At 46.6% G+C, this 57,671-nt stretch carries 52 protein-coding genes, 1 tRNA gene, 2 rRNA genes and 1 riboswitch (2 of these 56 running past the window's edge); of the genes, 38 read left to right on the top strand and 17 right to left on the bottom strand.

Features of this window, described 5'->3' with window-relative positions:
- From PPM_RS00430 to PPM_RS00480, 12 genes are all read left to right on the top strand, one after another.
- Positions 1 to 2,816: ribosomal RNA gene (locus tag PPM_RS00430) — 23S ribosomal RNA — on the top strand (it extends 111 nt beyond the left edge of the window).
- 77 nt (positions 2,817 to 2,893) lie between these two features.
- Positions 2,894 to 3,010, top strand: a 5S ribosomal RNA gene (gene rrf, locus PPM_RS00435).
- A gap of 343 nt (positions 3,011 to 3,353) precedes the next feature.
- Positions 3,354 to 4,811, top strand: coding sequence for an IMP dehydrogenase (guaB, locus tag PPM_RS00440; protein ID WP_013368721.1), 1,458 nt, complete (start codon positions 3,354 to 3,356; stop codon positions 4,809 to 4,811).
- Positions 4,812 to 5,138: 327 nt separating this feature from the next.
- Entirely contained in the window at positions 5,139 to 6,527 is a 1,389-nt protein-coding gene (locus PPM_RS00445; protein WP_014599347.1) for a D-alanyl-D-alanine carboxypeptidase family protein, read from the top strand.
- Positions 6,528 to 6,658: 131 nt separating this feature from the next.
- Positions 6,659 to 7,540: a pyridoxal 5'-phosphate synthase lyase subunit PdxS gene (pdxS, locus tag PPM_RS00450; RefSeq protein ID WP_013368723.1), complete on the top strand. Its 882-nt coding sequence runs from the start codon at positions 6,659 to 6,661 to the stop codon at positions 7,538 to 7,540.
- A gap of 16 nt (positions 7,541 to 7,556) precedes the next feature.
- A complete protein-coding gene (gene pdxT / locus PPM_RS00455) occupies positions 7,557 to 8,123 on the top strand; it encodes a pyridoxal 5'-phosphate synthase glutaminase subunit PdxT (protein WP_013368724.1) in 567 nt (188 codons plus the stop codon).
- A 36-nt stretch (positions 8,124 to 8,159) separates the two neighbouring features.
- Positions 8,160 to 9,443, top strand: a complete 1,284-nt coding sequence (gene serS / locus PPM_RS00460; protein ID WP_013368725.1) for a serine--tRNA ligase — start codon at positions 8,160 to 8,162, stop codon at positions 9,441 to 9,443.
- A gap of 90 nt (positions 9,444 to 9,533) precedes the next feature.
- A tRNA-Ser gene (locus PPM_RS00465) sits at positions 9,534 to 9,622 on the top strand.
- Between the two features lie 145 nt (positions 9,623 to 9,767).
- Positions 9,768 to 10,109, top strand: a complete 342-nt coding sequence (locus PPM_RS00470; RefSeq protein ID WP_013368726.1) for a hypothetical protein — start codon at positions 9,768 to 9,770, stop codon at positions 10,107 to 10,109.
- 27 nt (positions 10,110 to 10,136) lie between these two features.
- Positions 10,137 to 10,307 (top strand): hypothetical protein, encoded by a 171-nt coding sequence (locus PPM_RS29530; protein WP_014599348.1) that lies wholly within the window; start codon positions 10,137 to 10,139, stop codon positions 10,305 to 10,307.
- Between the two features lie 72 nt (positions 10,308 to 10,379).
- On the top strand, positions 10,380 to 10,535 hold the full coding sequence (locus PPM_RS00475; RefSeq protein WP_014599349.1) for a small acid-soluble spore protein P: 156 nt from the start codon (positions 10,380 to 10,382) through the stop codon (positions 10,533 to 10,535).
- Positions 10,536 to 10,730: 195 nt separating this feature from the next.
- On the top strand, positions 10,731 to 11,807 hold the full coding sequence (locus PPM_RS00480; RefSeq protein WP_014599350.1) for a hypothetical protein: 1,077 nt from the start codon (positions 10,731 to 10,733) through the stop codon (positions 11,805 to 11,807).
- Positions 11,808 to 11,931: 124 nt separating this feature from the next.
- On the opposite strand, the gene PPM_RS00485 is transcribed toward PPM_RS00480, so the two are convergent.
- Entirely contained in the window at positions 11,932 to 12,489 is a 558-nt protein-coding gene (locus PPM_RS00485; protein ID WP_014599351.1) for a GNAT family N-acetyltransferase, read from the bottom strand.
- Positions 12,490 to 12,549: 60 nt separating this feature from the next.
- Positions 12,550 to 13,050, bottom strand: coding sequence for a tRNA adenosine(34) deaminase TadA (gene tadA, locus PPM_RS00490; RefSeq protein WP_014599352.1), 501 nt, complete (start codon positions 13,048 to 13,050; stop codon positions 12,550 to 12,552).
- Between the two features lie 328 nt (positions 13,051 to 13,378).
- Here tadA and PPM_RS00495 point away from each other — a divergent pair, with 328 nt between their 5' ends.
- Both PPM_RS00495 and rluF read left to right on the top strand, forming a co-directional pair.
- Positions 13,379 to 15,655 (top strand): PAS domain S-box protein, encoded by a 2,277-nt coding sequence (locus tag PPM_RS00495; RefSeq protein WP_014599353.1) that lies wholly within the window; start codon positions 13,379 to 13,381, stop codon positions 15,653 to 15,655.
- A 50-nt stretch (positions 15,656 to 15,705) separates the two neighbouring features.
- Positions 15,706 to 16,407: a 23S rRNA pseudouridine(2604) synthase RluF gene (gene rluF / locus PPM_RS00500; protein WP_014599354.1), complete on the top strand. Its 702-nt coding sequence runs from the start codon at positions 15,706 to 15,708 to the stop codon at positions 16,405 to 16,407.
- Between the two features lie 136 nt (positions 16,408 to 16,543).
- On the opposite strand, the gene motB is transcribed toward rluF, so the two are convergent.
- Positions 16,544 to 17,371 (bottom strand): flagellar motor protein MotB, encoded by an 828-nt coding sequence (motB, locus tag PPM_RS00505; protein ID WP_013368735.1) that lies wholly within the window; start codon positions 17,369 to 17,371, stop codon positions 16,544 to 16,546.
- Positions 17,364 to 18,158 carry a flagellar motor stator protein MotA gene (motA, locus tag PPM_RS00510; RefSeq protein WP_013368736.1) on the bottom strand — a complete coding sequence of 265 codons (795 nt, stop codon included), beginning with the start codon at positions 18,156 to 18,158 and terminating at the stop codon, positions 17,364 to 17,366. The genes motB and motA overlap by 8 nt, the downstream gene beginning before the upstream one ends.
- A 187-nt stretch (positions 18,159 to 18,345) precedes the next feature.
- On the opposite strand from motA, the gene PPM_RS00515 reads away from it, so the two are divergent.
- Positions 18,346 to 18,639, top strand: coding sequence for a hypothetical protein (locus tag PPM_RS00515; protein ID WP_014599355.1), 294 nt, complete (start codon positions 18,346 to 18,348; stop codon positions 18,637 to 18,639).
- A 117-nt stretch (positions 18,640 to 18,756) separates the two neighbouring features.
- The gene (locus PPM_RS00520; RefSeq protein ID WP_007428083.1) at positions 18,757 to 19,056 is read left to right on the top strand and encodes a 4a-hydroxytetrahydrobiopterin dehydratase; all 300 of its coding nucleotides are present in this window, start codon (positions 18,757 to 18,759) and stop codon (positions 19,054 to 19,056) included.
- 78 nt (positions 19,057 to 19,134) lie between these two features.
- Here the strand turns inward: PPM_RS00520 and PPM_RS00525 are convergent, their stop codons facing one another.
- The 4 genes from PPM_RS00525 to PPM_RS00540 form a co-directional block, all read right to left on the bottom strand.
- Positions 19,135 to 19,641, bottom strand: coding sequence for a GNAT family N-acetyltransferase (locus PPM_RS00525; RefSeq protein WP_014599356.1), 507 nt, complete (start codon positions 19,639 to 19,641; stop codon positions 19,135 to 19,137).
- Positions 19,642 to 19,944: 303 nt separating this feature from the next.
- A complete protein-coding gene (locus PPM_RS00530; RefSeq protein ID WP_013368740.1) occupies positions 19,945 to 20,445 on the bottom strand; it encodes a C40 family peptidase in 501 nt (166 codons plus the stop codon).
- Positions 20,446 to 20,450: 5 nt separating this feature from the next.
- Positions 20,451 to 20,588: riboswitch (cyclic di-AMP (ydaO/yuaA leader) on the bottom strand.
- 276 nt (positions 20,589 to 20,864) lie between these two features.
- Positions 20,865 to 21,692 (bottom strand): hypothetical protein, encoded by an 828-nt coding sequence (locus tag PPM_RS00535; RefSeq protein WP_014599358.1) that lies wholly within the window; start codon positions 21,690 to 21,692, stop codon positions 20,865 to 20,867.
- An 11-nt stretch (positions 21,693 to 21,703) separates the two neighbouring features.
- Complete coding sequence (locus PPM_RS00540) at positions 21,704 to 23,716, bottom strand: M1 family metallopeptidase (RefSeq protein ID WP_014599359.1); 2,013 nt, start codon at positions 23,714 to 23,716, stop codon at positions 21,704 to 21,706.
- A gap of 124 nt (positions 23,717 to 23,840) precedes the next feature.
- Between PPM_RS00540 and PPM_RS00545 the strand changes: the two genes are divergently transcribed.
- On the top strand, positions 23,841 to 24,347 hold the full coding sequence (locus PPM_RS00545; RefSeq protein ID WP_013368743.1) for a YwhD family protein: 507 nt from the start codon (positions 23,841 to 23,843) through the stop codon (positions 24,345 to 24,347).
- Between the two features lie 277 nt (positions 24,348 to 24,624).
- Positions 24,625 to 25,131, top strand: coding sequence for a PTS sugar transporter subunit IIA (locus tag PPM_RS00550; protein ID WP_013368744.1), 507 nt, complete (start codon positions 24,625 to 24,627; stop codon positions 25,129 to 25,131).
- A 99-nt stretch (positions 25,132 to 25,230) separates the two neighbouring features.
- Here the strand turns inward: PPM_RS00550 and PPM_RS00555 are convergent, their stop codons facing one another.
- Positions 25,231 to 25,980, bottom strand: coding sequence for an MBL fold metallo-hydrolase (locus PPM_RS00555; RefSeq protein WP_013368745.1), 750 nt, complete (start codon positions 25,978 to 25,980; stop codon positions 25,231 to 25,233).
- 141 nt (positions 25,981 to 26,121) lie between these two features.
- Here PPM_RS00555 and PPM_RS00560 point away from each other — a divergent pair, with 141 nt between their 5' ends.
- The 3 genes from PPM_RS00560 to PPM_RS00570 all read left to right on the top strand — a co-directional run bounded on the left by PPM_RS00560 (position 26,122) and on the right by PPM_RS00570 (position 27,723).
- Positions 26,122 to 26,667 (top strand): histidine phosphatase family protein, encoded by a 546-nt coding sequence (locus PPM_RS00560; RefSeq protein WP_013368746.1) that lies wholly within the window; start codon positions 26,122 to 26,124, stop codon positions 26,665 to 26,667.
- A 57-nt stretch (positions 26,668 to 26,724) separates the two neighbouring features.
- Positions 26,725 to 27,078, top strand: a complete 354-nt coding sequence (locus PPM_RS00565) for a YunG family protein (RefSeq protein ID WP_013368747.1) — start codon at positions 26,725 to 26,727, stop codon at positions 27,076 to 27,078.
- 246 nt (positions 27,079 to 27,324) lie between these two features.
- Positions 27,325 to 27,723 carry a hypothetical protein gene (locus PPM_RS00570; protein WP_228392879.1) on the top strand — a complete coding sequence of 133 codons (399 nt, stop codon included), beginning with the start codon at positions 27,325 to 27,327 and terminating at the stop codon, positions 27,721 to 27,723.
- A 103-nt stretch (positions 27,724 to 27,826) separates the two neighbouring features.
- Here the strand turns inward: PPM_RS00570 and PPM_RS00575 are convergent, their stop codons facing one another.
- The gene (locus PPM_RS00575; protein ID WP_014599360.1) at positions 27,827 to 28,639 is read right to left on the bottom strand and encodes a pentapeptide repeat-containing protein; all 813 of its coding nucleotides are present in this window, start codon (positions 28,637 to 28,639) and stop codon (positions 27,827 to 27,829) included.
- Positions 28,640 to 28,725: 86 nt separating this feature from the next.
- Positions 28,726 to 29,118, bottom strand: coding sequence for a VOC family protein (locus PPM_RS00580; protein ID WP_013368750.1), 393 nt, complete (start codon positions 29,116 to 29,118; stop codon positions 28,726 to 28,728).
- 124 nt (positions 29,119 to 29,242) lie between these two features.
- On the opposite strand from PPM_RS00580, the gene PPM_RS00585 reads away from it, so the two are divergent.
- Positions 29,243 to 30,292 carry a hypothetical protein gene (locus tag PPM_RS00585; protein ID WP_013368751.1) on the top strand — a complete coding sequence of 350 codons (1,050 nt, stop codon included), beginning with the start codon at positions 29,243 to 29,245 and terminating at the stop codon, positions 30,290 to 30,292.
- A 135-nt stretch (positions 30,293 to 30,427) separates the two neighbouring features.
- Positions 30,428 to 30,892 carry a hypothetical protein gene (locus PPM_RS29535; protein WP_014599361.1) on the top strand — a complete coding sequence of 155 codons (465 nt, stop codon included), beginning with the start codon at positions 30,428 to 30,430 and terminating at the stop codon, positions 30,890 to 30,892.
- Positions 30,893 to 31,039: 147 nt separating this feature from the next.
- Here PPM_RS29535 and PPM_RS00595 read toward each other — a convergent pair whose 3' ends face one another.
- Positions 31,040 to 33,097, bottom strand: coding sequence for a transglycosylase domain-containing protein (locus tag PPM_RS00595; RefSeq protein ID WP_014599362.1), 2,058 nt, complete (start codon positions 33,095 to 33,097; stop codon positions 31,040 to 31,042).
- A gap of 282 nt (positions 33,098 to 33,379) precedes the next feature.
- On the opposite strand from PPM_RS00595, the gene speE reads away from it, so the two are divergent.
- Positions 33,380 to 34,207, top strand: coding sequence for a polyamine aminopropyltransferase (gene speE, locus PPM_RS00600; RefSeq protein WP_043885838.1), 828 nt, complete (start codon positions 33,380 to 33,382; stop codon positions 34,205 to 34,207).
- Positions 34,208 to 34,472: 265 nt separating this feature from the next.
- On the top strand, positions 34,473 to 35,759 hold the full coding sequence (locus PPM_RS00605; RefSeq protein WP_013368757.1) for an MFS transporter: 1,287 nt from the start codon (positions 34,473 to 34,475) through the stop codon (positions 35,757 to 35,759).
- 162 nt (positions 35,760 to 35,921) lie between these two features.
- Here the strand turns inward: PPM_RS00605 and PPM_RS00610 are convergent, their stop codons facing one another.
- Both PPM_RS00610 and PPM_RS00615 read right to left on the bottom strand, forming a co-directional pair.
- Positions 35,922 to 37,661 (bottom strand): ABC transporter ATP-binding protein, encoded by a 1,740-nt coding sequence (locus PPM_RS00610; protein ID WP_013368758.1) that lies wholly within the window; start codon positions 37,659 to 37,661, stop codon positions 35,922 to 35,924.
- Positions 37,658 to 39,409 carry an ABC transporter ATP-binding protein gene (locus PPM_RS00615; protein ID WP_043885839.1) on the bottom strand — a complete coding sequence of 584 codons (1,752 nt, stop codon included), beginning with the start codon at positions 39,407 to 39,409 and terminating at the stop codon, positions 37,658 to 37,660. The genes PPM_RS00610 and PPM_RS00615 overlap by 4 nt, the downstream gene beginning before the upstream one ends.
- 150 nt (positions 39,410 to 39,559) lie before the next feature.
- Between PPM_RS00615 and PPM_RS00620 the strand changes: the two genes are divergently transcribed.
- From PPM_RS00620 to argS, 3 genes are all read left to right on the top strand, one after another.
- Entirely contained in the window at positions 39,560 to 40,450 is an 891-nt protein-coding gene (locus PPM_RS00620; RefSeq protein ID WP_013368760.1) for a LysR family transcriptional regulator, read from the top strand.
- 94 nt (positions 40,451 to 40,544) lie between these two features.
- Positions 40,545 to 40,985: a DUF1934 domain-containing protein gene (locus PPM_RS00625; protein ID WP_013368761.1), complete on the top strand. Its 441-nt coding sequence runs from the start codon at positions 40,545 to 40,547 to the stop codon at positions 40,983 to 40,985.
- Positions 40,982 to 42,661 carry an arginine--tRNA ligase gene (argS, locus tag PPM_RS00630; protein ID WP_013368762.1) on the top strand — a complete coding sequence of 560 codons (1,680 nt, stop codon included), beginning with the start codon at positions 40,982 to 40,984 and terminating at the stop codon, positions 42,659 to 42,661. The genes PPM_RS00625 and argS overlap by 4 nt, the downstream gene beginning before the upstream one ends.
- Positions 42,662 to 42,792: 131 nt before the next feature.
- Here the strand turns inward: argS and PPM_RS00635 are convergent, their stop codons facing one another.
- Positions 42,793 to 43,653, bottom strand: coding sequence for a hypothetical protein (locus tag PPM_RS00635; protein WP_013368763.1), 861 nt, complete (start codon positions 43,651 to 43,653; stop codon positions 42,793 to 42,795).
- A 141-nt stretch (positions 43,654 to 43,794) separates the two neighbouring features.
- Complete coding sequence (locus PPM_RS00640; protein ID WP_013368764.1) at positions 43,795 to 44,673, bottom strand: LysR family transcriptional regulator; 879 nt, start codon at positions 44,671 to 44,673, stop codon at positions 43,795 to 43,797.
- 200 nt (positions 44,674 to 44,873) lie between these two features.
- On the opposite strand from PPM_RS00640, the gene PPM_RS00645 reads away from it, so the two are divergent.
- Genes PPM_RS00645 through PPM_RS00660 form a run of 4 tightly spaced genes read left to right on the top strand, consistent with a single transcriptional unit; the run spans position 44,874 to position 50,022 of the window.
- Positions 44,874 to 45,872 (top strand): ABC transporter ATP-binding protein, encoded by a 999-nt coding sequence (locus PPM_RS00645; RefSeq protein ID WP_013368765.1) that lies wholly within the window; start codon positions 44,874 to 44,876, stop codon positions 45,870 to 45,872.
- Between the two features lie 19 nt (positions 45,873 to 45,891).
- Positions 45,892 to 46,965, top strand: a complete 1,074-nt coding sequence (locus PPM_RS00650; protein ID WP_013368766.1) for an ABC transporter substrate-binding protein — start codon at positions 45,892 to 45,894, stop codon at positions 46,963 to 46,965.
- A gap of 4 nt (positions 46,966 to 46,969) precedes the next feature.
- The gene (locus tag PPM_RS00655; protein WP_013368767.1) at positions 46,970 to 48,640 is read left to right on the top strand and encodes an ABC transporter permease; all 1,671 of its coding nucleotides are present in this window, start codon (positions 46,970 to 46,972) and stop codon (positions 48,638 to 48,640) included.
- Positions 48,637 to 50,022 carry an MBL fold metallo-hydrolase gene (locus tag PPM_RS00660; protein ID WP_014599365.1) on the top strand — a complete coding sequence of 462 codons (1,386 nt, stop codon included), beginning with the start codon at positions 48,637 to 48,639 and terminating at the stop codon, positions 50,020 to 50,022. The genes PPM_RS00655 and PPM_RS00660 overlap by 4 nt, the downstream gene beginning before the upstream one ends.
- A gap of 17 nt (positions 50,023 to 50,039) precedes the next feature.
- On the opposite strand, the gene PPM_RS00665 is transcribed toward PPM_RS00660, so the two are convergent.
- A complete protein-coding gene (locus tag PPM_RS00665; protein WP_013368769.1) occupies positions 50,040 to 51,200 on the bottom strand; it encodes a S8 family peptidase in 1,161 nt (386 codons plus the stop codon).
- Between the two features lie 405 nt (positions 51,201 to 51,605).
- Between PPM_RS00665 and rpoE the strand changes: the two genes are divergently transcribed.
- The 6 genes from rpoE to rho all read left to right on the top strand — a co-directional run.
- Positions 51,606 to 52,157, top strand: a complete 552-nt coding sequence (gene rpoE, locus PPM_RS00670; protein ID WP_013368770.1) for a DNA-directed RNA polymerase subunit delta — start codon at positions 51,606 to 51,608, stop codon at positions 52,155 to 52,157.
- Positions 52,158 to 52,558: 401 nt separating this feature from the next.
- Positions 52,559 to 54,160 carry a CTP synthase gene (locus tag PPM_RS00675; RefSeq protein ID WP_013368772.1) on the top strand — a complete coding sequence of 534 codons (1,602 nt, stop codon included), beginning with the start codon at positions 52,559 to 52,561 and terminating at the stop codon, positions 54,158 to 54,160.
- A 213-nt stretch (positions 54,161 to 54,373) separates the two neighbouring features.
- Complete coding sequence (locus PPM_RS00680; RefSeq protein WP_014599366.1) at positions 54,374 to 54,742, top strand: response regulator; 369 nt, start codon at positions 54,374 to 54,376, stop codon at positions 54,740 to 54,742.
- Between the two features lie 248 nt (positions 54,743 to 54,990).
- Positions 54,991 to 55,845, top strand: coding sequence for a class II fructose-1,6-bisphosphate aldolase (gene fba, locus PPM_RS00685; protein ID WP_013368776.1), 855 nt, complete (start codon positions 54,991 to 54,993; stop codon positions 55,843 to 55,845).
- Positions 55,846 to 56,072: 227 nt separating this feature from the next.
- Positions 56,073 to 57,326 (top strand): UDP-N-acetylglucosamine 1-carboxyvinyltransferase, encoded by a 1,254-nt coding sequence (locus tag PPM_RS00690; RefSeq protein ID WP_013368778.1) that lies wholly within the window; start codon positions 56,073 to 56,075, stop codon positions 57,324 to 57,326.
- A gap of 263 nt (positions 57,327 to 57,589) precedes the next feature.
- Positions 57,590 to 57,671 carry the 5' end (the start) of a transcription termination factor Rho gene (gene rho, locus PPM_RS00695; RefSeq protein ID WP_013368779.1) on the top strand. Its footprint extends 1,256 nt past the window's final position, so only the first 82 of its 1,338 coding nucleotides appear in the window; it begins with the start codon at positions 57,590 to 57,592; its stop codon lies off the right edge, out of view.

The raw sequence follows: 57,671 nt of genomic DNA on the forward strand, positions 1-57,671 counted from the left end.
TGTCCGAATGGGGAAACCCGGCTGTCTTCATCGACAGTCACTACTCACTGAATTCATAGGTGAGTGAGAGGCAGACCAGGGGAACTGAAACATCTAAGTACCCTGAGGAAGAGAAAACAATAGTGATTCCGTCAGTAGCGGCGAGCGAACGCGGATTAGCCCAAACCAAGGAGCTTGCTTCTTGGGGTTGTGGGACGTCTCACATGGAGTTACAAAGGAACCGGTTAGATGAAGAGGTCTGGAAAGGCCCGCCAGAGAAGGTAAAAGCCCTGTAGTTCAAAACTTGTTCCCTCCGAGACGGATCCCGAGTAGTGCGGGGCACGTGAAACCCCGTATGAATCCGGCAGGACCATCTGCCAAGGCTAAATACTCCCTGGCGACCGATAGTGAAGCAGTACCGTGAGGGAAAGGTGAAAAGCACCCCGGAAGGGGAGTGAAATAGATCCTGAAACCGTGTGCTTACAAGAAGTCAGAGCCCGATCTATGGGTGATGGCGTGCCTTTTGTAGAATGAACCGGCGAGTTACGTTCCCGTGCAAGGTTAAGGTGAAGAGCTGAAGCCGCAGCGAAAGCGAGTCTGAATAGGGCGAATGAGTACGTGGACGTAGACCCGAAACCGGGTGATCTACCCCTGTCCAGGGTGAAGGTGCGGTAACACGCACTGGAGGCCCGAACCCACGCATGTTGAAAAATGCGGGGATGAGGTGGGGGTAGCGGAGAAATTCCAATCGAACCCGGAGATAGCTGGTTCTCCCCGAAATAGCTTTAGGGCTAGCCTCGGAAAAAAGAATCGTGGAGGTAGAGCACTGATTGGGTGCGGGGCCCGCAAGGGTTACCAAGCTCAGTCAAACTCCGAATGCCATAGATTTAGTTCCGGGAGTCAGACAGTGAGTGCTAAGATCCATTGTCGAAAGGGAAACAGCCCAGACCATCAGCTAAGGTCCCCAAGTGTGTGTTAAGTGGGAAAGGATGTGGAGTTGCACAGACAACCAGGATGTTGGCTTAGAAGCAGCCACCATTGAAAGAGTGCGTAATAGCTCACTGGTCGAGTGACTCTGCGCCGAAAATGTAACGGGGCTAAACACACCACCGAAGCTATGGCTTGATGCTTTGCATCAGGGGTAGGGGAGCGTTGAATGCGGGTTGAAGGTGTACCGGAAGGAGCGCTGGACTGCATTCAAGTGAGAATGCCGGTATGAGTAACGAAAAGATCTGTGAGAATCAGATCCGCCGAAAGCCTAAGGGTTCCTGAGGAAGGTTCGTCCGCTCAGGGTAAGTCGGGACCTAAGGCGAGGCCGATAGGCGTAGTCGAAGGACAACAGGTAGAAATTCCTGTACCACCGTAATCCGTTGTGAGCAATGGGGTGACGCAGTAGGGTAGTGACGCGGACTGATGGATGTCCGTCTAAGCAGTGAGGCTGATGTGTAGGCAAATCCGCACATCGTTAAGGCTGGGCTGTGATGGGGAGCGAAAATTAGAGTAGCGAAGGTCATGATCTCAGACTGCCAAGAAAAGCCTCTAGCCAGGAGAAGGTGCCCGTACCGCAAACCGACACAGGTAGGCGAGAAGAGAATTCTAAGGCGCGCGGAAGAACTCTCGTTAAGGAACTCGGCAAAATGACCCCGTAACTTCGGGAGAAGGGGTGCCTCGGTAGGGTGAATAGCCCGAGGGGGCCGCAGTGAAAAGGCCCAAGCGACTGTTTAGCAAAAACACAGGTCTGTGCGAAGCCGCAAGGCGAAGTATACGGGCTGACGCCTGCCCGGTGCTGGAAGGTTAAGGGGAGTGGTAAGCCTTCGGGCGAAGCTATGAACCGAAGCCCCAGTAAACGGCGGCCGTAACTATAACGGTCCTAAGGTAGCGAAATTCCTTGTCAGGTAAATTCTGACCCGCACGAATGGCGTAACGACTTGGGCGCTGTCTCAACGAGAGATCCGGTGAAATTTTAATACCTGTGAAGATGCAGGTTACCCGCGACAAGACGGAAAGACCCCATGGAGCTTTACTGCAGCTTGATATTGAATTTGGGTACGATCTGTACAGGATAGGTGGGAGCCGTAGAATCTTGAGCGCCAGCTTGAGAGGAGGCATCCTTGGGATACCACCCTGATCGTATCTAGGTTCTAACTTGGTACCGTGATCCGGTACGAGGACAGTGTCAGGTGGGCAGTTTGACTGGGGCGGTCGCCTCCTAAAGAGTAACGGAGGCGCCCCAAGGTTCCCTCAGAATGGTTGGAAATCATTCGAAGAGTGCAAAGGCAGAAGGGAGCTTGACTGCGAGACCTACAAGTCGAGCAGGGACGAAAGTCGGGCTTAGTGATCCGGTGGTACCGCATGGAAGGGCCATCGCTCAACGGATAAAAGCTACCCTGGGGATAACAGGCTTATCTCCCCCAAGAGTCCACATCGACGGGGAGGTTTGGCACCTCGATGTCGGCTCATCGCATCCTGGGGCTGAAGTAGGTCCCAAGGGTTGGGCTGTTCGCCCATTAAAGCGGTACGCGAGCTGGGTTCAGAACGTCGTGAGACAGTTCGGTCCCTATCTGTCGTGGGCGTAGGAAATTTGAGAGGAGCTGTCCTTAGTACGAGAGGACCGGGATGGACGTACCGCTGGTGTACCAGTTGTTCCGCCAGGAGCACCGCTGGGTAGCTATGTACGGAAGGGATAAGCGCTGAAAGCATCTAAGCGTGAAGCCCCCCTCAAGATGAGATTTCCCAGTATGTAAGACCCCTTGAAGACGACGAGGTAGATAGGTTGGGGGTGGAAGTGCAGTAATGCATGGAGCTGACCAATACTAATCGGTCGAGGGCTTATCCTAAGATAAGACGCAAGGAAGTTTCGGATCCAGTTTTCAGGGTGTAACCTTGAAGTTAGAATTTGCGAGGCAAATTCATGTTTGGTGGCGATAGCGGAGGGGTTCCACACGTACCCATCCCGAACACGACCGTTAAGCCCTCCAGCGCCGATGGTACTTGGACCGCAGGGTCCTGGGAGAGTAGGACGTTGCCAAGCAACAAGTAAAAAGGACCATGATCTTATTGAGATCATGGTCCTTTTTTGCATGTAGTTGAAATTACTTATATTCTTACTTCTCTGTTGCTTACTCAAAGTAAAATATACTTTTGTAAGTAGGTAGTTATCCTTAAAACCGTTTGTTTATAATGGTTGTCCTTCGTAGGAGTACAGTTGTTTGTACAGGGGAATACTACGGGTTAGGGCTGTTGATGAAGGCTTGACACCCCTATACCGCTTTGCTAAGATTGCAATAATATATTTTCAGAGAGCCTTGATTTGTCCATGTCGGACAGACAACAAGACCAATACAGACTAAACATTTTGAAGGAGGATCATCTTGGTGTGGGAAGATAAATTCGGTAAGGAAGGCCTTACCTTTGACGATGTTTTGTTAGTACCTCGTAAGTCGGTGGTACTGCCCAAAGAAGTAAGCGTAGCGACTCGTTTGAGTGATAACGTGAAGCTGAACATTCCTTTGATGAGTGCTGGTATGGATACTGTTACTGAGGCAGTGTTGGCAATTGCGATGGCTCGTGAGGGCGGTATCGGTGTAATTCATAAAAATATGTCGATTGAGCAGCAAGCGGTAGAGGTAGATCGGGTTAAACGCTCAGAGAGCGGTGTTATCACCAACCCATTCTCATTGACTCCGGATCACTTGGTGTCCGATGCTGAGGCTGTTATGGGTAAATACCGTATTTCAGGTGTGCCTGTTGTAAACGAAGAGAACAAACTGGTGGGTATTATTACTAACCGTGATCTTCGCTTTATTCACAATTTTGATCTTAAAATTAGTGAAGTCATGACAAAGGAAGAATTGGTAACTGCACCAGTAGGCACGACTTTACAGGAAGCGGAAGTCATTTTGCAAAAGCATAAAATTGAAAAGCTTCCTCTGGTCGATGAAGGGAACTACCTCAAAGGTCTGATCACCATCAAAGATATTGAGAAAGCTATTCAGTTTCCGAACGCAGCGAAGGATGCACAAGGGCGTCTTCTGGTCGGTGCGGCTGTCGGCATTTCCAAGGATACGTTTGAACGGACTGAAGCACTTGTAAAAGCTGGTGTGGATTTGATTGTTGTGGATTCCGCTCATGGTCATCATATTAACATTATTGAAGCAGTCCGCGAGTTGCGTAAAACTTATCCTGATCTGACGATTGTAGCAGGTAATGTAGCTACGGGTGACGGAACGCGTGAATTGATTGAAGCAGGAGCATCGGTCGTTAAGGTTGGTATTGGCCCAGGCTCTATCTGTACAACACGCGTAATTGCAGGGATTGGTGTTCCGCAAATAACAGCTATTTATGATTGTGCAACAGTAGCACGTGAATATAATATTCCGATTATTGCAGATGGAGGTATTAAATACTCCGGTGAAATTACAAAGGCCATTGCGGCAGGGGCTTCTGCAGTAATGCTGGGAAGTCTTTTTGCAGGTACGGAAGAGAGCCCAGGCGAATCGGAAATTTATCAAGGACGTCGCTTCAAAGTATATCGTGGTATGGGCTCTATGGCTGCGATGAAGCAAGGTAGTAAAGATCGTTATTTCCAAGATGACGACAAGAAATTGGTACCGGAAGGCATTGAGGGACGCGTTGCTTATAAAGGACCACTTTCCGACACTGTTCACCAGCTTTTGGGCGGTCTTCGCTCCGGTATGGGGTATTGTGGTACTGCTAATATTGAAGAGCTTCGTAACGATACAAGCTTTATCCGTATTACAGGTGCAGGTCTGCGCGAAAGCCATCCGCATGATGTGCAGATTACGAAAGAAGCGCCAAACTACTCTCTATAAAATTCAGCTGTATTTGACTTGACGACAGGCAGAGCGCATTTCGCTCTGCCTGTCTTTTTTTAGAGATACCCCTGTGATAGAATAGACAAGTGTCCGCCTTCTCATGAGGTTATTGATGAATTAGGACACATAGGTATTTTGGATGATTCCTACCAGTTAAGAAGATTCGAGCAGTAGAATGCTTATGACAAGCTATATCTTAGGAAACGAAATGACATTAAATTGTATAACACTAAAACATTAATTCTTTGGCCAAGTAAAGGCTGTAACCACCGTCTCGTTATACATAGCGGATCGGGTTGAGGTACGAGAGGAGTTTGTATTCATTTGAAAGCGAACAATTTTAAAAAGAATAATAAACGCAGCATGATTAAAAAGAGTGTGACTGCAGTCATGGTGCTTAATATGATGTATATGTCGGCCTTGCCAGTTGTAGGCAATTTCGATTCAAGCGTGGCTACTTTTGCTGCTGGAGCGGCAACAGAGGCAACGAATATCACGGGAACAGGTTCCATTAACCCCCCTAGTCTGGCACTTCGTTCGGCCATTTTGATTGAGCCTTCCACTGGGCAGGTTTTGCTCTCTATGAATCCAGATGAGCCGCTTCCGCCAGCCAGTATGACCAAAATGATGACAGAGTACCTCGTAGCGGAGCAGGTTAAGCAAGGAAAACTTAAGTGGACGGATAAGGTTACGGTTAACGAGAATGCTTCTAAGAGTATCGGATCACGTATTTTTTTGGCTCAAGGGGATCAACATACGGTAGAAGAGCTTTATATTGCCATGGCAGTAGGTTCTGCCAATGATGCCACAGTAGCTCTTGCTGAACGCGTATCTGGAACCGAGCAGGATTTTGTAAAACTAATGAATGAAACAGCTCAGAGAATGGGTATGAAAAATACGTATTTTATCAACTCGACTGGCTTGGACCGTAAGGATATGCCTACAGGATTTCAACCGGACACTGACCGGGAAACTGTGATGACTGCGAGAGACGCAGCTACTCTGGCAGGTTACATCATTAAGGACCATCCGGATTATACACGGTTTACCACAATTCAATCGTACAAATTCCGTCCAACCGACAAAGCACCGATTATTAACTATAACTGGATGCTAGAAGCAAACAAAAATATTACTAACTTTAGAAAATTTGCTTATCCTGGCTTGGACGGTATGAAAACGGGCCATACGAGCAATGCTGGAAACTGTTTTACAGGTACGGCTGAGCGTAATGGAATGCGTCTCATTAGTGTAGTTATGGGAGCAGATTCAGAGCCTCATCGTTTTACAGAGACGGCTAAAGTACTGAACTATGGCTTTGATAACTTTGAAGTGAAGCAGGTTGTTGCTCCAAAGACGGTGGTTAAGGGCGTTGAGAATGTGCCTGTAACCAAAGGTACGGAAACAGAAGTGCCGATTGTCACAAAAGATGCAGTAAGTTTTATCGTACCTAAGGGTGCAAGCAATCCTAAGGTAACCTTTACAACGAACATAACACCAGCAAGCTCTCTCGTGGCACCTTTGAAACAAGGGGCTAAAGTCGGTACGATTACGTACACATACAAAACGGATGGCGTGGATAAAGGCCAGACGAAAACTGTTGATTTGGTTACAACTACGGCAGTAGAAGAGGGCGGTTGGTTCCGAATGCTTTTCCGGGCAATTGGTGATTTCTTCGGCGATTTGTTCCAGGGAATTAAGAATCTCTTCTAAAGATGAAATGCTAATCGACCTAACGTGTCCTGCATTACTTATTTTGTAACTTGAAATGATTGTGTATTTGGTGTTCGTACGGTAAAATCTTAAGTTAGAATCTAAACGTAACCCTTACAGGAGGCAACGACATGGAAACGGGAACTTCGCGTGTAAAAAGAGGTATGGCAGAGATGCAAAAAGGTGGCGTAATCATGGATGTCATGAACGCTGAACAGGCTAAAATTGCAGAGGCAGCAGGCGCTACAGCCGTAATGGCTCTTGAACGAGTGCCTTCGGATATCCGTGCAGCTGGTGGGGTTGCTCGTATGGCTGACCCTACGATTGTGGAAGAGGTTATGAAGGTTGTTTCTATTCCTGTTATGGCTAAGGCTCGTATTGGTCACTTTGTTGAGGCAAAGGTACTCGAATCTCTCGGTGTTGACTATCTCGATGAGAGTGAAGTATTGACACCTGCAGATGAGGTGTTCCATATCGATAAGCGGGAGTTCACTGTTCCATTTGTTTGTGGAGCCAAGGATCTAGGGGAAGCATTGCGTCGTATCGGTGAAGGCGCATCTATGATCCGTACAAAGGGTGAGCCGGGAACTGGAAATATTGTTGAGGCTGTTCGTCACATGCGGTTTATTAATGGTCAAATTCGCAAGGTGCAAAACCTGTCGAAGGACGAGCTGTATGCAGAAGCGAAAAACCTCGGAGTTGCTTATGAACTGCTGTTGGAAGTGCATGAGCTTGGTAAGCTACCAGTGGTCAACTTTGCAGCAGGCGGTGTAGCAACACCTGCGGATGCTGCGTTGATGATGCATTTAGGCGCTGATGGTGTCTTTGTAGGCTCTGGTATCTTCAAGTCGGACAGCCCTGAGAAATTTGCACGGGCAATTGTGGAAGCGACCACTCATTACACAGATTACAAGCTGATTGCAGAAGTGTCCAAGAATTTGGGAACACCTATGAAAGGCATTGAAATTTCCAAACTGGCATCGCATGAGCGCATGCAGGATCGTGGTTGGTAAGAAAGAAGGGGCCGGCATGAAAATAGGAGTATTGTCACTGCAAGGCGCTGTGGCTGAGCATATACGAAGCGTTGAACGTGCAGGTGCTGAAGGTATAGCAGTGAAGAAGATCGAACAGCTCGATGAGCTGTCCGGTCTTATCATTCCCGGTGGTGAGAGCACAACTATCGGCAAGCTAATGCGCAAGTATGATTTTATAGAGGCTATACGTCAATTTTCCAATCAAGGCAAGCCTGTATTTGGCACTTGCGCGGGATTGATTGTATTGGCCAAAACGATTCAAGGACAGGAAGAAGCACATTTGGGACTAATGGATATTACAGTATCGCGTAATGCTTTTGGTCGCCAACGGGAAAGCTTTGAAACAGACTTGAACATTAAAGGGATTGAGGAGCCGGTTCGTGCGGTGTTTATACGCGCGCCTTTAATACAATCTGTCGGAATGGGAGTAGATGTGCTGTCTGAGTATAACGGCGAGATTGTGGCAGCCCGTCAGGGTCATTTGCTGGCTTCATCCTTCCATCCGGAATTAACAGACGATTTCCGGTTACATCAGTATTTTGTGGATATGGTCCGCGGATAGCGGAAAGTCAGGTTTGTAGTGTAGGAGGGATCACCTGTGTTAGATATAAAGATTTTGCGTAATGAGCTTGGTCGGGTTGAGAAAGCTTTACAGAACAGAGGTAAATCTCTGGATCTGATTAATGGTTTTACAGATCTGGATGTAAGCCGTCGTGAGTTGCTTCAGGAAAGTGAAGGACTCAAAAATCGTCGGAATGTCGTATCTGGTGAAGTAGCCAAGTTGAAGAAGAATAAGGAAAATGCGGATGATCTTATTGCTGAAATGCGCCAGGTCTCCGATCGTATTAAAGAATTGGATGAGCAAGTGCGTGAACTGGAAGTTCAGATCGACGAACTGGTGATGTCGATTCCTAATATCCCCAATGAGACTGTGCCTGTAGGTGCTTCTGAAGAGGACAATGTGGAAATTCGTCGCTGGTCAGAGCCGCGCGAGTTTTCTTTTACACCCAAAGCACATTGGGAGTTGGCTCAGGATCTAGATATTCTTGATTTTGAGGCTGCAGCTAAGGTGACAGGTTCTCGCTTTACGTTCTATAAGGGACTGGGAGCGCGTTTGGAACGTGCGCTAATTAACTTTATGATGGATCTGCACAGCAGTGAGCATGGTTATGAAGAAATGCTACCTCCATACATTGTAAATCGGGACAGTCTGTACGGAACGGGTCAGCTTCCAAAGTTTGAAGAAGATTTGTTTAAATTGCGTGATACTGAGTATTATCTCATTCCTACGGCCGAAGTTCCGGTAACGAACTACCACCGTGAAGAGATTATGAATGCAGATCAGCTTCCTAAATATTATGTGGCATACAGCTCTTGCTTTCGCTCAGAGGCAGGATCTGCAGGACGTGATACACGTGGCTTGATTCGTCAGCATCAGTTCAATAAGGTGGAAATGCTTAAGCTGGTTCATCCGGATACCTCTTATGAAGAATTAGAGAAAATGACGAATAACGCTGAGCGTGTTTTGCAGCTGCTCGGACTTCCATATCGGGTGCTGGCACTTTGCACAGGGGATATGGGGTTTACGTCTGCCAAAACGTACGATCTGGAAGTATGGTTGCCTGAGAGCGGCATGTACCGTGAGATTTCTTCCTGTTCCAACACAGAAGACTTCCAAGCACGTCGTGCAAACATCCGGTTTCGTCCAGATGCGAAGGCAAAGCCTGAATTTGTACATACGCTGAACGGTTCAGGATTGGCTGTAGGGCGGACTGTAGCTGCTATTTTGGAGAACTATCAGCAAGAGGACGGAAGCATTGTGATTCCCGAAGTGCTGCGTTCATATATGCGAGGCATTGAGGTTATAACTCCTAAACAGTAAGCCTTGCATTCTTAAAAATTCTGTGGTAAAATAATTTTGTTGCGCCTGAGTTGTTTGATAGAGGGAAGCAGCTTTATCCATTTACCACCTGGAGAGGTACCGAAGCGGTCATAACGGGGCGGTCTTGAAAACCGTTAGAGTGCAAGCTCACATGGGTTCGAATCCCATCCTCTCCGCCATATTCTAAATAAAACCAAGCCATTCAAATACGATAGCTGGTACATTAGGTTCTATATGCTAATGATCAGGAATCGTGAAGAATGGCTTTTTTGTTGTATAAAAAGCCTGTTTTTTTCACACGTTATCAGATGTGGAGGTGCTGGCATGAATCGAGAAATGACAGTAGATCAGCAAAAGCTGGTAGAGGCCTGGCAGGAACAACTGCCGATTCTTTTGAATTCAGGGGATAAAACACAGGTACAGGCAGATGAAGCCGATAACCGGGCTATACGAATCCATATCGAGGTAGAAGGCCGACAAATGTACTCCTTTGATTTTGCGTGTACGTATGTAGATTCCCGGGAAGTACAAGTTAGCTTAGTCGATGTAGAGCGCGACGGGCGGTCTGTGGATGAACGAACAGATATCATTCAACAGCTGGTGTCCGATTATACTCGGCACATTCACCAATGTGCCCAAACATTACAGTCATTAACGCACTCGTAGTCATGAAGGAATGAGGAGGAAGGCGACATGACAAAGGCCAAAAATGGAATGGATAAAAACCTGTCCAACATTGTCGATGATTTGGAGCAACGTCCAGTAAATAGTCATCAGGCACAGCAAGTGCAGCAGGATCGTAATGATCGTCGTCATCAGGATTCACTGAATCACGATAAAACGGAAGATCTGACCCATCTATAGTCCTATTTTAAATGGTAATAAACGGATTTGTTGATGTACCAATAATTTAGACTTAGAATGGAGGATGCGTAAATGGGCAAGCCTAGAGCTGTTCCTGTTCCCGAGGCCCAGGATTCTGGCGGAAGTAATGAAAAGCGTGAGCGTAGTCATCAACAAGAGCCCCTATCCGGTTCCAAGAAGGTGAAACAGCGGAATCACGTCGATCACCACAACAGACAAGGTTCATAAGCAGTCAGACTTTACTCCTAAAAATATTACAAAGTATAGTACACCCTGGTTAAAGAGCCAGGGTGTCTTTGTGCTTATTGTAAGAAAATTTTCCAATAAGTGTTTCGCCGTTTGTGAATATGAGTTAAAATAGAAGGTGTGTATTTTTTTATAGCATAAAAAAAGGGGTTAATTTGAGAGGAGAGAATCTACACAATGAGTAAAAAATTATCCGTCTTGGTCCTCACTATGGTGTTGCTTATGACGGTAGCGCTGGTAGGTTGTAGCAAGAAGTTAGAACCGAAGGAAGCTGTTACGACCGGTACAGCAAATGCTATGAAGCTGAATTCCTATGAATCCAAAAGTCAATTTACCGTTAAGGAACTGACAATTACCTCTGCCTCTGTTCCAGCTGAGCAAAGTGCAATGGTAACTAGCATGCTGAAAAATGCTGATATTACAATGGATGGTGTATACCAAAAAGAGCCTTTCCAATCTGAAATGACGCTGGGCATTCATTTGAAAGGTGATCTTTCTACCAGCTTTACGATTCCAATGGTAATGACTAAAGATAAATTGTACGTTAAAATTCCTAATATTCCATTTTACCCGCTTCCACAGGATGTTGTAGGTAAATTCCTACTCATTGATCCACAAGAACTGGCTAAACAATCAGGACAAGAGTTTAACCCTGCAACTATGGATCAGGAAAAATCGCAGAAATTTGCGAACGAAGTGATTGCTGCGATTATGAATGAGTATGATCAAGCTACGTATTTCTTTGATATTGATCCTAAAGATGCTAAATTGCCGCAAGGCGTTGAAGCTAAACAAGTGGTTCAATTTAAAATCACGAACGACAATGTGAAGCAAGCGACTAATACATTTATTACTAAGGCGCTTCCTAAGGTCCTAGATATTATGTCTAAAGACGAATATGCTAGCATGCTTCAAGTGAAGAAGGAAGAACTGGCTGAAGCGAAGAAAGAACTGCAATCCAACACCAGCGAAGTCAGCAAAAAGCTGGATGAGTTGAAGAACTATTTGACAGTGAAACAGTTTGACATTAACACTGCTCTGAACAAGGATAACGTTCCTGTGTATCAAGATCTGAATGCGAACGTGGAAGTGAATGATCCTTCTACGAAAGACAATGTGAAATTGTCTGTAACAGGCTACTCGCAATACAGCAAAATCAATGAAAAAGCAGCATTTAAAGTGGGTATTCCAACAGCTGATCAAGTCCTGACTATTGAACAGCTACAACAAAAAATGCAAACTGTATCTCCTTAATTAGGAGGTAACATGATTACAAACATCATTCCTTCGAATGTGATGTAAGAAAACCGCTCGGCGTAGGCCGGGCGGTTTTTTTTGTTTATGAATAAGTTATCCTCCGTGCGGTTATTGAGATTCGTCACACGTGATCCTCAGCTAGAATTCCGAACATCTGATGATCCTGCCATTCGCCCTGAATCTGTACCAGCTTGCGAGCAATACCTTCTGGCTGAAAGCCACACTTCTGTAATACGCGTTGTGAGCGATCATTATGGAGAAGGGTGCCTGCTTGGAGGCGATGTAGAGATAAGGCACGGAAGGCATACTGTATGATCAATTTTAAGGCAGCCGTCATATGCCCTTTTCCCTGCTCATGTTGATCCATCATATAGCCGACATCGGCGAATTGTCCAACTCCACGCACCAGATTGGAAATAGAGATATAACCTATCAGCCGTTCTTGTTTTAGGAGAAAGATACCAAACAAGTATCCTCGATCTTCTTCCGCTTGGCGCAATCTCTCACGGATGTAATCCTGCTGTTTCTCTAAAGTGAAAAATGAATCCTCATACAGCGGTTCATAGGGCGCATGAGAGTCCCTATTTCGAAGCCTAAGGGCGAGAAGAGCTTCTCCATCCTCCAAGCTTAGGGGACATAAAAAGATACCTTGAGGCGTATTATACAAGCTCATAGGCATGGGATGATCTCCTTTCATGAGGAATTAGCAGTGAGATGAAGAACTTTAGACTTTTCCTCCTCAGGATGGAGATGAAGGAGGAGACAATTTGGCAGCCGCTCTTTTTTGCCGGAGCTGCCGAAAAAAGTTTGTTAGCATGGAGGCACATTCCTCCTGAAGTACACCACTGGTTACTTCTGTACAATGATTGAACCGAGGCTCCTGCAATAAATTCATTAGCGTGCCTGCGCAGCCCGCCTTGGGATCTGTGGTGCCGTATATGAGATGGGGGACTCGTGATTGCACAATGGCTCCAGCGCACATCGGACACGGCTCCAAAGTGACATACAGCCTGCAATCCAGCAGGCGCCAAGCTCCCAAATGCTCACTGGCCTGCCGGATGGCAACCATCTCTGCGTGTGCAGTTGGGTCGGTGTCGGTCTCGCGCAAATTGTAGCCGCGACCGATGATTTCATTATCTTTTACAATGACAGCTCCGATGGGGACTTCACCCAACGCTTCTGCCTTGTACGCTTCCTGAATGGCTTCTCTCATCCAATAGGCGTGATCCATAATGGTCACTGGGAAAATGCTCCTTTCAAACGCGGAATTATCCAACGAACAAGTATTCCGTTGTTAACATGATGTGAATAAAATTGTGGATAACACCATACTTGTCCACAGGTTTATCCACAGTTTATAATAACATCTGTGTATTTGTGGACTATATGTGGATGATTATCTTAATACATTGTAGGTAAATGCTCGCCTATTGACAACATTGTTCACAGGATGTGTATTTATGTATATCCGGTAAATGTAAATGCTGGTATCCCAGGCACTATTACGGTATCATTGAGTTAGCAATTGCCAGTAATCGCCAGCATACGGCAAGAGGTGAGAAATCAGTGTGTCGATAAAAATCAGAATAACGATCATTTTGTCGGGGTCGGTCCTGTTTATCCTATTGTTAAACATCGCACTCAATTACTACACGACCCACGAAAATCTAAGAAGTGACAGTGAAACCAAAATGGTTCTGACGGCTAAAATCATCGGAGGAGCTATTGAACAAACCCGACATAGTTGGGAGGCTGTTGACAAGCAGCTCGGATATAATCTGTGGCTCTCTGCTACGTTGGCTGCCAATCAGCTTGATCCCGACATCCGAAATATCCAGCAGGAACAGCTACAACAGATAGCTACACTCCACAGGGATATTAATATCTCTTTGATGATCCGAGATGGACAGGGGTATAAGGTTGTCAAATCTTCGAATCCTAAAGAGCTAACGTCATCCGATCCATTAATGGGGTATTGGAAAAATGCAGTTGACCAATTATATGAGCATGGACAGGTGGCCATGGCGCATGGTCAGAATCTGGATCATTTTTGGACCAGTTCTTTTGATTACACAGATTCAGCCTCCTCACATATTAATAAATGGGGATTTTATTATGACCAAAAACGCAATTACTTAATTCGAGTATCCTTCCAGGATACTTCAGTCCAGGATTTTATACCTATCTTGAGTCCAGCTGAGATTGTGAAGCAGACTCAGCAAGTGGATTATCGCATTTTGGAGATAACAGGAATCAACCCTGCAACCTTTGGTGGCGCTACGATGGACAAGAACGGTAACGACCGAAAACACTATTACATGTACAACGAACCGATTCAATTCGGCACGTATCAACTAGCGAGAGTGCCTGAGGATCGTTTGGCCGTGTCAAGGGCGATCCTTTCGGGAGAGAGTATCGTACAAGATTGCTATATTAAAGGCGAACGAGTGCTTGTCAGTTACATACCTTTTTATCCGACAAACCGTGATGCCTATGTCATTCGTATTGTCATGAATTATGATACAATCGCTTCTGTTATATCTAAGCAATTGATTAGTTTAGTTGCTATTTCCATTGTTCTATTGGAGGTTGTGATCATTGGAAGCTATGTGCTCGCCAGCCTATTTGTCCGTCCGATTCAGTCGATTTTGGGAAAAGTGAACGAGATGGCTGACGGCCATTTTGATACACGGCTAGAAATTAAGGGCGGCCATGAGCTTGCACGGCTGGGTGAGCGCATCAATGCGATGGCCTACAATCTGGGGATGTATACGAGAAGACTTGAACAGATGTATGAAGAAAACCGTTCTGTAAAGGAGCATCTAGAATCGGTTATTAATCAGACGGCAGATGCGATTCATGTAACCGATCAGGAGGATCGTGTTATTCGGGTTAACCATGCCTTCGAAGCTTTGTACGGATGGACTAAGAAGGAATTGGTTGGCCGTAAGCTGGAGTTTGTACCTCCGCAGCAACAAGAGGAGTATGAATTTCAGAAGGAGAGCCTGCTTCAGGGAGAAAGCATCGTATCAAGTGAGACCCTACGAATGCGTAAGGATGGAAGTACAGTAGAGATTAGTATGAGTACGTCCCCTATTCTGGATGAACAAGGCGAAATCTTAGGCTTTATCTGTGTTTCGCGTGATATTACGGGGCGCAACCGGATGGAAGAACTGCTGCGTAGATCAGAGAAGCTGACAACCGTAGGGCAACTGGCGGCAGGCGTAGCGCATGAGATTCGTAACCCATTAACCACGCTACGTGGCTTCCTACAACTACAGCAGCAAAATCAAGTGTTGAATATGAAACACAACGATATTATGATGTCTGAGCTGGATCGCATCAATTTGATCGTTAGCGAGTTTTTAATACTGGCGAAGCCACAGGCAGTGCATTTTCAGAAAAAAGATGTTCGTTATATTGTGAGTGATGTTATTTCTTTACTGGATAGCCAGGCGCATCTGTTGGGTATTGTATTCAACCTTCAGGTCACGGACGAGCCTGCCTTGGTATATGCTGAAGAAAATCAGTTAAAACAGGTATTCATTAATTTACTTAAAAATAGCATGGAGGCTATGAGTAAAGGTGGCATCATCACAATTCATTTGTTCTTAGAGGGAGAAAGCGTTAAAATCTTCATACGGGACCAGGGAACGGGTATTCCCGCAGAAATGCTATCCAAGCTGGGAGAACCTTTTGTCACAAACAAAGAAACAGGTACAGGACTAGGGCTTATGGTCAGCCAGCGTATTATACAGAGCCATAAAGGCACACTGGATATTGAAAGCACAGAGGGAGAGGGAACAACCGCCCTCGTGCAGCTTCCGATCGCCAAGCCTGAGTAATGAGCTGGGGGCAGAAGGAAGTGTGTTCGTAGAAATGGAGGGTACACAGGTTGCGCATTAACAAATTTATCAGCGAAACTGGCTTTTGCTCGCGCCGGGAGGCGGACAAGCTGGTAGAGAGCGGCCGCGTGACGATTAACGGCGAAGTGGCCGTGCTGGGCAGTCAAGCGGAGGAAGGCGATGACGTCCGTGTGAACGGCAAGCCACTGCGCGATAAGTCCGATCACGTCTATATTGCATTGAACAAGCCAGTGGGCATTACAAGCACGACAGAGAGCCACATTAGAGGCAATATTGTCGATTTTGTGGGGCACCCGCAGCGGATATTTCCAATTGGACGCCTGGATAAGGATTCGGAAGGTCTCATTTTATTAACCAATGATGGGGACATTGTGAATAAGATCTTACGGGCAGAAGGCAAACATGAGAAAGAATATATCGTAACAGTGGATCGTCCGGTCACACCATCCTTTGTGCAGGGGATGTCCAGCGGTGTAAAGATACTCGGTCATCGAACGCTGCCCTGTGAAGTAACACGTGTATCTGAGTATGTATTCCGTATTATCCTGACAGAAGGGAAAAATCGTCAGATTCGACGTATGTGTGCTGCCTTCGGTTATGAAGTTAAGAAACTGCAGCGCCTGCGAATCATGAATATTCGTTTGGGATCCCTTCAGAAAGGCGCCTGGCGTGATTTAACAGAGGCTGAAAAGCTGGAACTGGGCCAGATGCTTGATTATACACTTAGCTAATGCCAGAGGCCTTCTTATAGCCTACAGCGCTTGTCCCTCGTATATGACAGGGCTAGAGAACAGAAATCCCTAAAGTAAAAGGCACCAGCTGCATAAAAAATGCGGCGGTGCCTTTGTTCATATAACATATTCATGATCAACCTTCATTCGAGCTTGAGGTAGGACTAATAACTTGTGTACCGTTCTGATATTTGCGAAGAACGGAAATTTCGACACGACGGTTTTTGGCGCGTCCTGCTCCAGTTTGATTGCCTGCCAATGGTCGATACTCGCCATATCCGATGGATACAAACTTGGTAGGATCGAGCTGCGGATTGAGCAACAAAATACGCAAGAAATTGAGCGAACGCTTGGCACTCAAATCAAAGTTGGACGGGAACTGACTATTGGAAATAGGTACATTGTCCGTATGACCTGATACGATAACGTCATAACCAGGAAACTGTTGGAGCATGCTGGAAATGGATTTGGCCAGCTTTCTCGCTTCTGGCTTTACTTCGGCCTGCCCGGATGAAAACAGGGCATTATCACTAATGGTGATCATCAGCTGGGATTGGTTCAGCTTGGTGTTCAGTAGGGTGGACAGGCCGTTATTTTGAATATACTGATCCATTTGCTTTTTAAGCTTCTTTAAATCTTCTTCTTCCCGCTGGGCGAGTTGCTTTTGCAGATCAGAGGTGGAAGTGGCTTTCGATTTTAAGGGTTGTGATACCTCTTCTTTATTTTTGCCCATATCCATGGATTGTGACGACGGATTCGCGGCTGAGTGATCCAGCACGCCAGTACCGCCACTAAAAGCTGAACTCAGGGATTGAGCCATAGTTTCAAATTTTTTGGCATCGAGCGAGCTCATACCGAATAAGACAATGAAAAGAGCCAACAGAAGGGTCATTAAGTCGGAATATGGCAACAGCCAGCTTTCGTCAGCATGCTCTTCATGCGGTTCATGTCTCTTTTTACTCACTGGAATCGCCATCCTTCTGGGTCATCGAAGCCCGTTCGGTTGGAGTTAGGAAGATTGCTAGCTTCTGGCTGATGGCAATCGTCGAGATACCAGATTGAATGGAAAGCAGACCTTCGACCATCATTAACTTAAGTTCCACTTCTTTCTTGGATAGCCGTTTCAGCTTGTTGGACATTGGATGCCATAGGACATAGCCTGTAAAAATACCGAGCAACGTTGCAATAAAAGCGGCTGCAATGGCATGGGACAGTTTTTCCATGTCACTAAGGTCGGCCAGAGCGGCGATCAGACCTACAACCGCACCAAGTACCCCGAGTGTTGGAGCGTACATACCGGCTTGGGAGAAAATCAGTGCGCCAGCGCGGTGTCTATCTTCGGTAGCGTTAATGTCTTCCATCAGAACATCGCGTACGAACTCCTGATCATTACCATCGATAATCATTCGCATACCGCCGCGCATAAAGGGATCGTCGATCTCTTCGACCTTGGATTCCAGCGCGAGCAGACCTTCACGACGGGTAATGGATGCCCATTCGGTAAATGTACCGATAAGCTCCTTGCGATCCAGCAATTTCTGCTGGGTGAAAATAATTTTAAACAGCTTTGGCACCCGTTTCATGTCATCCATCGGAAACGCCATGAATATACTTGCTGCTGTTCCGACGAAAATAATCATGTAAGCAGCGGGATTATTGACCAGATTGACGACTGGCGCGCCCTTCAGGATCATCCCGACGACCAGTGACAAAAGCCCGAGCACAAGTCCAATAATGGTTGTAATTTGCATGATACACCTCATCCATGAGAATAGATTTTGAATCCTTTCATGCCGCATGGGTCGTCCTTGCCCCAAGCGCGTCATTATGAGACGGATTATAGTATTTATCGACAAAACTCTCTTTTTTGTTAAGGGCGAATTTCCGGTATAATAAAGTGATTATGTATTGAATCGCTGAACCATTGGAGGAAATAGCATGGGAGTAAAGCATGGGCGCGAGTATGAACAAATTTTGAACGATTTGACAGAGGCTGTGGGACGCATCCCAGATAGCTATGAATTTTTTGAAATGGAAGCAGAAGATTGGGACAGGCTGGACCCGGTGGGGCGTCAGGAAGTCAATGAAGCTTTGGCAGAAGACCTATTTTATGCATTGGGTACGGAGCCCATAATCACTGTAGGCAGCGGCGTTGTGATTTATGAGCCGGAGCAGCACCGGATCTATGTACTCATCGGAGATGAGGAGCTGACGTCGGTCCCTTTGATTTGAAGGCCGTCTTATGGATTTATCAACGGGGCCGTGGTAATATGTACACCAATATATCGTAGTTTTGGCCGTATGTAAGCGGCTAAAAGGCTTCCGTATAAACGGGGAGGAGTTCGTAACATGCCTTTTACACAAGAAGAGATTGAAGCACATCTGGAGAAACTGGAGGGCTGGGAACTGGAGGAAGGACGTTGGATCGTTCGGAAATATAATTTTTCCAGTTTTATGAAGGGAATTGCATTCGTGGATGAAGTTGCCGCTATATCTGAGGCATTCAATCACCATCCATTTATTACGATTGATTACAAGACCGTGACTCTGCGTTTGACCTCTTGGGACGATGGCGGTATTATGGCCGTAGATATTAAGGAAGCCCAACAATATAATGAAGCTTTTGAAAAAATGCGCAGCAGTCATTGATTTTATAATGATCTGTTGTATATATTAAGAGCGCCTTCGCTACACAACATCGCGGTTGTATAGCGAAGGCGCTCTTATTTATAGAACCCGGTTCTGTTGTTCAGGACGATATACCATACAATAGAACGGTTTTCTGCCATCTGGAGTCTGACGTTCATAGGTATCCGTCAGCTCAAATCCAGCTGCCTTGTAGGCTCGTATAGCCCGCTGATTCCAGGTGAGAACCTCTAGGTCAATTTCATTCTGTGGATGACGTCGTCTGGCTTCCTCGGCAATGGCCCGGACAAAATCGGAGCCTGTGCCATGTCCGCATCTTTCGGGATGCATTCCAAGACCCAGCCGGGTCACACCGACCATAGGAAAATATTGAGCAAATCCCGTCAGCTCATTCTCTTCGTTCAGTACGGCAACATATTGCTCTTGGCGAAGCGTGGGACTTCCAAATTCGACTTCAAGTGCCTTCATTTGTTCCCAGGGAAGCCAGCCGTATATGTTGTAGGGGGGATCATAGCGCCACTCACAGATTTCAGCCGCTTGATGCTCGTCCATCGGTACGATCCGGTAGTTGGATATTGAGGCGGGCACTTTTTCATTCCTCCTTATGCAGGTACTTCAATCATTAACCACAGATTGTAGACAAGTTGTAGGAGAATGGCAAGCGTGTTTATTTCGTACCTAAGTCGGGTATACATTCAATAAGAAGGATTTACTGCTCATATGCTCCCCCAGCGGTGGCGGTAAAACCGACGATGTTCGCTAAAACTGAAACCTTTTGAGGTGTCAGTTCGTCAGTAATGATAATAATTACTGATGTAGTGGACATAAAAAACCGCAATTCGATTCCGGCCAGAATCAAATTGCGGCTAGAGTTAGCTTGCTGTGCGGTAGTTATTCTACGTTGTCGTCATCAGGAATATCTGAAGCTACAGAATGGTAAGCGTCTGTGCTCATAATTCTTTTTGCACCGACATAACGGTTAGCGTAATAATTTTCGTTCAGTGAGCTAACTACTACACCACGTGAAGTCGAGGAGTGGGCGAATTTCCCTTCACCTACGAAGATACCTACATGGGAAACGCCTCTTCCTGTGGTGTTGAAGAACACCAGGTCGCCTGGTCTCATTTCATCGCGGGATACAGAAGCTCCCATTTTGAATTGTGATCCAGATTGATGCGGCAGTTTAATTCCCAGTTTGTTGAATACATACATTGTGAAGCCGGAGCAATCGAATCCCTCGAGTGTAGTACCTCCGCTTCTATAGTTCGTTCCTTTGGCATCTTGGATGACCTGGTCCATCTTAGAGTCTGCAAATGCACTGCTGCCACCGAATGTAAAAGATGTAAAGGCAATGGCGAGACCCATGGCTGCGATCGTTAGCTTCTTCTTCAAAAAAAATATACCCCTTCCAATGCCTGCGAGGTTAGCTTAAGGATTCGGTAGAAGGTTCCCCTATGACCACTCTGTTGCGAGATCAATTCACCCAAACTGGTTCCCCCGCTTCCTAGGTGCCAGGAATTAGGCTTAACTTAAGATGTGCACCTTGGAGAGCAGTATTCACGACAACGATGTTTTTAAGATAAAGGTTACAATAAAGATTACAAAGTTGTTACTATCAGTTCACTGCGATTATTGTAACAAAGACAGCAGGCTTTGGCAAATGTTTCATCGCAAAAAGTTACAAAAAAAATCTGTTCCTAACGCCCTAGGAACAGATTCTGTTAACAGTATTCAGTTATGTGCCGTTTGCACGGGAAAGAAAAAAGTTTTTTCGACAGCTAAAAATGCAGGAGAAAGCATAAAGAGAGGGATTAGCCTCTGCTGGAGATATCGATGTGCCATAGACGATACTGCGAACTGATATGCCACAGCCTGACCAGACTGGTAACAAAATGATACGATTGCTGGAGAATTAGCGCCAACATACCAGTCCAAATTATCGCTACGGTGCCAAATAGACCGAAGACCAGCAGCACACAAGCACCAAGCAAGAGAGATACGCTTACAGCCGGAAGAAGCTGGCGAAAGAAGGCGAGCAGGGACGATAGTATGGCGTGACCACTGACCGAGCCCAGTTGCATATACAGGATGCACTGCCGAATGAACCAACCGTAAGCCACCCACCCAATGGCATAGGGCAACAAATGCAACAGGTAAGAGGAAGATTGCAGCGTTCCTGCTACAATAGGATAGAGTCTCGGTACCACCCAGAAGGCGGGAAGCAGCAGCAAACCCAACTCGATGATGTAATACAACAGAGATGACATACCGTGACGTTTCATCCCCTTGAAGAAGGACAGGCTTTGCGGTTCAGACGCATCGGTATACAGGCTTTGATATATGCCAGCTCTAATGAAGGGAGTGATTAGGACGCGCAATACGGTCGCCCCTAATAGTATCCATAAATACACATGTACTTCCTGGCTGTCCATCAAGGCGATCTGCCCCTCCATCCAAAACAAGGTCTTTCCCAGCTCGTTTTGGCTCTGACCAGGATAACGCAGCAGCAGCGGGACAACGGCCGACTGTACCAGCCGATAGAGAAATACTCCCCACAGCAGACGATACAAAAATAAAATGATAACGATATAAAAGCGTATGCGCACTAGCGCCCAGCCTTCTTTTAAAACAGTCCGCATCTATAGACACCTCACCATGACAGACTTCCAAGCAGTGTCTCCAACAGCTTGGTTACACTCACACTCCAACGGGTTTGTTGCTTTTCGTCCAATTCAGCCTTCAGGCTATTATTAATATGCTTGTTCTCCAGTGCAATAGTGTATAGAGGATCAACGGTCACATAGGACACGGGAGAGGTGCTTTTGAGTCGGAAAGATGTACTTTTGCCCGTACCGTCCCATGCCTTAAATATTGTGGTGCCATCCTTGAAGGTAAATTGAACAGGGATCTTGGGATAATCCGCTCCTTTTTTGCTAAGCGTCACGATTGCTTCATATCCATTCTCCAACTTGCGGTTCGTGATGCGATCGACAGAAAAGTCCGCCATCTGGCCGTCATATACATATTGTTCAAAATAGTGGCTCCATGAGCGTCCAGTCACCCTTTCCACGACACGCTGAAAATCCTGTGAGGTCGGATGCTTGAATCGGTAGGTCTGGACATAGGTTCGCATAATTCGGTCCATTTTTTTCGTACCCACCTGACGTTCAATGCCTCGTAGTACCAGCTTGCCTCGTGAGTAGGCATTTTGTGCATACTCAGCCGACGATCCGTACTTCCAGGATTCGCGGTTTAGGGGCTGTGGAGAAGCTACCTGTCCGGATTGTAATGGCAAGTTGGGGATAAGCCCATATTCTTGCTCCATGAGCCGTTCTTCTGCATAGGAGGTGAAGCCTTCATCCAGCCAGGGCTCCTCAAATTCATTATTGGCTACCATTCCGTAGAAATATTGATGCCCAATCTCATGAACCAGCGTCCGTTCCAGATTATAGCCGGGATTCAGTTGGTCCGCAGCTGCGGCCGTGATGAGTGTCGGATATTCCATGCCGCCGGCTCCACTGCCTGTTTTGGGTGGAACGACGATAGATAGAGTGGAATATGGATAAGGCCCGTACCATTTGCTGTAGTACGAAAGGGCGGCCTTGGCTGCGCTCATGTAACGTCCTTTGAGTTCCTTATGGGAAGGGTCTAGATAGAGCTTGATTTTGACACCAGGAACTTCAGTAGAAGAAAAGGGTTCTTCTACGGCTACAAAGTTGGGTGAAGCAGACCAGGCAAAATCGTGTACATCATCGGCATAAAATTGATATATTTTCTGGCCGTTCTGTCGTACTGCACCACGGGTGGGAAACCCGGTCGCTGCTACGATGTGTGTTTCAGGCACCCGAATTCGTATACTGTAAATTCCAAAATCGGCATAGAACTCGGAGTTGCCATGATACTGATGGAGGTTCCAGCCCTCGTCGGCGCGTCCACGTTGTCCTGCAGTCTCATAGACGCTGAGCTTTGGAAACCACTGTCCAGCCATTACAAAATCATCTGTCGCACCCATACGAGCAAAAATGCCAGGCAGTTTGACTTCAAACTTCATATATAGTGTGATTTCTTCGCCACCTCGTACTGGCTTGGGCAGACGTACCTTCATGAGCGAACGGTCACTTGCGTTACCGTCATCTGGTTGTACATATTGAGTACGGTGCATGAGAGATAAACCATCTTCTGTTTTTAGTTCGGTCAGCGTCATGGAGCCAAAGCCGTCCTTGGGCATGGTGTCTCCGCGCAGCTTTCCCCCGGATTCTTTCATAAAGGTGGTTTCCATGGAAGAGAAGGCATTCGGGTATAGATGAAGATACAGATCATTCACAGTTTTTTTGCCCGGATGTTTCCAGGTCAGAGTCTCAGTGCCTCGCAAAACCCGTCCTTTTTCCAGAGATACATCAATGTGATACTCCACCACCCGTTTGCTGAGAATTTCCGAAGCGGGCTGTGGAGGGTTCTTAGGCAGGTCGGGCATGATGTTGGCCCCTAGAGGCTTGCCCATATCTGGCGCAAGCGCAGACTCAGACTCGGAGCCGTATAGTGGTTTGCCTGCAGACTGAGGGGCGGATTGCGATTGGGGTTGCCAGGCAAACCATAACGTCCCTGCGAGGAGTCCGAGGGCTAGTGAAGACAATAAAACGATTTTGGCGCGTGCTGGGGTCATACAATGGATACCTCCCGTTGACAAGCATCTACAGCATGTATATGTTTGCTTTCGGGAGATTATTAGTTAAAATATTTATAGTGTAGAATGAGTGTGAAGACGGAAATTGGAGGCCTAGTGACGCATGAGTGAAAATCAGCCGGACGGCAAAAAGCAGATTGCACTGAATATTGTCAGTGGCAAGAGTAAACATAAGGGCTTCGGCGCAGGCTCAATCGATCTGAACAGCATGTCCCCGGTCATCATTGACCGAGGAGAGGCGAAAATTGATATCGGTGCCATGCATGCCAAAAGTAAAGTAGAACGTGGAATCAAGTTCTCTACGAATAAAGAAGACGTACCGAACGGACGCCAGGTATGGCTGGTATGGGTAGCTGTGGACCGTACGCCTGAAGGACGTATGTACGGTGGCGCGACGGCCTGCGAGATGCTGATTGACGACGAAGCCAAACGCGGCTGGAAAATTCTTGCCGATCATGTTAACCGTATGGATTATGCACTCAAGCGCCGTTTCATGCTGGATGATCTCGGCAGTGAAGATAAAGCAGCGCTCAAAAGCCTGCTAATTTCGCATAACGAGGAATGGTGGGACGCTTCGCCTGAGGAATTGAAGCAGGCGCTGGAAGGGTAAGCCTAGCGTTAACAGTGTACACAACTGCTTAAAGAGCAGTCGGCAGTAAGGTTCAGAAGTAGACCGATACCTTGGTTGGGGTCGGTCTACTTCTTTTTCATGTAAGTTATGAACATCATCGCCTTGACATCATGGAAAGGCATTCACTATAATTCAAATAGAAATCGGTTTCACTCCGGTTTTTATTTAATGAATTCGTGGAACCGGTTCCTAAAAGGATATAGTTTTTTTCCTATCGCTGTTTATGAATGTAATCTCTAAATAAGGTGGCATCGTTATGTTTAAATGGTTGAAAAAGAAGGCGGCTCCCCGTATTGAAGAATTCGACATGGTAGCGCCAATTAAAGGAAAAGTGGTTTCTCTAGAAGAGGTTCCAGATCCTGCGTTCTCTACAAAAGCTATGGGGGATGGCATCGCTATTCATCCATCTGAGGGTAGGGTCACCGCTCCTTTCGCGGGAAAAGTTGCCCATGTCATGGAGAAAAGCAAACACGCTCTGATTATTGAACATGAATCTGGCGTACAAGTTTTGATACATGTCGGGATTAATACCGTCTCTCTCAAAGGGCAGGGGTTTAACCCTCATGTCAAAGTAGGAGATAGCATTAAAGCTGGACAATTATTGATGGAGTTTGACCTGGACGCGATTCAACAGGGTGGATTACCTGTAATTACTCCAGTAATCGTTCCAGACGGGCAAGAGATGATCAGTCATGTGGAGATATTAGAAAGCTCATCTGCTACTTCAGATGTACCTGTATTAAGGGTTCATTTAAAAGCCTAGCTTTCATTCAGAAAAGACTAACCAGGAATTCCTGGTTAGTCTTTTCTTTAGATGATTCACTGACTGGTCAAGGGACTGGTATGAACATGTGAACAAAAGCTAGGATTCACATATTTCAGATATCCGCTGATTACAATTGCCTTCGTATAGCCCTCCATGAAAACAAATCACTTTTTTAATATCATATGGCAGCAGGTTTTTAAGAGATTCTTTGGCGATATTGAAATCACAGCAGTATTGCGGGTCTGGAGCCAGTAATTTGCCGCTTACTACACGTAGAGCATCTCCTGCAATCAGGGTTTGACTGAATTTATGATAGAAACTTAGGTGTCCTGGTGTATGACCAGCAGTATCTATAACTAAGATCCCCCCACAGAAGGGCAATTCCTCTCCGGCAACGATGGTGGAGTTTACAATAGCCTTTGGGGGATTTTCAAGTGTACGCCGGAATGCATATCTCCACTCTACTGGAACGGATTCAGGCATGGAGCTTACAGCTTGATCTATTGCTTCTGGGGTTAGCTTAATAAGCTGTTTTTCTCCCTGTATATAAGGCTTTTCGATAGAACTGGCTAATACTTGAACTAGGGAGGAAGAAGCCCGGATTATATCTGCTAAACTGCCAATATGGTCAAGATCCTGGTGTGTTATTAATATGGAGGTAAGTTTATGGATTGCTAATCCGGTATCTAGAATAGCTTCATTTAAAAGTGAGAGTTGCCCTGGGTAAGCTGTATCAACTAAAATCATGTTGTCTTCGTCCCACATTAAGGTGGGGTGAATGCTCTCTATACTTCCCATGATATTAGCAGAAACCTGGAGCATGTGTATTCCTTTGTCTAATTGCATCGAATCCCTCCCATAAGAGTTGATGTAATACAAAGGAATCTTATCACGTAATCCAAATATGTAAACCTATATCATAACATAAAAATAATTATTTGTAAATATATAGAATACTACATTTGTGTGACGGTTAGGAGCGATGACGTGAAGAAAATTTATTTTGTTAGACATGCCCAAGCAACTGGACAGGAACCAGATGCCCGACTCACCGATGAAGGTAAACGACAAGCTGAGCAGTTGGCTGATTTTATGGAGAATGTAGGTGTGGAATATATTGTGTCCAGTCCATGGAAACGGGCCGTGCGAACCATTCAGCCCTTGGCTGAGCGTAGACATTTGCAGGTATATACTGATCTACGTCTTCAGGAACGTGTACTATGCCGTGATCATCTGGATCATTGGCTGGACGTGCTGGAACAGACATATCTGGACGAGGACTTGAAGCTGGAAGGAGGAGAATCATCCCGTGAAGCAGCAGATCGAGGAATCCAGCTTGTTCAGGAGCTTATAGAGCGGGCGGAAAAAACGGTTATCATTGTAACTCATGGAGCTTTACTCTCTCTTCTCATTCGACATTACGATCCGCAGTTTGGTTTTGAGGAGTGGAAAAAACTATCCAATCCCGACGTGTATTTGCTAGAACTGAATGAAGCAGAAGCCAAGATTCACAGAGTGTGGAATATAGATTGAAATAAGTAGGATAGGTTCACTATAAGTACAGAATGGTTTCAAAAGGGGAGACGTGTATTGAATACAAATCGTTTTGTAGAATTAGAAAAGGCATTGTTTCAGGCTTGGTCTTTGGAGTCTAGCTCTAAATGGACAGCTAATAATCCTGCAGCCGGACAATGTGGAGTCACAGCGCTTGTCGTTCAGGACAGGCTTGGTGGTGATATTTTGAAGACCTGGCTGGATAGCGGCTGGCATTATTACAACCGAATCGGTGAGGACATTATAGATTTTACAAAGTCGCAATTTTTAAGCCTTCCACAGTATCAGCATGTACACTCTAACCGGGAAGAAGCATTTTCAGACACCAATGCAGAGCAGTATGCAGCCTTAAGCCGGAGACTAGAAGAATCTCTTAACGAAAAGGTATAAGTGTATTTAAGATGTATCCATAGCCAAATAGTTTTTAGGGAGTAAGGAGGGAGTGCAATTAATAAATATTTAGCAGTTGCGGTGATCCTTCTTGCGATTGTGTGTGGATTGCTACTGAATACTTCTAAACAAAACCCAATAATATTGGATCAACAGGAATCAACCCCACAAAGTAAAAAGTATTCAGGCGAGAAGTATGTATCGAAATATAGTTATAAAAAAGTTAATGATCCAAAGGCTGCATTGATGACATCCAATATTCTTCATGCTACATCGCTAGAAGAGGAGACTGTTGCTCAGTTTAGAGGAGCGCTAATTACTTTATTCGGACAGCCTCAAAGGACATCGCAGAATTTCGAAGAGGCATATGGGTACATAATTAAGGCAACAAATTCGACTGGACAAAGCTGGATATTGACTGCATACGAAGGACCGGGCGGTCCGGCTATAGGAGGGGACACCGAGAAAGATTCTATAGAAGAAGTCGCGCAGGACTTGTTGAATCTAATTGAGGCCACAAAGCCCGCAGATTTCGAAGATGTGGGTTATTATGAGGATACTGGATCTACTATTCGTTATGGATGCAAGGCACAAGTCTGTTTTTATCAGGAAAGCACTACAGAGCAGCATGCGACGGATGAGTAGAATGACGGAGTAAACAGTAAAATTCAGAAGTAGATCGGTACCTTGTCGAGGGCGGTCTACTTCTTTTTTCATATAGGTAAGCAATGTTGCTTTAGGGTAAAATCTAATTTATCCAATGGCTGGGAAAGCTTAGAGAAGGGGGCAGTTTGGTTTTGCTATTGCCTTTAGCCGAATTTAACTGCGCTTGTGTAAGAAAGATACTTCCTTCCAGATTAGCCCCACTTAAGTCAGCATCTCTAAAATCTGCACCGATAAGGTCAGTCATACTCAAATCAGCCTCACGTAGGTCAGCAGCAATCAGTAGAACGCCTCTCAGGTTGGCACCTCCCAGATTCACGCCTCTTAAATTAGCCCCGATAAGGTCTCTATTCTTGATTTTTTTACTGAGTTTATGGTTCTCCATGTTTTTCTTGAATTTTTCTCGCACTAACTCACTTGTTTGTACAAGTAAATCATTGACTAACGCCCTATGGGTGGGTACATGAAGATCTATAAGGGATTTTGGATCTTGATCTGTAAGCTGCTCGGTTTTTTCCATCGCTTTATGTAACTCGGTATAAATGGAGTGAGTTTCTTTTAAGCTAAGGGCTTCGTTTAGGTAATACAGCATTTCATGAAGCTGTTGCATGATGGGAAATAGATTGAACATTTCATCAGCTATTGCCGGGTTGTCTCGCCAGCTTTTTCCGTTGTATACAACTTGGGATATTTTTTGACCTGCCCCAAAGCAATCATATACTGTACAGCCTCGCAAGCCGTTATTTCTTAGGTTCTTATGAATGTCGCAGCGATAATCCGCATTTAGGTGTTGACAGGGAGTTCCTCCATCCTTGTTAAAGGCAAAATCAGCAGATTTGGCATAAGGCAAGGCGACACAGCATAAACCAAAACATTTTTCACAATCGGCGGTATACAATAAACACACATCCTTTTATTAGCACCTACTACATGTAATAGTACCAAAAAAAGATGAAGGAGTGTATTGCTAAGTAAAATAGTCGGTTACTCTTTTGCCAAATTTAATTGCCATGAAACACCGTACTTGTCTTCGACCCAGCCAAATTGTTGGCTTACGGGCGAGGCTTCAAGGGGCATTAAAACTCGGCCTTCCTGAGATAGCTGACCAAACACACGATGGATTTCTTCTTCCGAATCACAAGTGACGAATAGCGATAGGGCTGGGGTAAAAGGGTGTTTGTCCTGATGGTTATAGTCTATGGCCATAAAGGTTTGCCCTTTGAGGTTGAATACGGCATGTAACACGGTCCCATCTTCCTGATGAAAAATACTCATGATACCAGACGGCTTAAATACAGAGGTATAATATTGCATGGCTTCCTCTGCTTGACCGGGAAACATGAAGAAAGTTGTGATTTTTGAACTAGAATCCTGCATCAGATCAGCTCCCTTGAGTGGATTATAGATGATAACATTTTTTCTCTTTTATAATAGAAATATTCACGATTAGAGAAGTACTTCATAAAGAAAGATAGGCATAACTGAGAAAGGGGAAAACCGGATGATAGACGCGACAGCAAGGATTATTGATATGTTGGGCTCAGGCAATAAAGTGGATGCCAGCATCATTTCTGCCTATACGGATGTAGTTGCCCAATATGGAACCGTGAAGGATGCCTGGGAGTTATATAGGCTTTTTGTAGAAGATCCTCATCATTATATTAGGGGGCTGCTTCTTCAGCCGATCATGAGATGCGGAGATGTTGCTTTGGCGCAGGATATGTACGAGCGTTATGTTCGAAATCAGACATCCTCGGAACATATACCTGATGGTGTGCTGCATGTGTTAGGTTATTTGGGTTATGTGGAAGCTGCGGCTGATCTCGTCGCATGGGTGAACGGGCCATATGGGGCAGCATCTGTGGATGCTTGTTTGGGGCTCGTACATCTTCCATGCGAATCGTTCCGTGAACGACTGGCGACTGAATTGGAACAAGCAGTGGATCAGCATCTGTTTGATGAATTCTTACCCCTACTAAGCTTTAAATGTACTACTGAAGATATGATTCCACGATTGGTGCATTGGGGAGAGCGACATGCTTCCGTAGACTGTAATGCAGGAATTATTGCTGGAATTGCTTTGTTTGGAGAAGAGCAGAAGGATACAATTCGGTCTATTTTGTGGAATCCGCTTTGGGAGGCTCATGGAACAGCTACGGGAAGTTGTGTGTGGTCTTATATTGCTATGCAGCATGTAGGGTTGACCTTTAGAGAGCTTATTCAGGATATAAAAAGCTACGATGCATCCAAAGCAGGTGTACAGGACTTGGAGTACCGTTTGGAAGTGTTGTATGAAATGTTGGAACTGAAGCTCAGCTATAGAGTTCAACCGATCCGGTTCGCTCGCCGTAACGAGGAATCATTTGCTCAAATCTATAGCGATTTGTTTAGCTGGTCCACGGAGCATAAGGATGACTCTATTATAGGCTGGATGAACGACAATTTAGGGTATAAGCACCGGCTGCTGAAACAGTATGATGAGCTCAGGAAACGAGTCGAGATTAAAATGGTGCATGAAATTGAGCTGGAGCATGTCCAGACGGGGAGTTAATCGGGGCGAGATATAAGAAATTTTGGTATAAAAGGACGAAATGACGGAGTTTGGCGGCGATATGGGGATTCGCCCAGTCCACGGGCTGATGTCCCGCATAGGATACATCAGCCTAGAACACAAGGAGTGAAACACATGTCTTTACTGCCACAAGTTCCTTTCGGAACGCAACCGGGTACTCCGGGTCCATTCACACCGTCGGGTCCTTCAATTCCACAATTTCCTGATATACAGGATTCGTTCCCGTCTCCGGTAGGTCCGCCACCAGGCCCAGGCCCCTTTTCGCCACAGCCGTTCTCCCCGCCACCGCAAGGGCCGTTCGGTCCGCAAGGTGGGCAGCAAGCTCAAGCACCAACTTCCCCACCACCGCAATTTACGCCACCGAAACCGCTAGTTTCGGCCTATGCGGTTGACCCTGGAGCCATTTTCGGTTGTTTGTACCGCAACACGTTTGTATGGCTGACGAACGGAGAGCGCTTCTGGATGTACCCTGTCTTTGTAGGCAGAACATCCGTAGCAGGTTTTCGGTGGAGTGGCCGCTTTTGGTTTTACTATGGTGTAGACACCAACCGTATTGAGTCATTTAGCTGTTTTTGGTAATAGCGCAGCTTTAGGAAAGAACGGGGCTTAACTGTGTAATGGCTGATGGCACTGGCAAAGAGCTAAAATGGGCGAATAAGATAATTGAAGTAAAGATAAAAAAGACTGGGAGAGCGCATCATGGCGTTTTCCAGTCTTTTTTTGCTATTACTCCATCCACCATCGCTTAAAATTGCCCCACCAGGATTTTTTTTCGGCCTGTCGTTCCGCTTGGTCAGTAGGTGTCGATGCCTGTGGGTTATTCTGCCCCGATAGGGTCTCTTTCGGCTCGGTACCGCTAACGAATACCTCCAGCCGCTTGTCGGGACTGTCCGGCGCAGCCAGCTTGCCGCTAGCCGGATCAATATAGGCGCTGACTACGCCGTCAGGGATCGGGAATATTTTGGGCGGCACATTCTCCAGCGCTTTTTCCGTATATTGTGCGAAAATTGGTGCCGCCCGCCGGGCATCCTGCGTGCTGATGGCCTTGCCCTTGTCATATCCGACCCAAACAGCGGTGGATAGCTCCGGGGTGAAGCCGACCATCCACGCGTCCGTATTGGTCGTGCCGCTTTTGCCGGCAACCGGGCGCTTGATCAACTTCGCGACCCGATTGCCGGTGCCGCCTTCTTCGAACACGCCTTCCATGAGGCGTGTGAGGACATAGGCAGAGGCGGGCTTTACCACCTGCACGGGTGCGGCTTGCGGCGCTTCGTACAGTGATCGTCCGGCCGCATCGGTGATGCGCAGCACCGCCACCGGAGCTACCTTTTGCCCGCCACTGCTGATGACCGAGAAGGCCGAGGCCATCTCAAACGGGCTGACGGGCGACACGCCCAACGCCAGCGAAGGCACGGGCTTGAGCTCGCTCGTAATGCCCATTTTGCTGGCGAGGTCCATGACCTTATCCGCTCCTACCTGCAGAATGGTGCTGACGGCATAAATATTATCAGATGCCGCAATGGCGCGCCGCAGATCTATTTCACCCAAATATTTATCTCCAAAATTTTTGGGCTTATAAGTTTTGCGGTTGTTGTCGTAGTGGAACAACGTCGGTCGGCTTTCGAATTTGGACGTACTCGTCAATTGGCCGGAATCCAGCGCGCTGAGATACATAATCGGCTTGAAAGACGAGCCTGGCTGCCGGGTTGTGGCCAGTGCATGGTTGTATTGATTCCCGACATAGTTCGTTCCGCCGACCATGGCCTTGACATGTCCATTGCGCGGGTCCATGGAGATTAGTGCAGTTTCCAGTCCGTTGCTGTTCTTCATGCCCTCATTGACAGCCGCCTCGGCTGCCTGCTGCATGTGCATGTCCAGCGTCGTATAAATGCTCAGCCCGCCATGCTCAAGCACCGCTTCGCTAATCCCAAATTGATGAGTCGCTAGCTGGCGAACATAATCGCGAAACCAGGGAGCAGCTTCCACTGTCCGACGCTGGCTCTCGGGCCGCAGGGCCAGTATTTCCTCATAGGCTTTGCTGGCTTCAGCCGGTGTAATTTTACCGATGAGTGCCATAGAGTCCAGTACAATTTTCTGCCGATCCTTTGCGTTTTTCATATGATTATATGGTGAATAGTAGGTCGGACCTTTCGGAATACCTGCCAATAGGGCGCTTTCAGCCAAGTCCAGATCCTTTGCGGATTTACCGAAATACATCTGCGAGGCCGCCTCAATGCCATAGGCGCCATGACCATAGTAAATTTCATTTAAATACATTTGCAGCAGCTCATCCTTGGAATACTTCATTTCAAGCTGTGCAGTATAGATGGCTTCCTTGGCCTTGCGCGTCCATGTTTTCTCGTGAGATAAGTACAGATTGCGCGCAAGCTGCTGAGTCAGTGTGCTGGCCCCTTGCGACATATCCCATCGGGTCAAATTAACGATTACTGCCCGGCCCAGACCTTTGAAATCAAAGCCAAAATGATCGTAAAACTTCCGGTCTTCCACAGCCAGTGTAGCTGCTATTAAATCGGGCGAAATGTGATCAAGCTGGACAGGAATAGATTCCTTTCCTCCGGCAGAGAAGGTAGCAATGACTTGCCCCTGACTATCGAGCAGACGTGAATTCCGGTCTGTATCGGCGAGCGGAAGGCTGGTTGTGTACAAATAGGCGAGCAGAATGCAGGCGGCGATGACCGTCAGAATCGTGAGAGACATCAGGCCTTGAAAGCATCGAACCCAAAGCGGTTTACGCTTGGAGGATCGCCCGGTAGTATCGGTCATCATGCCACCTCCTTCCATAGTTGATGTTCTCAGTATAGTCAATCCGAAAGTGTCTATTCATCAGATGCATATACGTATCTATTTTAAACAAGATTAAGCCCTAAAAATGCTTTTACAGTCCATTCGGGTATCGCTTATAATGCAAAAAGTGTGAAATTCAAGTGTGTTTGGTACAATAAATATAGCAAACTCGGCGTTTGCGTGTTGCAGTTATAAGGAAAGTCCATGTTTATGCTACCGGATTGCCGGACACATACTTTGATCAGAAAGAAGGTTGGAATGATGGATTTGTGGTTTACGGAGAAGCAGACTCCCTCTTTCGGCATTACAGCAAAAATCAAACAAACCTACGTCTCTGAGAAAACAGATTTTCAGGATCTGGCAATGATCGAGACGGAGGAATTCGGCAATATGCTTGTTCTGGACGGCATGGTGATGACAACGGTTAAGGATGAATTTGTATATCACGAAATGGTAGCACATCCGGCTTTGAATACACATCCGAATCCGAAAAAGGTTTTGGTTGTGGGCGGCGGGGATGGCGGCGTTATCCGTGAGGTCATCAAGCATCCTGAAGTGGAAAAGGCTGTATTGGTGGAGATTGACGGTAAAGTCATTGAATATTCTAAAAAATATTTACCTGAAATTGCTGGGAAGTTGGACGAGTCCAATGTGGAAGTACTGGTCAATGACGGCTACATGCATATTATCGAACACAAAAATGAATACGATGTGATTATGGTCGATTCGACGGAGCCGGTTGGTCCGGCAGCGCCGCTGTTCGAACGTGGGTTTTACCAAGGTATTTTTGAGGCGCTGAAGGAAGACGGCATTTTCGTGGCACAGACGGATAATCCTTGGTTCAAGGCTGACCTGATTCAGAAGGTCAACAAAGATGTAAAAGAGATTTTCCCGATTGTGCGTGTGTACGGTGCAAACATTCCAACCTATCCGAGCGGTCTTTGGACATTCACATTGGGCAGCAAGAAATATGACCCGCTCGAAGTGGACGAGAACCAAATTCCAGAGATGGATACCCGATATTACAGTCCACGTCTGCACAAAGCGGCATTTGTACTACCTAAATTTGTGGAAGATTTAACAAAGTAAACATTTTAAGAAGCGTCTTAGTGATCTTTATCGCCAGTATAGAGCGAAAAGAGCGCTATAGACGCTTTTTTTTGTGTTAAATCAGATTGTAGTAGGCATGAAAATATAGTGGACACTGAATTTCCTTTTAAGATAAAAGAAGGAAATTTAAGGGTATATGTAGAACATACAAAAAACCGGACATTTAACAGATTTGTAATCGACAGGGGAGGTTTGGTTATGGAAATACATAAATTGGCGATATACCAAAGAGGGGGGAACTTTTTTGATCAGACGCTCTTTTTATTACCTGTGGGGGTCTCAGACGATTTCCAACGCAGCAGATATCATCTACATGTTGAGTGTGGTGGTGTTGGTATTCAGTTCAAGTAATTCCTTAATGACGACTATTTTAATCCCGTTGTTTCGTTTGTCAGCTCAAGTGATTAGTGGGCTTGTTGCACCGATCGTGCTCGGTCGATTTCGGCTGACGCAGGTTCTGCTATTTTCCCAGTTTGGGCAGTTTATCATTTTTACGTTGCTGCTGCTTTATTTGTGGATCGTACCTGAGCAGAGGTCGTTTCTGTTTATTTTTGTGATGGTTTTTGGCATGTCTTTTTTGGATGGATGGACCAATCCTGCGCGTAATGCGCTTGTACCCCGTTTGGCCACTGGTGAGGGACTCATGCGGGCAAACGGTATGGTAGCGGTCAGTGATCAGGTGGTCAAGTGTGCAGGCTGGGCGTTGAGCGGAATGATTGTCGCTTGGCTGGGTTCCCTGAATACGCTTGCAATTGCCTCCTGTTGTTATCTCGTGGCTGTAACTGTCACGTCCTTCATTCGTGATCCGCTGGATCAAAAGGAATCAAACCCCGAATCTCCAGAGTCCTTAACAGATGCAGTAGAACCCGCAAAGGAAAAAGGCTCCCATTGGAAAGAGCTTGGGGAAGGATGGAAAATCATTTGGCATAACCGTCGTATTCGTTCTCTAATGATTGTCGACAGCGTGGACAGTATTGGGGGAGTCTCCTGGCTCGGCGTATTTATTTTGGCGTACGTCAGTCAAGTGCTGCATCGGGATGCGAGCTGGTGGGGCTTCATGAATGCGTCCTTTTTCTCCGGCACCATTTTGGGTGGATTAATTGTCGTTGGCTTGGTCAAGCGATTGCAAAAGAACAGCTTTTTGTACATGCTCGGGGCGTTGCTGGTGTATGTACTGATTACCATTGTATTTGCGCTGAATACCATTCCCGTGGCTGCGCTTGTTCTTTTTGCTGTGTCAGGCTTACCTGTTCAAATGGCAGGCATTATTCGCCGCACCTTGCTGCAAACCAGTGCACCGCCAGCCCAGCTGCCCAAAGTGATGGCGGGAATTGATGTGCTTACAAATCTTGCTTTCGGCCTGGCTTTATTATTTATGGGCTGGTATGCTGACCGATTTGGTATGGTGCAGGTGTATTTGCTGGCTGCGGCAATGACTACCATTGCTGTTCTGATCGGCTGGTGGTATCGACGTGCTTTTCAGGAAAATGAGCCCATTGACCAACCAACTGCTACAAGCGCTGGGATTTGAACCGAACTATCTCCGATAAGCCGATTATGTTGTATTTCGCTCGATTACATAAGTAATAGCCTCTCCCTGTGCCACAACCAAAAAGTCGGTTGCATAAGAGCAACCGACTTTTAAGGAGAACATGTTTGCGAATGAAGGTAACGATTTTTCCTAACTGCAATGTTAGGCCGTAGTGAACTGGCTGTTATAGAGCGAGGCATAATGGCCACCGCTTGCGAGCAGTCCTTCATGAGTACCACTTTCGACGACATCGCCGTTTTTCATGTATAGAATTAGATCTGCTTCGCGGATGGTTGATAGCCTGTGGGCGATGACAAAGCTGGTGCGTCCGTCGATCATTTTCATAAAAGCCTTTTGGATCCGGGCTTCTGTAAGGGTGTCTATACTGCTGGTTGCTTCATCCAGAATGAGCATAGGTGGATCGACGAGGATCACCCTTGCGATAGTGAGCAGCTGCCTTTGCCCTTGCGATAGGCTATCGCCCGATCCGCTGATGACCGTATCGTAACCATGAGGCAGGCGCTTGATAAAGCTATGCGCATTGGCAGCCGTCGCAGCCGCAATGACTTCTTCGTCCGTGGCCTCTGGCTTTCCGTAAGCGATATTGTCCCGGATCGTTCCGCTGAACAGCCATGTATCTTGAAGCACCATACCAAAGTTAGTACGTAGGCTGTCCCGGCTCATATCGTTGATATTCACTCCGTCGATGGAGATCGAACCGCTGTCCACATCGTAAAAGCGCATGAGCAGGTTAACGAGTGTTGTTTTGCCTGCTCCGGTCTGTCCGACAATAGCTACGCGAGTGCCTGGCTTGACCTCCAAACTAAAGTTCGTAATGAGTGTTCGTTCCGGATTATAGGAAAATTTCACATGATCAAACAGAATTGTACCTTTACTGCGCTCCGGCTGCACGGCGTTCGACTTTTCCGGTTGCTCCGGCGGTGAATCCAAAATAGCAAATATACGCTGAGCAGAAGCTGTAGCGGCCTGAAACTGAGTCAGCACACCTGTAATTTCATTAAAGGGCTTGGCGAACAAATTGGTGTAAATGAGAAAACTCGATAAACCGCCTACCGAAATCCCGCCCAAAATGATCGAAATACAGCCAATCATAGCGGTGACGGAGAAAGTCATGTTGTTGACCAATCGAGTGGAAGGGTTGGACAAAGATCCATAAAACTGCGATTTCACTCCGGCTTGATATAATTGTTCGTTTCGGGCGGAAAATTCCTCAAGCGAGCGGTTTTCATAGTGAAAGGCAGTAACTACCCGCTGTCCGCCGATCATTTCCTCCACATAACCGTTCAAGCTTCCCAAAATTTTGGCCTGTTCACGGAACATGCGTTGCGATTTTGTAGTAATGAACCGTGCAACGACATATGTGATTGGGGCAGACACCAATACCACCAACGTCATCACTGGGCTGATATACAACATAAGTACAATCGAACCAATAATGGTAATCAACCCGGTGATCAAGGTGGAGAAGCCCTGCAACAATCCATCGGACACGGCATCCATATCGTTCACAAAACGGCTAATGCTATCTCCTTGCGGATGATTGTCATGAAAGCTTAACGGAAGGATATTAAAATGATCGAATAACTCCCGCCGCATATCATTTACAGTCTGAAAAGCAATGCGGTTCGTCAAATATGTGAGCAACCAGCTAAATAGACTGCCTACAACATATACAACGCCTAGTCCATATAGAATCTGTGCAATACCTCTAAAGTCTACCGCTCCCTGATTTACCATATGGTCGATAGCCCGGCCAATCATATAGGGTCCGACCAGACTGGCAAGCACGCTAAGAATAGCACTGATGATGACCCAAAATGTTGTTGTTTTATATTGACCGACATAGGTTAACAATCTTCTCCAGGTTTCCTTGCCACTCATTGGTCCACCTCCTGCGTTGAGAGCTGAGAGCGATTAATTTCCTGATATACCTCCGAGTTGCTCATCAACTGATCATGTGTGCCGATTCCGACAATCCGGCCTTCATCAAATACAATGATTTTATCGGCATGCTGTACACTGCTTACTCGTTGCGAGACCAGCAAGACAGTCATGCGGGTGCTATTTTCCCGTAGCGATTTCCGGAGGGCGGCGTCAGTTGCAAAATCAAGTGCGCTTGAGGAATCGTCCAAAATCAGAATTTCCGGATTGCCTACAATAGCTCTGGCAATGGTAAGTCGCTGCTTCTGGCCGCCTGATAGATTAAGTCCTCCTCGGGTGATCGGGGCATCGAATTTTTTCGGCAAGTTGGAAATAAACTCATCCGCTTGCGCGATGGCTGCGGCCCGGGCGACCTCCTCATCGGTGGCATGTTCATGTCCCCAACGGATATTATCCGCTATCGTCCCAGTGAACAGCAGTGCTTTCTGTGGAACAATCCCGATTTTCTGCCGCAATTGCTCCAGCTTATAATGCCGTACGTCGATGCCATCGACCTGTACACAACCTTCTACTGCATCATAGAAGCGGGGAATCAGATTCACGAAGGTAGATTTTCCCGAGCCTGTTCCTCCTATGATTCCAACCGTTTTACCGGGATAAATGTCTACAACTACATCGCTAAGTGCCAGTTGTCCTGTCTTATTGTAGCCAAAGGAGACATGATCAAAGGAGATAGCTGGTACAGAGCCGGTCTTACTCGTTCTTTCCTGGTCTAATGATACAGGATTGGCAGTATCGGAAATCGAAGCTTCGGTGTCCAGAACCTCCTGAATTCTCGCTGCTGAAGTGGCCGCCTTGGTGAACAGAATAATGAGATTCGTCACCACAATCAGGGCCAGTAAAATCTGCGTAATGTAATTAATAAATGCAATAATCTCTCCTTGTGTAAGAGATCCATATTGGATATGGATACCGCCGATCCACAGAATGGCGATAATAGCTCCGTTGACCACCAGTAAGGTGGCTGGGCTAAGTAGAGCAGAAATCCGGCCGACACGAATAGCGGTTTGGGTGAGATCATCTGAGGCGGCATTGAACTTTACTCGTTCAGCTCCTCTTTTGGCAAATGCACGTATAACCCGTACACCTGTGAGATTCTCGCTTAGCACCAGAGCGATTTTATCGAGCTTTTTCTGGTATAGCCGGTACAGCGGAGAAGCCTTCGTAATGACCACATACAGGATCAAAGCCAGAACGGGTGTTGCCGCCAACAGCACCAAAGCAAGGCGGAAGTCCAGAATCATGGACATGATGATCGCCCCGATACAAATAAAAGGAGCACGAATAACCAGACGAATCAACATTGCTACAGCCGTTTGCAGCTGATTGACATCATTCGTAATTCGGTTGATGAGAGAGGGCGTACCAAATTTATCGAGATCTGCATAAGAAAACGATGAAATATGCTTAAACATAGTATTGCGCAGTGTGGTTCCGAATCCTTGGGAAGCACGGGCTGCGTAAAACTGACACACGAGAGAACTGCCAAAGCCCAGTATAGTCATGAGCAACATCAAAAGACCCATTTGCCAAACATAATGGGTGTCTCCCTTACCGACGCCATGATTAATCATTAAAGCCACCATAGTAGGCAGCAACAATTCCAGAATGGCCTCAATTAGTTTAAACAGAGGCCCAAGAATTGTTTCCTTTTTATAAGGTTTCAAAAAAACAGCAAATTTCAGCAAATAAACCATCACCTAACCTAAATATTGTATAAAGTTTCCTATTATAATTGCATATCTGAATATGATTATGGCATATCCCCAACCATATGAATAATATTTAATATATATTAGAGATATAGGTTTTACATATATCAGAACCGGAGGTTCATGATGGAATTGAGACATCTCAAGTATTTTTTAGCGATTGCAGATGCTGGACAGATTACAGCGGCAGCCAAAAAACTGCAAATCGCACAGCCTCCCTTAAGTCAACAGCTTATGCAGCTGGAGGAAGAGCTTGGTGTAAAGCTTGTGAATCGAGGCTCACGAAGCATTCAATTGACAGAGGCCGGAATCATTTTACGGAACAGGGCCAAGCAGATTTTGGAGCTGACGGATGCTACGACAAGGGAAATAAACGATTTTGCCATGGGGATGAAGGGGACGCTCACCATTGGGACGGTTTCTTCCTCTGGAGCGACCCTGATGAAAGACAGGCTTTCCGAATTTCATAAAACCTATGCGGGTGTAAAATTTGAAATACATGAGGGAAATACCTTCAGGATTCTCGATCTTTTGAACAAAGGAATTGTAGAGGTCGGTATCGTCAGAACCCCTTTTAATACCGCCGGTTTAGGGTGTAGATATGCGTCCACTGAGCCGATGGTAGCAGTGATGACGGAAGAATATGATTGGAATCCCGAACAGAAGACCATTTCATTGGCTGAGTTGAAGAACAGACCACTCATTATATATCGCCGTTTTGAGCAATTGATTCACGATACCTGTATGAAGCATGGCTTTGAGCCCAATATCTTTTGCAAAAATGACGATGCCCGCACTACGCTTCATTGGGCCAACGAAGGGCTGGGTATTGGCATGATTTCGCGCTCCGCTTTATCTTTAGGCAGCAATAATCATTTAATCGTTAAGGAAATTAGTTGTGAAGAATTGCACACTCGTGTGGCGGCTGTCTGGTTGAAGGATAAATACATGTCTTCATTGGCTTCCCGGTTCATTGAAAGTTTTAGCCAGGCATCCAGTGCTGCTGACCTACAGTAGTTGAATTTTTTAAGTGTGAAAGCATCTTTTTGTAAAAACTCATTTGAATTGCAATCGGGAACTGGATATAGTAGTACAGTAGGATAGCGATAGAATGGAGTTTGAACACATGCCACACAATGCAAAGGTTCGAATCCGTCTTCATAGTCATCATGACGGAGAAGATGTGGTACAGGAGCTTCCTGGAGAAGCAATCGTTCGCGGGAAGCATCTATATATAAGGTACGAAGAGCCGCAAGAGAGTCCTGAGGGCGGTACGACACGGAACACAGTCAAGATCGGACCAGATGAGCTAAAGCTGATTCGTCACGGTGAGGTACAATCGGAGCAGTCGTTCGCGCTGGGACGCAGGTTGCCTGGATTTTACCGCTCGCCTTATTTAAACCTGAACATGTCTGCGCATACGCAGAAGCTCGATATTCGGATGGATGGATTCACCGGACATGTGAGCTGGACCTATGATCTGTACGTATTTGAGGATTTCTCGGGGCATTTTGCCATTAGTTTGCATATACAGGAGGAGCAACAATCATGACAAGCAATCCACTGGAACTTATTAATCAAAAGGTGACCTCAGCAATCGAGGCAGCGGTGCTGGCTGCCGGAATCGTGAGCCGTGAAGAGCTGCCGACCATTACACTGGAGGTGCCTAAGGACAAGTCACACGGTGACTTAGCTACCAACGTAGCAATGCAGCTCACTCGCATTGCGAAGAAGAATCCGCGTCAAATCGCTGAAGATTTGATCGCAAATATGGACTTAGCTTCCGCTTCTATTGAAAGTGCGGAAATCGCCGGACCGGGCTTTATTAACTTTCGCCTGAACAAGAGCTACCTTTATGCAGTGATTGGACAAGTACAGGAGCAAGGCGCGGATTACGGACGTGTACAGGTAGGTGCAGGCAAAAAGGTACAGATCGAATTTGTCAGCGCCAATCCGACGGGGAGTCTTCACTTGGGTCATGCACGTGGTGCAGCCGTAGGGGATGCGCTCTGTAACGTGCTTGATTTTGCAGGATATCAAGTCACTCGTGAATATTACATTAATGATGCGGGGAACCAGATTTACAATATGAGCCGTTCCATTGAAGCGCGTTATTTGCAGGAGCTGGGACAGCCTGCAGAGATGCCGGAGGACGGATACCATGGTGAGGACATCATTGGGTTTGCGAAGGAACTGGTGGCTGAGAAGGGCGATTCTCTGTTGTCCATGGAACCGGGAGATCGTGCCGCTTATTTCCGTGAATACGGTTTGGAAAAGGAACTGAATAAGATCAAGCGTGATCTGGAGCGGTTCCGTGTACCTTTTGATTCCTGGTTTAGTGAAACATCACTGTATGATAACGGTGAAGTGCTTAAAGCGCTGAATGAGCTGCGTGACCGTGAGGAAATTTATGATAAGGACGGAGCTACTTGGCTGAACACGACCAAGTATGGCGACGATAAAGACCGTGTATTGATCAAAAATGACGGCACTTATACGTACCTGACTCCGGATATCGCCTATCACCGCGACAAATATGCTCGTGGGTATGACACGATCATCAACATCTGGGGAGCGGATCACCACGGCTATATTCCACGAATGAAAGCGGCAATGGAAGCACTGGGCAATGACCCGGATAAGCTTAAAGTACTGATTGCCCAAATGGTCAGCTTGTTCCAAAACGGGGAAAAAGTAAAAATGTCCAAGCGTACTGGCAAGGCCGTAACGATGGAGGATCTGATGGAAGAAGTGGGCGTAGACGCGATCCGTTACTTCTTCACCATGCGTAGTATGGACTCACATCTGGATTTTGATATGGATTTGGCGATTTCCACTTCCAATGAGAATCCGGTATTCTACGTGCAATATGCACACGCACGTGCATGCAGCGTATATCGTCAAGCCGAAGAGCAGGGTATTGCTGTACTGCCATTGGCAGAAGTTGACTTGTCGAAGCTGACGGCTGAGCATGAATACGATCTGTTACGCAAAATTGGCGAGTTGCCAGAGGAAGTATCGGTGGCAGCTGCAAACTTTGCGCCGCATCGCATGATTCGCTATGTCTACGAGCTGGCATCCATGTTCCACAGCTACTATAAGGCAGAGCGTGTCATCACGGAGGATGCCGCTCAAACGCAAGCTCGCTTGGCCTTGTTTGGCGCGGTCCGCACGACCATTGCCAATGTACTGAAGCTGGTGGGTGTGTCTGCACCGGAACGTATGTAAGTAAAAAACTGCAACATAATGACCCTGTAGTCATATGTATAATAGTAAAAAGGAACCGTTCGTGCTGCCCTCTACAGGGAGGCCCGTTCGGTTCCTTTTTTAGGTTTGAGTACTTTTTAGGTTCGAGTGGCTTAATAGCGTTCCAGTACCAGATTCGTTTTCAGAGAATCGGCGGGAATCAGCCATCCTTTGGATTGTAGCAGGTTAATCAGCTTGGCGCGGTTGCTTGTGGCAGTATTGTAATCCGAAGTTTTGAAGGAGATTTCGATGATATTGTCGGTACCCGATCCGTTTGCGCTACGAATAGGCCATACTTCAACGTCAGTATCCAAGCCCTGAAAGCTGCCCTCATATTTGCTGACCTGTACAGGACCGCGTACTCTGGAGTTTGCCAAGGTATGTTTGCCCCAGTTGCTGCTTTTCCAGTTTTGCAGCTTGCCCGGAAGATTGTCCTGCAATTGTTTTAACGCCTGATCCGGGGAAGGCAGAGCTAATCCTTTGGAGGCGTTTGTTTTCTTGTCATTGGAAAAGCTTAATGTCTGCTTGCTGTATCCCCAATCCACCTCAGCCTCATAATTATCATCAGAGGCACTGAAACCTTCTTTATTCGCTTGAGTGAGTGCTGCATCAATATTCCCGTTTGTGATCGCATAGCGCTTTTTGTAGGTTAACTCATAGTTTTTTTTATCCTCTTTTTTGCGAAATCTAACGTTCCAGCCCTCGTCATTCAATTGCAAGGAGTCTGTATCAAAAAACTCGACGCTTAATCGTTGCGCATCTTCGCTAATTCCGAACTCATTTACGATGCCGCTTTTTAAAGAGCCATCCGCATTGAGGACCTGAGCTGTATCCAGCAGCAGCTTAACCTCATAGCTTGGCGTGGCATTGGCAGCCGCTTGTACGGGCTCTGCACCTTTCCATCCTGTTGCGAGCAGTACTGCACTCAGAGTTACTACTGACATGAATTTAGTGATACGCAGGCTTGTTTTCATTTCATCCTCTCCTGTTCGTCCGAATAGGTTACACGCTTCACTTTACGGGTATTTTGTCAGTCGTATGTCAAGACAAGAGGGTACTCCGGTTAAAAAATGCCATAATTTTTATATGACAGCTAAGATTTAATCTTGGTTCCATCATAAATATTCAGTGAATCTGTGGATCAGCGCAGAGCGATGACGATCTCTGTTGCTGACCATATAAATGTGCCTTTCAACAGGCTGTCCCGGAATAGGCCTTACAACCAGTAAACCCCGTTCAACCTCTGATTGAACAGCAATACGAGAGACAAAGGAGATGTGTTCTCCCAGCATAACCGCCTGCTTGATGGCCTCCAGTGAATCCAATTCCAGATAGGATGGAAGCCGGCGCCTCCCGCGCTCTAGCCATTTGTCAGTCGCGTGGCGTGTGCTGGAATCCTTTCCATGCAATACAAAAGAGGAAGAAGCGATACGCTCGGATGTCAAATCGGTTTCGCTAGCGAGCGGATGAGTGGGTGAGCAGATGAGCACCAGTTCATCTTCCCCCAAGGATTCTGAGAGTAACGTGGGGGATTGAAACGGCTCTGCCGAAATAATGCCAAGGTCAATTTCGTGGCGAGCAAGCATGTCCTTGATCACGGGCGCTGTTTTCACGGATAAGGAGATGTGAATGCCCGGATGCTCGCGGGCAAACCGATGCAGCACGGCAGGAAGCAGATAGGTAGCAGGTACATAGCTTGCGCCAATACGTATGCTGCCTCGTTGGAGTGTATCGAACTCACGGACAACCCGCTCGGCCTCAGCCGCAAGTGCATTAATCTTGGTGGCATAGTGCAGTAGGGCATTTCCGGCATCCGTCAGGATGATTTTGCCCATACGTGTGTCAAACAGCTTTACTCCGAATTCACGCTCCAGATTTTTCATATGAAAAGTAACAGTAGGTTGCTTTAGGCCGAGAAGCTCGGCTACGGTGGTAATTTTATGGTGCTTGTTCAGCAGCTCTACAATATGTAACTTTAGAAGACTTAAGTTCACTTAGAATGCCTCGCTTTCAGTTTGATCGAACAATCATGCTATTCTTTGGGCAGCAGCATCAATCGCCTCTATATAGATTAAATCTATGAGTGTTAACACAATTCATTGAAATAATTAATTTTGTTTTAACTTTCCAATAACACAGGTTGCGAATTCAAGTTTTACACTGGGGTCAGTCATAAGAACAGGCAGGTAATGTGATGAATCAGGATCTATATATTCGCGGAGTAAGTAAAACCTTCAGCCAAACCACCGCGTTGCATGAGACGAATCTGATCGTACGACAGGGTAAATTCACCACATTGCTCGGACCGTCCGGCTGTGGGAAGACGACGCTCTTGCGCTTGATTGCTGGTCTGGAGACACCGGATATCGGCACAATCACGATGGGAGAGGAAATTCTCTTTTCAGCTAAACGCAAAAAGGATGTTCCCACACATCTCCGCCACTTTGGTATGGTCTTTCAAGATTTCGCGCTGTGGCCGCATATGACGGTGTTTGAAAATGTGGCCTTCGGCTTGCGAGCGAGCAAACGGGGGAAAAGGGCTGTTAACGCTCAAGGCAAGGAACTGCGGGCAGTGGTGCTGGAAGCGCTCGATAAGGTGAGGTTGTCAGGGCTGGAGGATCGTTACCCTCATCAACTATCCGGTGGTCAGCAGCAGCGGGTTGCTTTTGCAAGAGCAGTTGCTATCCGGCCTCGACTGGTTTTGTTCGACGAGCCGCTTAGTGCACTGGATGCCGTACTACGGGAGGAGATGCGCATTGAGATGATATCGCTTGTGCGCGATTTGGGGCTAACCGCCCTATACGTCACCCATGATCAGATCGAGGCCATGTCCATGTCTGATGAAGTGGTGGTTATGAAAAGTGGACATATTTTGCAGACCGGAACACCAGAGGTGATCTATAGTCGCCCAGCTCATCCAGAGGTGGCAAGGTTTATCGGTAAATCCAACTGGATCGAGTTGGAACGGACACTATTCCGACCTGAACATGTCCGATGGGAACAGGAGCAAGCGGATCAGCACACTTTTACAGTAGAGATCCTGCATGTCAGCTATGTTGGCGATCGCTATGAAATCCGTCTACTAGCCGAAAACGGTGAGCAATGGACTGCGTATCACTCCACCCGCTTGCCCATAGGCGAACAAATGCATATTTGGGTATCACCGCAATACATCCACCAACTTGAAACATAGGGAAAAGGGGTTATATAAGATGATGAATAGGCGTGTTTTTCGTACAGGATGGAAAAAAGGGGCTATGCTTGCTTTAACATTGACTTTTGGACTGGCTGTGGCAGGCTGCGGAACGGCTACGACATCGAAGGATGGGGCACAAGCAGATGGAACAGCAAAACCAGCGGGAGCAGCGGCGTCCACCGATCAGAGGCTGGTTGTTTACAGCGCAGGCCCGGATGGACTGGCGAAAAAGCTGGTAGCGGGGTATGAGGCGCAGAGCGGGGTTAAGGTAGAGTTATTCCAGGGAACGACAGGTAAGATTTTAGCCCGCATGGAAGCGGAGAAAACGAATCCGGTAGCGGACGTGGTTGTGCTAGCATCACTTCCGTCTGTGCAAGGCTTGAAAAAGGAAGGACTCACGCTCCCCTATCCAGATGCCAAAAATGCGGACAAGCTAAACCCAGACTGGTCCGATAAGGAGGGCAACTATTTTAGCACCAGTGCTTCTGCTCTAGGTATTGCATATAACACAAAGTTAGTGAAGACACGACCTACTTCATGGGCCGATTTAGCGAAGCCTGAGTACAAGGATCAGGTTAACATCCCCGACCCATCGCTGTCCGGCTCAGCGTTGGATTTTATGACAGGCTATCTGAGCGCCAAGGGCGATGGAGGCTGGACGTTGTTTGAGCAGTACAAGGCAAACGGTGTGGCCATGGCCGGTGCCAATCAGGAAGCGCTAGATCCAGTGATTACGGGGGCTAAAGGTGTAGTCGTCGCTGCGGTCGATTACATGACCTACAAGGCTAAAGCCAAAGGTGAGCCGATTGACATCGTTTATCCGACAGAGGGAACGGTTATTAGTCCGCGTCCTGCCGCAATCCTCAAGTCCACACAGCATGAACAAAATGCCAAAGCGTTCATTGACTATCTGTTGTCGGACGAGGCACAAAAACTAGTAGCAGATGCTTCCCTACTCCCTGGACGCACGGATATCAAAGCTGACAAGCGTGCCAACCTGGACGAGATCCCGTTGTTGAAAACCAATTGGGAATGGATGGGTGAGCACGGATCAGACGTGACGGAAAAGTTCACGCAAATGTTCAAATAAGCCGATGGGAGGTTTGTCTGTTAAACACATCAGGGGATGGTCCCTGACACTTGCTCTGATCGCGCTTCTTTTCCTAATTTTGCTGCCATTGCTGCAAATCTTCATCCAAAGTGTGTATGTTGAAGGAAAATTTCAATGGGCAGCGCCTTTTCGAACGTTAGCTGCTTCTCAATTTGCAGGAGTGCTATTCAGCTCAATTTGGCTAGGCATCTGCGTAATTGCAGGAACGACTGCCCTTGCACTTCCGCTAGCCTGGATCATGTCCAACACCCGACTTGCACACTGGCGCTGGTTGGATGTCGTGCTGCTGATTCCGTTTATGACTCCGCCCTATATCGGGTCCATGGGATGGATTCTGTTTATGCAAAAAAACGGGTATCTGGAACAGTTGTTCCCGGACCTGCACTTCTTAACGGCTTCCTTCTTCAGCCTTGGTGGCATGGTGATGATCATGAGCCTGCATCTGTTTCCATTCCTGTACCTGCTGCTGCGCGGGGCGCTGGTAAGGATTGGCGGCAGCCTGGAAGAGGCAGGTGCGGTCATGGGCGGGGGATTTCTGTACAGGTTCCGTCGAATCATTTTACCTTTGCTGTTATCGGCATACGGAATGGGTGCACTGCTCATTTTCGTTAAAACGATTGCTGAGTTTGGCACACCCGCTACCTTTGGGCGCCGTATCGGGTATGAGGTCATGACTTCTGAAATTCACAAATATATTTCCAGCTGGCCCATTGATTTTGGCAAAGCAACATCAATGGCTTCGGTGTTGTTAACGGCCTGCCTGCTTATGTGGTATGTGCAATCGGTGATCAATCGAAAGTTCACATACAGGCTGGTAGGGGGTAAAGGTTCGCGACCTTCCCGTCTTCGTGTATCCAGCTGGACTACAGCACTGAGTGTCGCATTCATCCTATTGCTGCTCATCGCAGCTATTGGTATCCCTTATTTTTCAATTATCGCGGCCTCCTCTATGAAGCTGCGGGGAATCGGACTGGCATGGAACAATCTTACACTCGACTATTACAAGGAACTGCTGTCGTGGGGCTCAGAAAGCATGGAAGCGCTACTGAACAGTGTATTTCTCTCTTTGGGTGCATCGACGATTGCTGTGGTGCTGGGCACCTGGTTTGCGCTGGTTATCGGTGGATCACGCACGAAGATCCAACGGACAGTTGATGCATTCAGCTTGCTTCCGAATACAGTGCCGGGAATTGTTATGGTGGTGGGTCTGATTTTGTGGTGGAACTCGCCGTGGATGCCGATTCCGTTGTATAACACATACGGCATGGTTATTCTGACGTATGTAATTTTGTTTGTCCCTTATACAGTTCAGTATGTTAAAAGCGCTTTTACACAGGTGGATCATACTCTTTTTCAGGCGGGACAAGTATTTGGCGGGCGACCGTCTTACATATTCCGCCGGATTGTATTGCCGCTGATTGTACCGGGGATGCTCGCTGGTTGGATGATGACCTTTACCATTGCTTCACGGGAGCTGGTAGGATCATTGCTGATTTTACCGCCGTCCGTCCAGACGTCTGCAACCTATATATTTGCCCAGTTTGAGCAGGGACAGGTGTCGCTTGGCATGGCGATGGCTGTTATATCGGTTGGATTGACCACACTGCTACTAATCTTAATGGAAAGCTTAAACTCGCGAAGAAAGTGGAAATGATGATGACCAAGCTTAGGATTTGGGGCGGAGCGGGCGAACATGGCCGCTCCTGTTATGTTTTTGAAGGAAAGCAGCATCGTATCATGCTGGATTGTGGCGTAAAAAAGGAAGGAATCGGGCAATATCCGATTTTTCCGCCACAGAAGGTGAAGGAGCTAACTACTGTTTTGCTGTCTCATGCACATGAGGATCATTCCATGGCGCTCCCCTTACTGTACAAGTATGGATACCGGGGAGAGGTTTGGACGACCAAGGCCACCGCTGAGCAGCTGGGCTCCTATTTTCGCTCCTGGCAGACTTATGTTGAATCGAGAGGTGGTGAATTGCCTTACAGTGAACAGGATATCCAATCCATTACCTATCGCTATCTAGAAGATGGAGCGCCTTCAGGAGTGTGGTGTGAAGCTTGTCCGGGTGTGAGAATGATGTGGGGACGCAGTGGACATTTGGCTGGTGCAGTGTGGTATATCATAGAAATGGAAGGGAAGCGGTTGTTCTTTTCTGGAGACTATAGCCGTGAGTCTGAGCTGCTTGCTGCCGATGCACCGGACTTGTGTATGGGGGAGGGGATAAATGACCTTCCTGAATGCAAGCCACAGTCCTATCTAGTGGACATATCTATCATGGACAATGCCTATGGCATGGATATAGACCCGCAGCCTGTTAAGCTGGAGCGGCTGAGGGTCGAGATGGAGCAGATATTATGGTCTGGCGGTCATGTGTTGTTGCCAGTGCCTGCCTTTGGCAGAGGACAGGAGTTGATCGTATGGGCCAGTGAGCAATTCCCCGAACAAGCAATAATTGTAGAGCCTGACCTGTGGCACGGATTGAAACAGTTAAATCGCTGGAGAGAGTGGCTTCGGCCGGGAGCTTCCACGCGAATAAAACATGTGTTAAACAGTGACAGGGTGTTCGTGCCTCGTGATGCTGCGGAACGAATAAGTCTGCTAGAACGGAACACGGCCACTATTATTGTAACAAGGGACGGCATGATGGATTCCCCGCAGGCACGTTGGTATTATCAATATCTGTCGGATAACCGCCATATGCTGAATGATATGGACAGCGGAGAAAACATTAGGAACAGTGTGATATTGACCGGTCATGCTTCCAATGGTTCTTTTGGAAAGCATCTGTTGGAACGTGCGGACTCCAATGACATCTGTATAGCTCGGCATTTGACTTACAAGGTGCATCAGGGATTATCGGATGTGAGGCAAATGTTGAAGGATCTGCCTAGCAAACAGGCTGTACTCGTTCATGCACCAAAACCGCAGACCGACCTTGTACGAGATGTGTTGATAAGAGAAGAAAATAATGCACATGGAGGTCCTGCCAGAGAAGTTCATTCTGTGGAGCCAGGTTCAACGATAGAGGTCTAGCATCATCAGATCGTGGTTCACTTTGTGCCCTCCTGCATCAATCGGAAGGCATCCACTTCTCCAAGCTTGGTGGAGATGGAACTGCGTCCGGCGCTTTTACGAAGGCGTAGCGGTGTGGCGGTGCGTTTAAGCAGTGCTTTAATTTCTCCAGGCTCCAGCTCCGGTTTCAGTGAAAGGAGAAGTGCGATGCTCCCGGTCACATGGGAAGTAGCCATAGAGGTGCCGCTCATTTCATGATGCTTTCCATGAATCCAGGAGGATCTGATCTTCTCACCAGGTGCATACACGTCTACGAATTGCCCCCGATTGCTGAAAGGAGCGATACGTCTGTATTTGTCGGTAGCTCCGACTGAAATCGTCTGGGAATAGCGGGCTGGATAGTCAATACTTCGACGCTTGCCCTCATTTCCCGAGGAAGCTACGATTACAATGCCGTTATGATATGCTTTATTCACCATATCAAGTAGTGCCTTGCTGCGCGACTTCATGCCAAAGCTCATATTAATAATATCGACACGATTTAATACGCACCAGTCGATACCGAGAATGATGTCAGAGACATAGGCGGCTCCATTATGATCAAATGCTTTTACAGGATGAATTAAAGCCCGTGGTGCTACGCCAACCATACCTTCATCATAGTTGGATGCCGCGATGGTTCCAGCAATATGGGTACCGTGGCCATTGTCGTCATAGGGTAGCATGGTCCGGTTCAACAAATTGATACCTCTGGCGAGGGAATGGCGAAGATCAGGATGATGAAAATCCGCTCCTGTGTCGATCACACCGATTCTGACCCGATTCCCTGTCGAGGAAGGCCAAGCCTTGTATGCACGTACCTGTTTAACTCCCCATGGCATGGAAAGGTTTTTCTCTGCTTTCGGCATATAAGCCGTTTCTGCGTGAACCTTTATGCGGGTATCTTCTTCAACGGTAACACCGTGGTGATATTTGCCCAGCCTGTCTCCCCCTGAAAGCGGAGCGATGAGAGCACGGATTAGCCTAGCCGGTTGTACTTGCCGTAATCCCACAAGCTCAGGTTTCAGCTTCCTGAGATAGGACAGACATTCCCGGTATTGGTGAGGCTTATCGAATGTGATAATCTGTTTGTTCCGTCCACTGCCGGACGGCTCCGAAATACCCTCATGCAAACGCTGCAAAAAATCCGGATAGTCCATTTGAGACGGTCCCCCTCCGATGAGCCATGCTGAGGTATTGTATGAGCAAGCGTCAGCTACGGCATGGGAAACTTGCCCCTTTTTTATGGAAATAGGCCTGCTTGTCGTGTCAAAGTAGCTGTGGACACATACGATACATGGAGGGCATAAGCTCTTGTGCAACAACTTTGGGAGGCCTCTCCCGGAGCGGGTACAGTCGGAGGCGGGGGGAACCCCGTCTTTTTACGTGTGCCGTCTTGTGCAGAGGGATATTCTTGGAAATTATGACGATACCCATGTTTAACTTGCAATTTGCTTCCAAATAGGTTTTACTTAGTTTTGATAATGGATATGTTAGTATTGCATGTATCGTGTATGCTCTGAAACATGTTCTTGTGAATTACGTGTGAGAGGAAGTGTCCCTAGGTGAGTACACCACTCAACTTGAAGATTGACCCGGAGAAAGTCCACGAGACTCCAATGGTGGATTTGGCATTTATGGTATTGAAAGCAGCCAATACTCCATATTATTACCGTGACCTGATGAATGAAGTCGCCAAATTGCGCGGCTTGTCCGACGAAGAAATTAATGACGTTATTGCTCAGCTATATACTGAAATCAACATTGACGGGCGTTTTGCCTGTGTCGGTACGAATTTGTGGGGCTTGAAACGTTGGTATCCGGTAGATAAATCCGAAGATGCCCTGACAGGCGCCAAGCGTCCTCGTATTATTAACGATGAAGACGATGACGATGAAGATGACTATCATGAGGAAGAAGAAACATACAACTCCGATGACGACTTCGATGCAGATAGCGAAGACGAGGATGGCGAAGACGAGCTGTTCGACGGAGAAGATGACGATGATAGTGACGATGACGTAGTTATTGACGATGAAGACCTCAGTGATGAGGAAGATACAGATGATGAAAATGATGATGAGTCGATCGAAGACGACGACGATTCACTTCGTTAGGAACAGGTTGAAAGGGGAGATACGCTCTCCCCTTTTTCATGACCGTTTTCTTGAAAACCCTGCTGATTTATAGCTTTCAGATAGATTTATTCCAATCTGGTTCAATGGACAAATTAACACAGATAACTTCCTTGACAGCGGATTGGACACGGGGTAAACTATTGCTTGGGCTTATGATTGATTCACTTATATGTTTGCTTTTTGTATAAAAGTGCCCCGTACTACGGGAGTGCTTTTTTGTTTTTTATAGGGGTGTTTTCACTCATGAAAGAGGGCTAAGGGCGGCGGATTGGAAAATATAACCGCTGCCTTCTTCATGGATGATAATCCGTGCAAACGGGTTACGATAACATCATAATGTCGCCTGAATTTTTGCATCTTATCTAGGAGGGTTTTGAACAGTGACGAAGTATATTTTTGTGACAGGCGGGGTTGTGTCTTCCTTGGGCAAAGGGATTACGGCAGCTTCACTGGGGAGGCTTTTGAAGAACAGGGGACTGAAGGTAACGATTCAAAAATTTGATCCTTACCTGAATGTCGATCCGGGTACTATGAGCCCTTACCAGCACGGTGAAGTGTTTGTAACGGATGATGGTGCGGAAACGGATCTTGACTTGGGACACTATGAGCGCTTTATTGATATTAATCTGTCCAAGAACAGCAATGTCACAACAGGCAAGGTATATTCCAGCGTAATCAGCAAAGAGCGTCGCGGAGAATATTTGGGCGGTACAGTACAGGTTATCCCTCATATTACGAACGAAATCAAGGAGCGCGTGTACCGTGCAGGCCGTGAAGCGGGTTCGGATGTCATTATTACGGAAATCGGCGGTACTGTAGGCGATATTGAAAGCTTGCCATTTTTGGAAGCCATTCGTCAGCTCAAAAGTGAAGTTGGGCGCGAGAATGTGATGTACATTCACGTAACGCTCATTCCTTATATTAAAGCTGCTGGTGAGGTTAAAACCAAACCAACTCAGCACAGTGTAAAAGAACTGCGCAGTATCGGCATTCAACCGAATGTTATTGTTTGCCGTACAGAGCATGAATTGTCCTCCGACATGAAGGCTAAAATTGCATTGTTCTGCGATATTGATGCGAATGCAGTGGTAGAATGCCGCGATGCTTCGACTCTCTACGAGGTTCCGTTGAACCTGCGTGAAGAAGGTTTGGACGAAATCGTAGTTAACCACCTGAAGCTGACAACACCTGCACCAGATATGACCGAATGGGAAGGGTTAGTTGATCGAATCAGCAAGTTGGACAAAACGGTTGAAATTGCTATTGTTGGTAAATATGTTGCGTTACATGATGCGTACTTAAGTGTTGTGGAGTCACTTTCCCACGCTGGATTTGATGCAAATGCGGACGTGAAAATCCGTTGGGTGAACGCTGAAGAAGTAACGGACGAGAACGTAGCTGACATGCTGGGCGGCATTGGCGGTATTCTCGTACCGGGTGGCTTCGGCGATCGCGGAATTGAAGGTAAAATCAGCACCATTCGTTATGCACGGGAGCAAAAAATTCCGTTTTTCGGTATTTGCCTGGGTATGCAGGTATCTGTTATTGAGGTTGCTCGTTCCCTGGCTGGTCTTGAAGGAGCCAACAGCTCGGAAATTAACCCGGCTACCGATTATCCTGTCATTGACTTGCTTCCTGACCAAAAAGACATCGAAGATTTGGGCGGTACCATGCGTCTTGGCTTGTATCCATGTAAACTGGTGGAAGGTTCCCTGGCATCGGCTTGCTACAACGACGAGCTGGTATACGAGAGACATCGTCATCGGTACGAATTCAATAACGAATATCGTGAAGTTATTGAAAAAGCAGGCCTTCGTATTTCTGGTACTTCACCGGATGGACGTTTGGTGGAAATTGTGGAGCTTCCTGAGCATCCATGGTTCCTGGCGGTACAATTCCATCCAGAATTTACTTCCCGTCCGAATCGTCCACAGCCTTTGTTCCGTGAATTTGTAAAGGCGGCATTGCAGCTTCAAGGTTAATGCTTCAGCTTGAAAGACCTCCTTTGGGAGGTCTTTTTTTATCCCATGCTTCCTGATTATGAAAGAATATTCCACAATTATGTATATGAGAAGGATTTTCTTTTTGCAGGAGCGAATATAGTTTTAGGTATGGGACGGATATTGTACGTCATCGGACGCTGTTATGGCAATAGCTGCATGATCCTCGTTTTAAGATCTTAGGAGGTTAAAACATTGGAAAAGAAAAAAGTATTAATCGTCGATGACCAGAATGGAATACGGATTTTACTGATGGAAGTGTTCGGAAGTGAGGGTTATGAGACCTTTCAGGCAGCGAACGGGAAAATTGCTCTTGAGATTGTTGAGAAGGAACCACCTGATCTGGTTCTGCTCGATATGAAAATTCCAGGTATGGACGGACTCGAAATTCTGAAGCACCTAAAAAGCATGAATCCCGATATCAAGGTTATTATGATGACAGCGTATGGAGAACTGGACATGATTAAAGAGGCGACGGAGCTAGGTGCACTTATGCATTTTACCAAGCCCTTTGATATTGATGAAATGCGGATCGCCGTGAACAAACAACTCAGAGGTGACTAGGTAAGCCATTTTGGTTGAGAACTCTGTTAACAAAACAGGGTTTTTTGTTTGTGATTATGGGAAATACTGAAAGTAAATCCTCTCCTTATACAATTCTATGGAAAAACGGCGTCCTGGGCGTGATTTTTGTATGTGTTGATATGCAAAAGCTTGTTTAGTATTTAACATGGGTTGTGGTATAATAAGCCCGTATGTGATGTCGGCTAAAAATATAGACAAACCCAAACACCTTTAGGAGGACTGTAACCATGCCATTGGTATCTATGAAAGACATGTTGAACAAAGCACTCGAAGGAAAGTATGCAGTAGGTCAATTCAATATTAATAACCTAGAGTGGACTCAAGCTATCTTGGGCGCTGCTGAAGAAGAAAAATCCCCAGTAATCTTGGGTGTTTCTGAAGGCGCAGCACGTCACATGGGCGGATTCTACACTGTTGTTAAAATGGTAGAAGGTCTTATTCATGACATGAAAATTACGGTTCCAGTTGCAATTCACTTGGACCACGGTTCTAGCTTTGACAAATGTAAAGAAGCGATCGACGCTGGTTTCACATCCGTTATGATTGACGATTCCCACAGCCCAATCGAGAAAAATATTGAAACAACGAAGAAAGTTGTTGAATATGCACATTCCAAAGGCGTTTCCGTTGAAGCTGAAGTTGGAATGGTTGGCGGTCAAGAAGATGATGTTGTAGGTGACGTAATGTACGCTAAGCTGGACGATTGTGTACGTATCGTTAAAGAAACAGGCATCGACACACTGGCTCCTGCACTGGGTTCTGTTCATGGACCATACAAAGGTGAGCCAAACCTGGGCTTTAAAGAAATGGAAGAAATTCGCAATGCCGTGAAACTGCCACTCGTTCTTCATGGCGGAACAGGTATCCCTACACATGACATCCAAAAATCCATTTCTCTGGGTACTTCCAAAATCAACGTAAACACTGAAAACCAAATCGCATTTGCGAAAGTGGTTCGTGAAGTGCTTGCTGCAAAACCAGATGCTTACGATCCACGTACATTCATCCAACCAGGTCGTGAAGCGATCAAACAAACCGTTATCGGTAAAATCCGTGAGTTCGGTTCCAACAACAAAGCGTAATAATGTTCCAACTAGTCATGCGACTGCATAGACTGAATGCATTTTTTTCATTGTAGCTGTATTTATGCTGCACAAAACATTTAAATCTGTACAGTTGAATAGTTTGGTATGGAAAGCACACCGCTTAGCCGGTGTCTTTCCATTTTAACCACTTAAAAAGTTGAAAATTTATGGTTTCAGTTCATTGTTTGACCGACTGCAAAACACGTAGGGGGACCCTCAAGCTTATGGAAAAATTGATGATCACCGGTGGACGGCCGCTTCAGGGTACAGTTTCCATCAGCGGTGCCAAAAACAGTGCCATCGCCTTGATTCCCGCAGCCATTCTGGCAGAGTCGGAAGTCATTTTGGATAATTTGCCGCTGCTCAGTGATGTGGCGGTGTATTCCGAGATATTGGAGGAGCTTGGCGCAAAGGTTGCCTGGGAAGGTAGCCAGATGAAGATAGACCCTTCCTCCATTAAATCCATTCCTATGCCGAATGGACCTGTTAAGAAATTACGAGCCTCTTATTATATGATGGGGGCCATGCTGGGCAGATTCAAGGAAGCGATCATCGGTTTGCCAGGAGGATGTAATTTTGAACCCCGGCCCATTGATCAGCATATCAAAGGTTTTGAGGCGCTGGGTGCCACGGTTACGAACGAGCACGGCGCTATTCATTTGCACGCCAAAGAACTGCGCGGCACCAAGATTTATTTGGATGTCAGCAGCGTAGGAGCAACCATTAATATTATGCTGGCGGCCGCACGTGCCAAAGGCGCCACAACTATCGAAAATGCGGCTAAAGAGCCTGAGATTATAGATGTAGCAACTCTGTTAAACTCCATGGGGGCGATTATTAAAGGCGCTGGAACGGAGACGATTCGTATTGAAGGTGTGTCGGAGCTGCATGGCTGCCGTCATTCCATCATACCTGACCGTATACAAGCAGGCACATATATGATTGCTGCTGCGGCAACCCGTGGAAATGTATTGATTGACAATGTAATCCCCAAACATATGGAGGCTCTCACTGCCAAAATGCAGGAAATGGGCATCGGCATCGAGGAATATGATGAAAGTATTCGCGTACTGGGTGCACCTTCCTATGGGCATGTCGACGTTAAAGCCTTGGTATACCCCGGCTTCCCCACGGATTTACAATCTCCCATGACCAGCTTGCTAACCCAGGCTCAGGGTGTCAGTGTGTTGAGCGATTTTGTGTACAGCAATCGTTTTAAGCACGTCCCTGAACTGGTGCGAATGGGGGCTAAAATTCGCGTAGAGGGTCGGTCTGCCATTATTGAGGGTGGTCAACTGAATGCGGCTAAAGTGAAGGCTGCAGATCTGCGCGCTGGAGCGGCCCTTGTCATTGCTGGACTTACAGTAAGCGAAGGGGTAACCGAGGTGGCAGGTGTCGAGTATATTGACCGTGGTTATGATCATCTCGTTTCCAACCTGCGTCTTTTGGGCGCAGATGTGTGGCGGCAGACTGAGTAATTAAACCATGTCTGTCCTTTGTATGAACTCGTCGTAACCAAAGCGATAAAACAGGTAACACCTATGCAGTCGCTGCTTGATATAAGATTTGGTTCATACCTAACAATCTTTTATCAAAAAACCGAAATAATTCGGTATAATCCAGGCAGTTGGCTGCATAACTTTATTTGTTTTGGTTAAAATTATGTTGATGGTGTTTATGATATCATTGTCTATCATTTAGATGTATGAATGGACTTAATAATTGAATAGGTGGTTATTATATGGATCTGCAAATTTCCGATCTGGAAGAAATGAAGCTGACCGACCTGTACAAGCTGGCCAAGCAATACCAGATCCCGTACT

The sequence above is a fragment of the Paenibacillus polymyxa M1 genome (genome assembly GCF_000237325.1).
Taxonomy (GTDB): Bacteria; Bacillota; Bacilli; order Paenibacillales; family Paenibacillaceae; genus Paenibacillus; species Paenibacillus polymyxa_C.

Coding starts and splice junctions, on each gene's coding strand:
- PPM_RS00660 (WP_014599365.1), top strand. CDS start 48,637: ATGATGATGACCAAGCTTAGGATTTGGGGCGGAGCGGGCGAACATGGC.
- PPM_RS00485 (WP_014599351.1), bottom strand. CDS start 12,489: ATGCCTATGAGCTTGTATAATACGCCTCAAGGTATCTTTTTATGTCCC.
- pdxS (WP_013368723.1), top strand. CDS start 6,659: ATGGAAACGGGAACTTCGCGTGTAAAAAGAGGTATGGCAGAGATGCAA.
- PPM_RS00690 (WP_013368778.1), top strand. CDS start 56,073: ATGGAAAAATTGATGATCACCGGTGGACGGCCGCTTCAGGGTACAGTT.
- PPM_RS00515 (WP_014599355.1), top strand. CDS start 18,346: ATGGGAGTAAAGCATGGGCGCGAGTATGAACAAATTTTGAACGATTTG.
- motA (WP_013368736.1), bottom strand. CDS start 18,158: ATGCAAATTACAACCATTATTGGACTTGTGCTCGGGCTTTTGTCACTG.
- PPM_RS00520 (WP_007428083.1), top strand. CDS start 18,757: ATGCCTTTTACACAAGAAGAGATTGAAGCACATCTGGAGAAACTGGAG.
- PPM_RS00625 (WP_013368761.1), top strand. CDS start 40,545: ATGGAGTTTGAACACATGCCACACAATGCAAAGGTTCGAATCCGTCTT.
- PPM_RS00580 (WP_013368750.1), bottom strand. CDS start 29,118: ATGCAGGATTCTAGTTCAAAAATCACAACTTTCTTCATGTTTCCCGGT.
- PPM_RS00645 (WP_013368765.1), top strand. CDS start 44,874: ATGAATCAGGATCTATATATTCGCGGAGTAAGTAAAACCTTCAGCCAA.
- PPM_RS00610 (WP_013368758.1), bottom strand. CDS start 37,661: ATGAGTGGCAAGGAAACCTGGAGAAGATTGTTAACCTATGTCGGTCAA.
- PPM_RS00480 (WP_014599350.1), top strand. CDS start 10,731: ATGAGTAAAAAATTATCCGTCTTGGTCCTCACTATGGTGTTGCTTATG.
- PPM_RS00535 (WP_014599358.1), bottom strand. CDS start 21,692: ATGCGGACTGTTTTAAAAGAAGGCTGGGCGCTAGTGCGCATACGCTTT.
- PPM_RS29535 (WP_014599361.1), top strand. CDS start 30,428: ATGTCTTTACTGCCACAAGTTCCTTTCGGAACGCAACCGGGTACTCCG.
- PPM_RS00550 (WP_013368744.1), top strand. CDS start 24,625: ATGTTTAAATGGTTGAAAAAGAAGGCGGCTCCCCGTATTGAAGAATTC.
- PPM_RS00585 (WP_013368751.1), top strand. CDS start 29,243: ATGATAGACGCGACAGCAAGGATTATTGATATGTTGGGCTCAGGCAAT.
- PPM_RS00570 (WP_228392879.1), top strand. CDS start 27,325: ATGACATCCAATATTCTTCATGCTACATCGCTAGAAGAGGAGACTGTT.
- PPM_RS29530 (WP_014599348.1), top strand. CDS start 10,137: ATGACAAAGGCCAAAAATGGAATGGATAAAAACCTGTCCAACATTGTC.
- PPM_RS00650 (WP_013368766.1), top strand. CDS start 45,892: ATGATGAATAGGCGTGTTTTTCGTACAGGATGGAAAAAAGGGGCTATG.
- pdxT (WP_013368724.1), top strand. CDS start 7,557: ATGAAAATAGGAGTATTGTCACTGCAAGGCGCTGTGGCTGAGCATATA.
- PPM_RS00470 (WP_013368726.1), top strand. CDS start 9,768: ATGAATCGAGAAATGACAGTAGATCAGCAAAAGCTGGTAGAGGCCTGG.
- PPM_RS00475 (WP_014599349.1), top strand. CDS start 10,380: ATGGGCAAGCCTAGAGCTGTTCCTGTTCCCGAGGCCCAGGATTCTGGC.
- PPM_RS00545 (WP_013368743.1), top strand. CDS start 23,841: ATGAGTGAAAATCAGCCGGACGGCAAAAAGCAGATTGCACTGAATATT.
- argS (WP_013368762.1), top strand. CDS start 40,982: ATGACAAGCAATCCACTGGAACTTATTAATCAAAAGGTGACCTCAGCA.
- PPM_RS00620 (WP_013368760.1), top strand. CDS start 39,560: ATGGAATTGAGACATCTCAAGTATTTTTTAGCGATTGCAGATGCTGGA.
- PPM_RS00555 (WP_013368745.1), bottom strand. CDS start 25,980: ATGCAATTAGACAAAGGAATACACATGCTCCAGGTTTCTGCTAATATC.
- PPM_RS00635 (WP_013368763.1), bottom strand. CDS start 43,653: ATGAAAACAAGCCTGCGTATCACTAAATTCATGTCAGTAGTAACTCTG.
- PPM_RS00665 (WP_013368769.1), bottom strand. CDS start 51,200: ATGGACTATCCGGATTTTTTGCAGCGTTTGCATGAGGGTATTTCGGAG.
- PPM_RS00655 (WP_013368767.1), top strand. CDS start 46,970: ATGGGAGGTTTGTCTGTTAAACACATCAGGGGATGGTCCCTGACACTT.
- PPM_RS00540 (WP_014599359.1), bottom strand. CDS start 23,716: ATGACCCCAGCACGCGCCAAAATCGTTTTATTGTCTTCACTAGCCCTC.
- speE (WP_043885838.1), top strand. CDS start 33,380: ATGGATTTGTGGTTTACGGAGAAGCAGACTCCCTCTTTCGGCATTACA.
- PPM_RS00595 (WP_014599362.1), bottom strand. CDS start 33,097: ATGACCGATACTACCGGGCGATCCTCCAAGCGTAAACCGCTTTGGGTT.
- fba (WP_013368776.1), top strand. CDS start 54,991: ATGCCATTGGTATCTATGAAAGACATGTTGAACAAAGCACTCGAAGGA.